Raw genomic sequence first — 56445 nt, forward strand, 5'->3', positions numbered from 1 at the left:
TGGTACGGCCCGTAGTTGTTCGAGCAGCGCGTCACGACCACGTCCATGCCGTGCGTGCGGTGGTAGGCCAGCGCCAGCAGGTCCGAGGAGGCCTTCGACGCCGAGTACGGGGAGTTCGGCGCCAGCGGCCACTCCTCCGTCCACGACCCCTCGGTGATCGACCCGTACACCTCGTCCGTCGACACGTGCACGAACCGGCCGACACCGTGCTTGCGCGCCGCGTCCAGCAGCACCTGCGTGCCCACCACGTTCGTCATCACGAACGGACCCGCACCCGCGATCGAACGGTCCACGTGCGACTCCGCCGCGAAGTGCACCACCGCGTCATGACCCGCCATGACCTGGTCGACGGCGTCCGTGTCGCAGATGTCACCGCGGACGAAGGAGTACCCGGGGTGGTCCGCGACGGGCGCGAGATTCGCCTCGACACCGGAATAGGTCAGCTTGTCGAAGACCGTGATCCGGGCCGTGGGGTCCGCGCCGAGGTGTTGGCGGACGTACTGCGAGCCGATGAAACCGGCGCCGCCGGTCACGAGGATGCGCATAATACGAGGAGTCTAGCGGGCCCCCCGATCACCCGTCCCGGGCTCTGCTCCACCGCTTTCTGCAAGGGATTGCCCCCTTGGGCGCGGATTCCTCCTGCCCCAGGTCAGTGGACGACGGAGAAGCTGCGCCACGGCAAAGTGCCGGTGGCCGTCACGTTCGAGGTGGACTGCGGGACGTAGATACCGGGGGCCTTCTCGCTCTTCTGGCAGTCCGGCGTCCGGTACATGACGACGTCGAGCAGGGTGTTGTTGTAGACGTGGGCCGCGCCGCGCGGGAGCCCGATCTTGTGGCAGCCCTGGACGGGCGTGTTCGAGTAGCTGAGCAGGACCGGGGAGTCCTCGGCCCGGAAGCTGAGCTGCCCCACGGTGGTCTTGCCGGTCGAGCAGGCCGTTGCCGTGAGCAGCAGCGCCGCCCCGGCGATGACGCCGACGTGCCGGAGCCTCGCTCCTCCGATTTCAAGCATGGTGCTCGGTCCTCGTCTGTGCGGTGGTGTCTGCCTCTACCGCAGCCTCACCCGCCGCGCGCCGCAGGGCATCCGCAGCGCACCCGATGGGGTGACGGCCGCGCGGCTGACGAGGATTCACTCCCCCGCACGCCGAAGGGCCCCGTCCCACCGCCTGAGCGGTGGGACGGGGCCCTTCAGTGCAACTTGGTGCTCGTCGAACGAGCTACCAGGTCAGAACACGAATTACTTCGTGATCTTGGTGACCTGGCCGGCGCCCACGGTACGACCACCCTCACGGATGGCGAACTTCAGGCCCTCCTCCATGGCGACCGGCTGGATCAGCGCGACCGACATCTCGGTGTTGTCGCCCGGCATGACCATCTCCGTGCCGGCCGGCAGGGTGACGACACCCGTGACGTCCGTGGTACGGAAGTAGAACTGCGGACGGTAGTTGTTGAAGAACGGGGTGTGACGGCCACCCTCGTCCTTCGACAGGATGTAGGCCTGGGCCTCGAACTCGGTGTGCGGGGTGACCGAACCGGGCTTGATGATGACCTGGCCGCGCTCGACGTCCTCGCGCTTGATGCCACGGAGGAGCAGACCGACGTTCTCACCGGCCTGGCCCTCGTCGAGCAGCTTGCGGAACATCTCGATACCGGTGACCGTGGTGGTGGTCTTCTCTTCCTTGATACCGATGATGTCGACGGTCTCGTTGACCTTCAGGACACCACGCTCGATACGGCCGGTGACGACCGTACCGCGACCGGTGATCGTGAAGACGTCCTCGACGGGCATGAGGAACGGCTTCTCGGTGTCACGCGGCGGGGTCGGGATGGCCTCGTCGACGGCGTCCATCAGGCCGAGGAGCTTGTCGCCCCACTCCTTGTCGCCCTCGAGCGCCTTCAGCGCGGAGACGCGGACGACCGGCAGGTCGTCGCCCGGGAACTCGTACTCGGAGAGCAGCTCACGGACCTCGAGCTCGACGAGCTCCAGGATCTCCTCGTCGTCCACCATGTCGGCCTTGTTCAGGGCGACAACGATGTACGGAACGCCGACCTGGCGGGCCAGGAGCACGTGCTCCTTGGTCTGCGGCATCGGGCCGTCGGTGGCGGCGACCACGAGGATCGCGCCGTCCATCTGCGCGGCACCGGTGATCATGTTCTTGATGTAGTCAGCGTGACCCGGGCAGTCGACGTGGGCGTAGTGACGCGCCTCGGTCTGGTACTCGACGTGCGCGATGGAGATGGTGATACCGCGCTGGCGCTCCTCAGGAGCCTTGTCGATCTGGTCGAACGCCGAGGCCGCGTTCAGGTCCGGGTACTTGTCGTGCAGCACCTTGGTAATGGCGGCCGTGAGGGTCGTCTTACCGTGGTCAATGTGACCGATGGTGCCGATGTTGACGTGCGGCTTAGTCCGCTCGAACTTCGCCTTCGCCACGGGGTCCTCCTGAGAGTGGTTCTGTACGCCTTAACTCATCGGCGCCAGGTGATCTTTGCTGGATAGCCGGTTCCCCCGGGGCAACGGGAGTGTGACTCCTGTTGCCCCAGAGGCTCCGGTGGCAAGCCTAAAACGTGAACTCGGAAGAGTTACTCGCCCTTGGCCTTCGCGATGATCTCCTCGGCGACGTTCCGGGGAACCTCGGCGTAGGAGTCGAACTGCATCGAGTAGCTGGCGCGACCCGAGGTCTTGCTGCGGAGGTCGCCGACGTAGCCGAACATCTCCGAGAGGGGCACGAGGCCCTTGACGATCTTGGCTCCGTGACGGTCCTCCATGGCCTGGATCTGGCCACGGCGGGAGTTGATGTCACCGATGACATCGCCCATGGACTCCTCGGGCGTGGTGACCTCAACGGCCATCATCGGCTCGAGCAGAACGGGCGAAGCCTTGCGCGCGGCCTCCTTGAAGGCCTGCGAGCCGGCGATCTTGAACGCGAGCTCGGAGGAGTCGACCTCGTGGTAGCCACCGTCGAGAAGCGTGACGCGGACGCCCGTCATCTCGTAGCCGGCCAGGATGCCGAACTGCATGGCCTCCTGCGCACCGGCGTCCACCGAAGGGATGTACTCCTTCGGCACGCGGCCACCGGTGACCTTGTTCACGAACTCGTACGCCGGACCGTCGGCCTCGGTGATGGGCTCGATCGCGATCTGCACCTTGGCGAACTGACCGGTACCACCGGTCTGCTTCTTGTGGGTGTAGTCGTGACGCTCGACGGCCTTGCGGATCGTCTCGCGGTAGGCCACCTGCGGCTTGCCGACGTTGGCCTCGACCTTGAACTCGCGCTTCATACGGTCGACCAGCACCTCGAGGTGCAGCTCGCCCATACCGCCGAGGATGGTCTGGCCGGTCTCCTCGTCCGAGTGAACGTGGAAGGAGGGGTCCTCCTCCGCGAGACGCTGGATGGCGACACCCAGCTTCTCCTGGTCACCCTTGGACTTGGGCTCGATGGCGACCTGGATGACCGGAGCCGGGAAGTCCATGGACTCCAGGATCACGGGCTGCTTGTCGTCACAGAGCGTCTCACCGGTGGTGGTCTGCTTCAGGCCCATCACGGCGACGATGTCGCCGGCGCCCACCGAGTCGATCTCCTCACGCTTGTTCGCGTGCATGCGGTAGATCTTGCCGATGCGCTCCTTCTTGCCCTTGACGGAGTTCAGCACCGCAGTGCCGGCCTCCAGGCGGCCCGAGTAAACCCGGACGAAGGTGAGCTTACCGAGGTGCGGGTCGCTCATGATCTTGAACGCGAGCGCGGCGAGGGGCTCCTCGTCCGACGGCTTGCGCTTCACTACCGTCTCGGCGTCGCGGACGTCGTGGCCCTCGATGGCCTCGATGTCCAGCGGCGACGGGAGGTAGCGGACGACGGCGTCGAGCAGGGGCTGAACACCCTTGTTCTTGAACGCCGTGCCACAGAACACCGCGGTGATCGTGGGCTCGCCCTTGCCCTTGCCGGAGCCCAGGATGATGCGGCGCACGGCGGCGTGCAGCTGCTCCTCGGTCGGCTCGTCGCCGTTGAGGAAGAGCTCCATGATCTCGTCGTCGTTCTCGGCGACGGTCTCGACCAGCTTGCCGCGCCACTCCTCGGCAACCTCGGTGTGCGAGGCCGGGATGTCGACGATGTCGTACATCTCGCCCTTGGTCGCCTCGGCGGACCAGACGAGCGCCTTCATGCGGACGAGGTCGACGACACCCTGGAAGTCGGCCTCGGCACCGATCGGGAGCTGCATGACGATCGGAACCGCACCGAGGCGGTCCTTGATCATGTCGACGCAGCGGTGGAACTCGGCGCCCGTGCGGTCGAGCTTGTTGACGAAGCAGATGCGCGGCACGCCGTAGCGGTCCGCCTGACGCCAAACGGTCTCGGACTGCGGCTCCACACCGGCGACACCGTCGAACACGGTGACGGCGCCGTCGAGGACGCGGAGCGAACGCTCCACCTCGACGGTGAAGTCAACGTGACCCGGGGTGTCGATGATGTTGATGGTGTGGTCGACGTCCTCGAGCGGCCAGTGGCAGGTCGTCGCGGCAGACGTGATCGTGATGCCGCGCTCCTGCTCCTGCTCCATCCAGTCCATCGTGGCAGCGCCGTCGTGGACCTCACCGATCTTGTACGACACACCGGTGTAGAACAGGATGCGCTCGGTGGTGGTCGTCTTGCCCGCGTCGATGTGAGCCATGATGCCGATGTTGCGCACCTTGGCAAGGTCAAGCGAAGTGGTAGCCATATCGGCTCAGTCTTCTCTCGGTCTCGATGTGGGTTCGGACTACCAGCGGTAGTGCGCGAAGGCCTTGTTGGACTCGGCCATCTTGTGCGTGTCCTCGCGCTTCTTGACGGCCGCACCGAGGCCGTTCGAGGCGTCGAGAAGCTCGTTCATCAGGCGCTCGGTCATGGTCTTCTCACGGCGGGCGCGGGAGTAACCCACGAGCCAGCGGAGGGCCAGGGTCGACTGACGACCCGGCTTGACCTCGACGGGAACCTGGTAGGTAGCGCCACCGACACGGCGGGACTTGACCTCGAGCGACGGCTTGACGTTCTCCAGCGCGCGCTTCAGCGTGATGACCGGGTCGTTGCCGGTCTTCTCGCGGAGGCCTTCCATGGCGCCGTAAACGATGCGCTCGGCGGTGGAGCGCTTGCCGTTCAGGAGGATCTTGTTGATGAGCGAGGTCACCAGAGGAGATGCGTAGACCGGGTCGATGATGACCGGGCGCTTCGGGGCGGGGCCCTTACGAGGCATTCTTACTTCTCCTTCTTGGCGCCGTAGCGGCTGCGGGCCTGCTTGCGGTTCTTGACAGCCTGGGTGTCAAGCGCACCGCGGATGATCTTGTAACGAACACCCGGCAGGTCCTTCACACGGCCACCACGCACGAGCACGATCGAGTGCTCCTGCAGGTTGTGTCCCTCACCCGGAATGTAAGCGGTGACCTCGATGCCGGAGGTCAGACGCACACGCGCGACCTTACGGAGCGCCGAGTTCGGCTTCTTCGGGGTGGTCGTGAACACACGCGTGCAGACGCCACGACGCTGAGGCGAAGCCTCGAGCGCGGGGGTCTTTGTCTTCTCGACCTTGTCCTGCCGGCCCTTACGGACCAGCTGCTGGATCGTAGGCACTACTTCTCCGGTTTCTGTGTGCCGTGTAGTGAAGCTAACCTGGAACTTTGCCGACCCACGCGGTCGGGTGTGTCGGATCCTGCACGCCTTCACCGAGGTGAAAGAGGGCGCGGATCGCGGTGTGGACTTCTCGGCTCACCGCGGCGTCCAAGCGCACGCGGGAGCCCAGGGCACACCCCAGGCACAAGGTCAGAGCGTACCTACCTCACAGAGGTAGGTCAAAACAAATGCCCAGCACGAAAACACACCGGACGCAAGGCGTACGGACCGGCCAGTTCGGCCGGACCGCCCGTCCGCGGTGCGGCACCGGGCCGCAGCAGGTCAGTCCCGGGCGCGGCGGCGGGCGTCGGCGGCGGCCGGCACGTCGGCGGGCGCCTCGCCCTCGGCGTCGCCCGGCTCCAGGAACTGGCTGACCACCTTGACGAAGACCTCGCGGCGGGCCTCGGGGACGCCCAGCCACTCGGCGAAGTCCTCGATGGTGGGCCGGCGGCCGCCGGGGGGCAGCTCCTGGGAGGCGAGCGGGAGCTCCTCGGGGGCGACCCGGCCGGAGCGGATCAGCATGTCGCGGACCGAGACCCCGAGCAGCGGGGCGATCCGGCGCATGGTCTCCAGGTCGGGCATGCTCTGGCGCTGGAGCAGCCGGGTGACGGCGGCGCGGTGCACGCCGGCCTCGTCCGCGATCCTCGACTTGCCGCCGCCACGGGGGCTGTCGATGTCGTAGCCGCGCTGCCGCATCAGGGTTTCCACCCAGGCCGCGAACGCGTCCAGTTCGAGAGTGCTCATGTGCCGCTCCTCAGTCCGCCGTTCGCAGTCCGCACCATGAGACCACATCCTAACGTGCTTGCGCGCACGGAATTACGTCCTCCACAAATCAAACACAACTTGAGCAGCCAGGGGTCAAGAGATGTTGATTGCGCGCTCGCACGCAACGTGTCACAGTGTGATCGCCGTGAGCCACGGCCGTCACACCTCGCGGAGTCACCATGCCCCTCTCCTCGCCCCCAGCCCGCCCCGCCGCTGCACCCGCCACCCCCAGTGCCGCCACGCCCGCCGCCACGCCCGCCGCCACCCCCGCCGCCTCGGCCCCTGGCGCACGCCCCCCGGTACGGGTCCGCGCCCAAGCGCCCGCTCCGTACCCCGCCCCACGGACTGCCCCGCCGGCCGCCGCGCGGGCTGCCGCACCGACGGCCGCCCGGGCCGCGGCCCGGAGCCTCGCCCGGGCCTCCGCACCGCCCGCCGCTCCGCGTGGGCCGTGGCAGGCCTCCGCCGCGTGCGCCGATCTCCCGCCCTCGGTCGTCTTCACCAAGCGGGCCAAGATCGCGGCCCCCGCCCTGCGCGCCTGCACCGCGTGTCCGGTCCGGGTCGAGTGCGAGCGGGCCGTCGCACCGGCCGAGAGCTGGTTCGACGGGGTCTGCGGGGGCCGCCTGTGGCGCAACGGCCGCCCTGCCGCCCTCACCTCGCCCTCCGGGAGCCCCCGTGCCTGACCGCAGCACCAGTGACACCGCGCTGTGGATCGCCTCGCTGATCCGCACCTTCCCCGAGCTGTGCGAAGAGCTGGCTCCCGGACGCGCCACCCCCTTCGCCCCGCACGTCCCCGCCCCCCGCACCCCGCGCGACGACGAGCTCGTCCGCGTGGAGCGGCGCGAGGCGCTGCTCCTCCAGCAGCGGCACGGCCTCACGGCCTCCGGCCACGGCTCCGCCCCGATCCGGCTGCACGTCTCCGACACCATCCGGGACGTCACCGACGGCGTGGTCGAGCTGGAGGAGGCGGTCTGCGCCCGGCTCGGCATCCCGCGGCCCCGCCACGCCCCGGTCCCGGAGCGGCTGCGGCGGCTCGCCGGGCTGCTGGACGAGATCGGGGCCCAGCCGGTGCTGGCGCGGCACGTGCGCGACGAGATGCGCCGGATGGCGCGCCGCTGCGCCCGGGCGCTCGGCGACACCGAGCAGGTGGTCCGGGTCTCCGGCCGCTGCCCCTGGTGCGACTCCGTGTCGCTGCGCGCCTTCCCCGACCGCCGGGCCGTGCTGTGCGTGAACCCGGCCTGCCGCTGCACCGCCGAGGACTGCGGCTGCCACGACGACCCGGCCCACCGCCACCTGTGGCCCGAGACCGAGTGGGCCACGCTGGCCGCCGAGTCGGGCTGCCGTACCGAGGAACTCGACTCCGCGATGGAAGGCGACCCGCAGTGATCTCTTCGTTCTCTCCGCTCCCCTCCCTGATCCCCGGCCCGGTGGCGGCCCGCGAGGCCGGGGTCGCCCCCGCGACCATCCGCAAGTGGGTCCAGCTCGGCCGGCTCACGGCGGCCGGCAAGGCGGGCCGCGCCCAGCTGTTCCGGCTGGAGGACGTGTTCGCGGCGGAGCGCGCCGCGAGCCGCCGCCTCCCGGCCGGCGCCTGACCCGTACGTCTCGCACACCTCGTACTTCTCCTGCCGGATGCCCGGCCTCCCCCCGCGGAGGCCGGGCATCCGGCGTTCTGCGTGCGCGTGCGCACGCAGGACCCGTACGGACCCCCGGGCGGGACGAGCCGCACCAGGGCCCGTACGGCAGCCCTCGCGAACCCACCCTCGAGACTTGTTGCGAGCGCGCACGCAACGTGTCACAGTTGGTGCAGCGGCAGAGCTGCGCCCGCAGACGGGCGGCGGCCGGCCGCTCCCCCGCCGGGCGGCGTCCCGCCCCCTCCCCCTCGGGCGCCGCCCGGCATCCCCGCCACACACCAGCTGAGGTGATCCGTCGTGACCACTCCCCCGAGTGCCTTTCCCGACGTCGAGGCCCTGGTCGTCGACGTCCTCAAGGCCGACCCCGCCCTGTCCGCGGCCACCGTCGCCGTCGAGCCGCCCACCGGCTTCGACGGCACGCAGCGGGCCGTCCTGGTCAACCGGCGAGGCGGCGCCTGGACCGGTGATCTGCACGTCGACATGCCGCTGATCGAGCTGGAGGTCTACGGCCCGAACAAGGCCGCCGCCCACACCCTCGCCAACGCGGCGCGGCGGGCCCTGCTCGCCACGCTCGGCAAGACGGTCGGCACGAACACCTTCACGGACGTGGTCGAGTACGACGGCCCGCGCTGGCTTCCGGACTACCTGTACCGCGCCGCGAACCGCTACACCTGCGTGCTCCAGGTGTCGCTGACCGTCTTCTGACACCACCACAGACCAGGGCCCCGCCGTCCGGCGGGGCCTTTGCCGTACCCGGACGCGGAACCACCCGCGGCCCGGAACGGCGGACCCCCATTCAAGGAGAAGCATCACCATGGCAGGAAACTCGTCCGAAATCCGTGTGGCCGGCAGCGGCCGCATCTTCGTCGCAGCGGCCGGCACGGCGCTGCCGACCGCCTTCACCGGCAAGCCGGACGCCGACTGGGGCGCCAGCTGGAAGGACCTCGGCTTCACCACCGCCGACGGCGTGACCTTCTCCAAGAAGGACAAGCTCGAGCCGGTCGACTCGTGGCAGGCCGTCAGCCCGGTCCACTTCACCTACTCGGACCGGGACCTGAGCCTGAAGTTCTCGCTCCTGCAGTTCAACGAGCTCACGCTGCCGTTCTTCATGGGCGGCGGCGCGGTGACCGACGAGGCGACCCCCTCCAACGGCATCTACCGCTACGACATCGCGGACTCCCCGAAGGCGGACTCCCGCGCCCTCGGCCTGGAGTTCTCCGACACCAAGGCCAGCGACGGCTCGGTCGTGACCTACCGCTTCTACATCCCGCGCGGCCAGGTCACCGCCTCCGACGACATCAAGCTGGCCCGCAAGTCGGCCTCCACCCTGGGCATCACCTTCACCGCCCTGACCGCGGGCGACGACAAGCCGCTGGCGAGCTTCGTCATGAAGGACAGCGCGTACGCCGCCGGCTGATCCAGCCCCTGAAAGGGGCGGCGCGACCCTCGCGCCGCCCCACCCCCCTACCTCCCTCACGACTTCACTTCACCCAGAGGAGACCCATCACCATGGCAGGCTTCGACGTCAACGCCGCCCGCGCCCAACGCCTGGAGGCCCACGGCCGTTCCTGGTCCTTCGAACTGGACGGCGAGACGTACACCCTTCCCACCGAGCTCTCCCGCGCCACCGCGAAGGGGCTGCGCAAGCTCGACGACAACGACGTGGACGGTCTGCTGCGGCTCCTCCTGGGTGAGAAGCAGTTCGCCCGCTTCGAGGAGCACGACGTCACGATGCAGGACGTCGCCGCGATTCTTGAGGCCTACGGCAAGGAGTCCGGGCTCGGCCTGGGGGAAGGCTGAGCCTCGTCGAGTTCGTCGACGAACACGCCGAGGCCCTCGAAGCGGACCTGCTCCGCTACTACGGCAAGGACCTCCTGGACTGGCACCGCGGAGAACTCTCCTCGCGGCGCCTCCAGGTCCTGATCAAAAACCTGCCGCGGGACAGCGCCGTCAACCGGGACCTGTTCGGTGAGGCTGCCGACTGGTCGGTGACCGACCACCTGCTGGCGGCCGCCGTTGACCACCTGGCGGCCGCCAACTGGATGTTCTCCGTCGTCAACGCGGCGGAGGACTCCGACCAGCCGGATGCTCCCGAGCCGGTTCCGAGGCCGGACGGGAAGCCGTACGGCAGCTCGGGCCAGGACCCGGACCAGGACCAGGACCCGGATCCGGGCGCGCCCCGGGTGCCGGCCCAGTCCGATGCCGTCTCCCCGGAAGCCCTGGTCCGTTTCTTCGGCTGACCGACCGGCCCTCGGGCCCGGTCGGTCAGCGGCTGTTCTCGGGGACCTCGGGCCGGCCTGTGCCGGCCCGGTTCTCCAGATCCGTGGCCAGGGCGCGCGCCCTGGCCGCCAGGCTCCGCCGTTCCGGTTCCCCCGCCGTCCCCGGCCCGTCCGCCGGAGGCTCGGCGGGGGGCGCCGCCATGCGGGGCTGCACGGGTACGGAGTTCAGCGGCGGCACTATGGGCCGCCCTTTACGCCGTACGACCTTCCGGCTCGCCGGGAGCGTCCGCTTCTCGCGCGCGTCCGCGCTCGCGCGCGAGGCGGCGGGCTGCGCGAGCGGCTCGGAGCCCTCCGGTTCGGCGGGCTGGTCCGGAGCCTCGGCTTCGGTGCCGGCTTCGCTCACCGGTTCCGTCACGGCCGCGGAGCCGCGGTCCAGGATCTCCTGGGCCCGGCGCATCCGTTCCTCGGTCTCCACGACGAGGGGCGACGGTTCGAGCAGCGTGGCGAACGGCAGCCGGATCACGGTGGCCCCCTGGCCCGTGGCAGGCGTCCGACGGGCGGCCGCGTCCGTTCCCCGGCCACCGCCGGCGGCGTAGGCGTCGGCGACCCGCCTCTCGTACTCCCGCCGGATGCGCGGGAGTTCCTCGGACATCGCCTCGGCCCAGCCGGCGGTGAAGGCGGCCGTCTCACGGCGGTCGATCTCGGACCGCGGCATCACGACCAGATCCTCGGGTGCGTAGCCCGCCACGTGAACGAGTTCCGACAGCCTGGCGAACAGATGGGGCAGGTCAGGCGCCATTTCGAGCCAGTCGATGGCATGCTCACGCCTTCTGGCGCTCGATTCCCTGTCCATGCGTCAGCGCTGCCTTCCCGCCCCCGACCCCCGCACGCCCCGCGCGGCCCCCGTGTTTCCTGGCCGGGGGAGCAGTGATCAAGCCTACCCGCTCGTCCGGAAACTCCCTGTTCGCTGTGCCCACCGTCACGGGCGCGGCACGCCGAAGGGGTTTCCAGCTCGACAAACATCGAACGGATGTTCCAAACTCTGTTCGCACACTCGTTCGACCACTCGGTGCCCCCGCTCCCGACCCGCGGCGCCACCACACAGCAAGGGCAAGCAACTGGAAGGCAGGCGTCCATGACCCAGCAGGCCGAGGGCTCACCGCAGATCACGCTCCACGACCGCCTCAGCCAGCTCTTGGACGGACCCGCCCCCCTCGACAAGAGGGCGCTCCTCGGCTCCCTGTACGCCGAGATCACCACCCGTGAGACCCGCGCGTACACGGCCGGCTGGAACGACGCCCTCGCCGAGTCGCGGCGCCCCACGCGCTAGCCCTTCGTACGCCTCAGCCCCTGCCGCGCTCCTTCCGGCAGGGGCTTTTTCGGTGTCGGCCGTTACCGGTCAGAAGCGGAGTAATCCATGGCAGAACCAACTCAGGCAGAGGTGCCGGCCCTCCTCGCCGAACTGAAGAAGTACGTGATGGGCGGGCCCGTCTCGAACTTCGTCGAGACGAACCCCGCCACGTCCAAGCTGGTCACGGAAAAGTTCCTGGTGGACCAGCTGGCCCCTCTCAAGGGCATCGTCGAGGACATCAAGGAGATCAAGGGGGAGGTCGTGAACCCCCTCCCGGTCGAGATGCTGCAGCAGCTGCGGATGGAGACCCTCGCCGCCGCGGTCAAGAAGATCATCGAAGGCAACGACGAGTGGTGGAAGTACGTCGTCACGGCCGGCATCGGAATCTTCGTCACCTTGGTCAGCGGCGCCCTCCTGGTGCGCATCGGCAACGCGATCAACAACAGGGTCGAGGCGATACTCAACCGCATTCGCCCGAACCCGAACGGCAACCCCGGGATCGCCCCCACTCCGACCGCGGCCGACCTCGAGACCCTGCGGGCGAAGCTCGAGGAGATGACCCCCTTCGTCCAGAACTTCAACAAGGAGGCGAAGAGGCTCCCCCGGGCCCGGGAGCTCGCCGCCAGGGCGAAGGCCGTGGAGAAGCTCGGCAAGGCCGCGGAGGCCCAGAACAACGACAAGGTCCGCGAAGCCGCCGATGCCATCCGGAGCCTCAAGACCGCACTCAGGAACTTCGACCAGACCAAGCTCCCGCGGGACCACTCGGTGCTGGCGAAGACCGCGAACGCCATCAACAGGCTCGACCAGGCGGTCCGCCGGCTGAACGCCGAGATCGTGAAGAACGCCGCCTCGGCCATCCGCAACCTCAAGGGCGCGCTGAAGAACTTCAACGCCTCGGACATTCCCAAGGCGGGCCCGATGAGGGCGACCGCCCGGGCCGCCCGCAGCCTCAACTCCGCCACGCGCGACCTGGCCACCAGCCTGAGCACGCTCGGCACCGAGGCCACCCAAGCCGCCGGCCGGATCGGCTGACCCTCACCACACGAAGGAGGTGTGACACATGACTCTCGCCAGCTCAACCAAGCGCGCCTCGGACGCCCTGCGCAATCTCAAGACGCAGGCGTCCGGCGCCGCGGCCCCCGTCAAGAAGCTCGGTGACGCCGGCCGCGGCGCTTCCGGCCAGCTCAAGACGCTCCGTACGAACGCCCAGGGCTCCACCGGCCAGCTCAAGAACCTCAAGTCCGCGGCCGCCCAGGCCGAGCGCGCCATGGCCAAGGCCGGGCAGACCGGTCAGCGCGCCGGCACGCAGCTCGGCAGGTTCAAGACCGGCGCCGACCGGGCCGCCTCGGGCCAGGACAAGCTCAACAAGTCCATGAAGGGCAACTTCCTCGCCCGGCTGCTCGAACTGTTCATGCCGCTCATCGAGAAGATCGTCGAAATGGCGATGCGCTCGAAGACCATGCAGAAGGTGATCAAGACCGCCTTCGGTGCGATCAAGACCGTGATCTCTGCGGTCATGAAGGCGATCCGCCCGATCATCCAGAGCGCCGGCAACCTGATCAAATCGGTGTGGAACAGCGTCAAGAACGCCGTCATGCCGATCGTGAAGGCCATCCTCAACGCGGTGAAGTCCGCCTTCAACGGCATCAAGTCGGTCATCAGCACCGTGATGACCGCCGTCCGCTCGGTCATCAGCAGCGTGTGGAACGGCATCAAGGCCGTCATCATGCCGGTGGTCAACTGGATCAAGTCGGCGATCCCGAGCGCCTTCAACTCCGTCAAGAACGCGATGTCCAGCGCCTGGAACGGGCTCAAGGGCATCGCCTCCGGCGCCTTCGGCGCCATCCTCGGAGCGGTCAAGTCCCCGATCAACTCCGTCATCGGCCTGATCAACTCGATGATCAGCCGGATCAACCGGATCCGCGTCAGTGTCCCCAGCTGGGTGCCCTTCGTCGGCGGCAAGAGCTTCGGCGTCAGCCTGCCCACGATCCCCATGCTCGCCACCGGCGGTGTGGTCATGCCGCGCAGCGGCGGTGTCCCGGCGATCCTCGCCGAGGCCGGTGAGGCCGAGGCCGTCCTGCCGCTGTCCAAGCTCGACCGCCTGCTGGCCCGTACCGCCGCCCGCGCCCGGATGACCTCCGCCGCCCCGGGCTCCGGTGACGCCGCCGCCCTGCACATCGAGCACTACTACGCCGCCCAGAGCACCGACCCGCAGCGCACCGCCGACGCGCTGATGTACCTCGCCAAGGCGCGCGGATGAGTGCGGCCGTCGTCGCGATGAACCCCCTCGGCCGCCTCACGAGGTCGGTGAGCGGTCTCCGTACCCAGGTCGGGGCAGCCACCCGGAACGCCCGTCAGGTCACCTCGTCGCTGAAGGAGATCGGCTCGGCGGCCAAGAAGGCCGCCACCGACACGGCACGGCTCGCGCCGGCGGCAACCCAGGCCGGCAAGGTCATGTCCGGCCTGAAGACCCAGGCCGGTGCGGCCGCCACGGCGGCTACCAAGGTCGGCCGCTCCGCGACCCGGGCGTCCACCGGCACCAAGCGGGCGGGCTCCGGGGCCCGCGGGGTCGTCACCTCGCTGCGGAAGCTGGGCGGGAAGACCGGCGGCGTCCTGGCCATCATCGGCAGCCTGCTGCCGGCCATCGGGATCGTCTCCACGATCATGAGCACCTTCGGCATCGCCATGACCGTGGGCTCCATCGTGATGATGTCGGTCAACGTGGCCATGCGGGCCAACCCGCTCGGCTTCCTCCTCGGCATCCTGATCCCGGTCGGCGCCTGGCTCATCGAGCTCGCCATCAACTCCGAGACCGGCCAGCGCCTCATCGAGCAGACCTTCACCGTGGTCCTGAAGGTGTTCGAGGAGTACCTGAAGTTCCTGATCCCGGTCCTCAAGACCATCGGCACGATCGTGGCCACCTACTTCAAGGGGTACTTCACGGTCATCTCCACGGTCGTGGGAGGTCTGCGCGGAGCCGTCAACGGCTTCTCCCGGACCGGAAGTTCCGCCCGCTCGGCGAGCACCGCCCTGCGCGGGATCGCCTCCGGCGCCTTCAACGCGATCATGGCCCCGATCCGCCCGGTTCTCAGGTTCATCACCGACACCCTCCCCGGCGCCTTCCGCCGCGTCAGCAGCGCCCTGTCTGGCTCGCTCGGCGGCATCGGCCGCATGGTGACCACCGGCATGCAGGCCGTGCTCGCCGTGGTCACCGGCCCCTTCAACGGCATGATCGCCTTCGCCAACTGGATCATCGATGGCCTGAAAGACCTCAGCTTCGAGCTTCTCGGCAAGAAGTTCGGCGTCGAGCTCGACAAGATCCCGATGCTCGCCGAGGGCGGCGTCGTCTGGCCGATGTCCATGGGCTCCGCCCCGCGGATCAACCCCGTCTCCGATCTCGACCACCGTCGCGTCACCCCCGCCCCCGCGCACTCCCTGGGCAAGGGCCCCCACCGCATCAGGGAGTACCGGGAGCCGGCCGGCGCGGGCCCCCGTTCGACCGCCGAGGACCTGCTCTTCCTCGCCGCCGCCCACGCGTGATCCACGCCCCATCCCCGAGAGCGAGGTGACGGCCCGTCATGGCCGAGACCAGCACAACCTCATACACCGCCGACCACGCACCCGGCTCACTCATCACCCAGGACGGGCAGATGCAGTGGGCCGGACTGCTCATGGGGCCCGGCACCCCGTTCACCATCGACAGGGCGGGTCTGACCGGCTGGGAGGACCTGCCCGAGTACGACAGCTCCGACGCCGACCGCCCCACCGGCCACGGCGCCTGGCCCGGCGCCCGCTACGCCAAGCCCCGCAAGGTCGGCGGCACCGTGTGGATGCTGCCCGCGGCGGGCGCCTCCCTGGAGACCGTACGCGTCCTGCGCCAGGCCATGAACCTGGGCGACGAGGAGCGCTGGCTGGCGGTGCGGCTGCACGGCGAGGTGCTCGCCGTACGGGCCCGGATCAGCCAGCGGGTGCTGCCCGCCGACCGCGTGTACGCCACCCAGGGCGCGGCCAAGGCCTCCGTGCAGTGGACCGCCACCGATCCGCGCCGGTACCTCGTCGGCGAGCAGACCGCGATCGTTCCGGCCCCGGAGCCGGAGAGCGGGCTGATCTGGTCGCCGACCACCGGGCTGACCTGGCCGCTCGACTGGGGTCAGGCCGCCAACTCCGGCGACGCCGGGGCCGAGAACACCGGCTCCGCGCCCACCCACCCGGTGATCACCTTCCGCGGCCCGTGCGGCACGCCCTCGGTGACCGAGCGGACCACCCGCCGCCGGCTGCGCTACGCCATCGACCTGACCTCCGGCGACGAGCTGGTGGTCGACACCATGGCCGGCACGGTCACCCTCAACGGGACGGCGTCCCGCCGCCACACGGCCACCCCGGACAGCAGCCCCGAGGAGCTGTTCGCGTTCGAGCCGGGCCGCGCCGAGCTGTCGTTCCGCCCGGACAGCTCCGCCCCGGGCTCCGTGATGACCGTCCGCTGGCGCAGCGCGGAGTGGTAGCCGCCGCGGCTCCCCACCGGGCCACCGCCCGGGCTCCCCGGCCGGCCGCCCACCCGGCCGGCCGCCCGCTCCCCACCCTTCACGAGAGGAACCCGTCATGACCGTCCGGGCAGCCTGGCTGACAGCCGGCGGCCAGACCCGCGAGGACACCCGCCTCGCGCTGTCGGCCCTGCTCACCCCCAACGGGCAGCTCGAGGCCAACGTCCCGCTCAAGTCCCGGGCCGGCATCGTCCCCGGCGGCCTGCAGCTCACCCCGGTCTCCGCCATGCAGTGCTCCATCGGCACCGGGCGCGCCGTCGTCCAGGGCGACACCAACCAGGGCGCCTACATGGTGGCTGTCACCGCACCGGAGAACCTGACCTTCGCGGACGGCGACCCCCAGCTGGACCGGATCGACCTGATCGAGCTGGTCGTCCTGGACGACGCCTACGACCGCAGCGGCCGGACCGAGGCCCAGGTCCGCCTGGTCAAGGGCACCCCGGCGGCCGTTCCCGCGGTCCCCGCCACGCCTTCCGGCACGGCCGTCCCGCTGTACTCGGTCAAGGTCAAGGCCGGTACCTCCGCGGGCAGCGGCGGCATCAACTGGGCGGAGGCGCAGACGAACCTGCGGTACCCGACGGTCGCGCTCGGCGGGATCGTCCCCTCCGACGGGTTCAAGGGCGCGTACGCCGGCCAGTACCGCGACGCGGGCGGCAAGTTCCAGCGCTGGGACGGCACCACCTGGGTGTCGTACCCGCCCGAGGTCGGCGGCATCGCCCCGGCGGGCAGGCTGACGGCCGGCACGTACACCGGCCAGTACCGCGACGGCGCGAACGGTGTCCTGCAGCGCTGGGACGGCACCGCCTGGCAGTACGCGGAGGGCCGCACCGCGGTGCTCTTCAGCGTCTCCCAGACCTCGATGCAGTCCATCCCGTCCTCCAGCACCAGCGGCTGGTACGCGGTCTCGCTGCAGGGCGTCGACGTCGACGACCTGACCGGCTGGAACGGCAACGACACCTACACCGTCCCGCGCACGGGCTGGTGGCGGGTGTCGGGGCAGGTCGTGTTCTCCGGCGACTCGAACACCGGCTCCCGCGGCGCCCGCCTGATGGTCGCCGGTGCCGGAGTCCAGCGTGCCACCTGGCTCGTGGGCGCGGGCCCGGGGGCCACCTCCGTCGGCGGCCAGGCGCTGATCAAGCTCACCGCGGGCCAGACCCTCCAGCTGCACGCGCACCAGAACAGCGGCGTGGCCGTGCGCACCCTCGGCGGTTCGGGCTACGCCTGCTCGCTCGCCGCCGAGTGGATCAGGTCCTGACCCTCCTCCTCCCCTTCCCTCCTCCCGGACAACGGAGTTAACCGATGAACCTGCGTGCCAGCTGGGTGGCCCCGACGGGCCAGACCCGCGAGGACACCCGACTCACCCAGATGGGGGCCACCACCCCCGTCGACCCGATCCGGGCCCGCTCGGGCATCCTGCCCGGCTCCTACAGCGGCCAGCACCGGGTCTCCGGCTTCTGGATGGAGGGGAAATCGGCCATGGCCGCCACCCTCTACAACGGCCGGGCCGTCATCCAGGGCCTGCACCCGCAGGGCTCCTACCCGGTCAGCCTGATCGAGGACATGGTCCTGGGCTTCGCCGACGGCGACGCCACGTCGGGCCGCATCGACCTGGTCTGCCTGCGCATCTACGACGGCTCGTACGACTCGTCCAACAAGTGGCAGGCCGTGGCCGAGGTCATCCAGGGCACCCCGTCGGCCACCCCGGTCGCGCCGACGGCCCCGCCGCTGTCGCTCCCGCTCTACACCGTCTCCGTCCCGGCCGGGACCAGCGCGGGCAAGGGCGGCATCAACTGGGCCAGTGCCCTCACCGACCTCCGCGTCCCCGTCGTGTCCCTGGGCGGGATCCTGCCGGTCCTCGGCGAGGTCAGCCCGGGCGCCTACCCGGGCCAGTACCAGGACACCACCGGCGCGCTCCAGCGCTGGGACGGCAGTGCCTGGGTCTCGTACCCCTCGGCGCTCGGCGGCATCGCCCCCAAGGGCACCCTGACGACGGCCAGCTACGTGGGCCAGTACCGCGACACCCCGCAGCGGGTGCTCCAGCGGTGGAACGGCACCTCGTGGCTGCCCGCGGCCCCCGTGCCGATGTTCACCGAGAGCCTCGACGCGGGGTTCACCACCGCGACCGCCTTCTCCCCGAACCTGCAGGACACCGCCGTCGTCTCGCAGCAGCTGACCTTCAACGCCCCCGTCTCGGGTGCGGTGCTGCTCACCTACGGAGCCCGTATGTCGGTCGTCGGCAATGCCACGGCCATCGCGTACACGGGCGTTCGGGTGACCCAGGGCTCGACGGAGATCCAGGCCCCCGACGACGAGCGCTCGGCGTCCACCCCCGGTGATCCGGCCACCTCGGCGTCGACCACCACCCGGCTCGGCGGCCTGACCGCCGACCTGCCGTACACGGTGACCCTGGTGCACCGCGTGAGCGTCGCGGGCGTCAAGGCCTGGTTCGACAACATCTTCCTCCGCATCGACCAGCTCTGAGGGCCCTCGCCCCCGTCCCACCGCCGTCCGCTCCGCTTCGAAGGAGTACCCATGCCCATCCGCTCCGCCTGGCTCCCCGTCACCGGCCAGACCCGCTCCGACACGCGCGTCACCTCCCTCGGCGCCCTCACCCCCACCTCCCCCGTCGCCACCCGCTCCGGCGTCCTGCCGGGTTCCAGCGACGGCAAGTACCGGATCTCCGGCTTCACGGTGAGCGGCACCACCGCGATGGGCGCGACCGTCTTCCCGGGCCGCGCCGTCATCCAGGGCACCGACACCCAGGGCGCCTACCCGGTCGCGCTGACCCAGACGCAGGGCCTGACGTTCGCCGACGGGCACGCCCAGTACGGCCGCATCGACCTGATCGTGATCCGGGTCTACGACGACGAGTACGACGCGTCCGGGCGCACCGAGGCCGTGGTCGAGATCGTCAAGGGCACTCCGGCGCCGGTTCCGGTCGCCCCCGCGGCGCCCGCGCTCTCCCTCCCCCTCTACACCGTCACGGTGCCGGCCGGCGCCAGCGCGGGCAACGGCGGCATCCCGTGGGCCGGCGCGCTCGCCGGCCAGCGCACGGCCACCGTCGCCGTGGGCGGCATCCTCCCGGTCACCACCGACGTCGCCATCGGCGCCTACCCGGGCCAGTACCGGGACATCGACGGCGGCCTGCAGCGCTGGGACGGCACGGCCTGGCAGCCGTACCCGGCCAAGCCGGTCTGGCAGAACTGGACCCCGACGTGGACCACCTTCACCGGCGCCGCGACGCCGTCCTTCGGCAACGCAGAGGTCGTCGCCCGCTGGATCCAGCAGGGTCCGACCGTCCACATGAACTTCGCCATCACCTTCGGCACGACGACCAACTTCGGCGCCGGCGCCACCAGCGCCGACAACTGGCGGTTCACCCTGCCGGTCAAGGCGGCGTCCGCGACCAGGTGCGTCGGCTTCGCCGACTTGACGATGGGTACCCGGGAGCGCTCCATCGCCCGGATCCGCTGCACGTCGACCACCTTCTTCGAACTGGAGATCGCCTCCGGCATGCCGTCCGGTGACCCGGTCACGGTCTCCGGCATCGCGGACGCCGTCAGCCCCTGGACCTGGGCGGCGGGCCACACCATCCTCGGCGCCGCCACCTACGAGGCGGCGGTCGCACTGTGAGCGTCCAGGCTCCGTACCGCGCGATCTTCTGCGATCTGCGCACCGACCAGACCATCGACATCCTGCCCCTGCGGGACGTCTCCGTCGACGACTACATCGGCAAGCCCGGCGCCCTGTCCGGCACCATCCCGGTGCCCGACGCCGCCATCGCCGCCCGGGTCGCCCGGATCGAGGAAGGCCGTACGGCGGTCTACCTGGAGCGCGGCGGCGACCTGTGGTGGGGCGGGATCATCTGGACCGGCACCCTGCAGAGCAGCGAGCGGGGCGTGGTCTCCCTGTCCATCCAGGCCGCGAGCTTCGATTCGTACGCGGCCCGGCGCCGGATCCGCGAGAAGATCGACATCCCTTCCACCATGGACGTCCTGGAGGCGGCGCGCCGGCTGTGGACCACGATGCAGTCCGCGGAGGGCGGTGACATCGGCGTCACGTACGGGGAGGAGAAGTCCGGCAAGTACCGTGCGGCCTCCTGGCTGGACGGCGACGAGACGCTGTACTCGGAGGCGATCGAGTCCCTGGCCGCGTCGGATGAGGGGTTCGAGCAGTACGTCTCGGTCTTCCGCGACCCGGACAACGGGGCCCGCACCCGCCGGCTGCGGCTCGGCAGCCCGCGCATCCACACGGGCGAGACCGATCTCGTACTGGACCGGCCCGGCGAGATCCTCTCGTACTCCTTCCCCCGCGACGCCACCCGCGGCGGCACCACCGCCCGGGCCCGCGGCGCCTCCGACAACGACAACCCGACCAAGCCTTCGAGGCCGAGGATCTCCGGCGAAGAGGTCGCCCACGACCTGATCAAGGGCGGCTGGCCGCGGATCGACCTGTCCTCGGACCACAACGAGGTCTCCGACGAGGACGTGCTGAAGTCCTTCGCCAAGGCCGAACTGGCACAGGCCCGCGGGGCCGTCGTCATCCCGGCGATCACCATCCGGCTGGGCGACATGGTGCCCCCGACGCTCCTCGGCCGGACCGCCCGCATCCGGATCACCGACGAGTGGTTCTCCAAGGGCCTCGACGCCCGCTACCGGATCATCGGCGTCAAGGTCACCCCGCCGGAGCGAGGCCGCCCGGACACCGCCGAGCTCTACCTTGAGGAGGCCTGATGCCCCAGCTGCCCGAGGACATCATCGACCGGCTGACCGCCATGGAGCGGCGGATCCAGCAGCTGTCCACGGCCGTCAACAACCGCCCCGCGCTCAACGCGGTGACCGACGGCACCCTGAAGATCGAGAAGGGCGGCAGCCTCTCGGTCCGGGAGCCCGGCAGCGGCAACCAGATCCTGGGCGTCGGCTACTGGTCCGACACCGAGTACGGAATGGAGATCAAGCGGCAGAGCGGCAAGACCGCCCTCAGCATCCGCAACGTCGTCACCGGCAACTACGACCAGGCCGTCCGCGTCTTCGACGCCTACGGCAACGAGGTCCTCTCCGACGACGTGGTCACCGGCGGCCTGGCCCGCCCCTGGCTCCCGATGCTGCCCCCGCAGGACCTCGGCACCGCCCGCTGGCCGCAGACCAACCAGACCGCGTGGACCGCCATCGCCCGGTCCTCCAACCCGATCTTCCAGCCGAAGATGCGGATCCAGATCGCCACCGCCGCCGCGGCCGGCGTCACCGGACAGATCCGGGTCATGGTCGACGACGTCCAGTGGGGTGACCCGGTCACCACCCCCACGTCCTTCGACCGCACCGCTGCGATCACCCCCGACTTCGGCGCCCGCTTCGCCAGCACGGCCAAGGTCGAGGTGCAGGCGAGGGTCACGGCGGGCACGGGGCTCGTCTACGCCCAGCCGCTGCTGATGTACGGCACCCAGAGCTGACCCGCGCCGACCCCCGCAAGGAGACCCGAACATGAACATCGACCCGACCCTGCCCTGGGGCATCGCCATCGACTACGCGGGCCGCGCCATCGTCACCGAGGCCGGCCACACCGTCCAGATCCGCGTGTACGACGCCGGCCTCGGCGGCAGCTTCGAACCGGACCCGGTCAGCGGCTACCCGGCCGTGTACGTGACCGCGCAGTTCACCGAGGACGGCGCCCTCGGGGCCCAGCTGCGCGGAGCCGGCCAGGTCGTCCTGTACCCGGCCGGCATGAACCCGGTGGCCCCCGACCAGACCGCCGTGGCCACGGCGGTCGCCGAGGCGATCGCCGACTTCGAGTCGCGCGTCGCCTCATACGCAGCCCTGTGCGCCCGCTTCACCCCGACGAAGACCCCGCCCGCACCCGCATCCAGCCCCACCGGGGCCACATCCAGCCCCGCCGGCGTTTGAGGCGCGGGGTCCGGGGCGGAGCCCCGCCAGCAGCACCCGCACCCTCCACCCCAGCCGGGCCCAAATCCAGCCCCGCCGGCGTTTGAGGCGCGGGGTCCGGGGCGGAGCCCCGGCAACGGACCCGCACCGGAAACGCCGGCCCGCCCCGCACGCCCCCACCCCGCACCCCGCACCCCGCACACACCAGCCCCGCGCCGCAGGCAACCGGCCCCGAGCCACCACCCCGGCGAGGGGCTTTCGCATGCCCGAAGGAGAGACACCATGGCCACTCCACTCACCGCCGACACCCTCCTGGCCGCGCTCCGCGCAGAAGGGGTGAACGTCGTCGAACACGACGGCTGGCGCACCCACAACCGCAACCACAAGGGCGCCTGGGGCCCGGTCAACGGCATCGTGGTCCACCACACCGTGAGCTCCGGCAGCGAGAGCAGCGTCGCCCTCTGCCGCGACGGCTACGACGAGCTGCCCGGTCCGCTCTGCCACGGCGTGATCGACAAGGCCGGCACCGTCCACCTGATCGGCCACGGCCGCACCAACCACGCCGGCCTCGGCGACGGCAGCGTGCTGAACGCGGTCATCGCCGAGACCTCCCTGCCCGCCCCCCGCCGCAACGACACCGACGGCAACGCGCACTTCTACGGCTTCGAGTGCGTGAACCTCGGCGACGGCAGCGACCCCTGGCCGGACGCCCAGCTCGACGCCATCGAGCGCGCCTCCGCCGCCCTGTGCCGCGCCCACGGCTGGCAGGCCGCCTCCGTGATCGGCCACAAGGAGTGGACCAACACCAAGACCGACCCGCGCGGCTTCACCATGGACGCGATGCGCGCCCGCATCGCGGCCCGCCTCTCGGGCCGGCCGTCCGGCACCGCCACCCCGGCCCCCTCCCCCTCCCCCTCCGCCCCGCGCTACCAGCCGTTCCCGGGCGCGGGCTTCTTCACCGCGGGCCCGAACTCCCCGATCGTGACCGCCATGGGCCGCCGCCTGGCCGCCGAGGGCTGCTCCGCCTACTCCGTGGGCCCCGGCCCCCGCTGGTCGGAGGCCGACCGCCGCTCGTACGCCCGCTGGCAGCGCAAGCTCGGCTACACCGGCTCGGACGCCGACGGCTGGCCGGGCCGCACCTCCTGGGACGCCCTGAAGGTCCCGTACTCCGGCTGACGCGCCCGCACCACGAAAGCCACGGAAGCCACGGAAGCCACGGAAGCCACGAAAGAAGGTCCCCCATGTCCGACGCCGCCAAGCGCACCCTGCGCACCGTCGTCCAGACCGCCCTGGCCATCGCCGTGCTCCTGCCGGCCGTCGTCGACACCTCCGGCATCCCCGCCACCCTCCCCTGGGTGGCCGCCGCCCTCGCCGTGGCCGGCGGGCTCGCCCGGGTGATGGCCGTACCGGGCGTCCAGGCCGTACTCCCCGGCTGGCTGCGCACGGAATGGCCGTACGACGCCGACCGCGCGCTCCTCGCCCTCGCCATCCGCGCGGACCGCAACGAGTCCGCGGACCGCGAGGGGCAAGGGCTCCGCGAGGGGCACGGGCTCCGCGAGGAAGGCGACCGCGCATGACCGACCCCGATCCGCTCTCCGTCGCCGTGGAGCTGGAGCGGCTGCGCGGAACCATGGAGTCCGGCTTCGCCCGGGTCGACGGTTCCCTCGCGCTGCTCGTCCAGCGCAGCGACCAGACGGACCGGCAGCTCGCCGATCACGAGACCCGCCTCGACGCCCTGGAACGCTCCCGCTGGCCACTCGCCAGTGTGACGGCGCTCGCAGCGGTCTCCGCGGTCGCCGTGACCGCCTGGCAGATCAGCGGCGGCCAGTAGCCCGCCCGTCCCCGCACCGGGGCGGCCCGCCCGGCGGGCCGCCCCCTGCCCGCGACCTAAACTGGCGGCTTGCCGTCGAGGAGCAGGGAGCAGGACATTGGCCACCGTGGCACCGGAGCCGACGACAGTCGGCTCTCCTCCCCCCGGCCCGGACGAACGCTCCCCCCGCCGCGCGGCCCGGCTCCGCGGGCCCCTGCTCGCCTTCCTCATCACCTCGGCCGCGTTCTGCGCGGCCTGGGTGGCGCGCGGCACCTTCCCCTTCGGCAACACCGGCCGGGCCATCAACGACCAGGCCAACCAGTACGTCCCCTTCCACCGGGCGCTGTGGGACCTCGTCCACGGCCAGGCCGCCGGCGACCTGCTCTTCACCTGGCGCGGCGGCTTCGGCCAGCAGTTCCTGTCCGACTACTACACGTACCTCGGCAACCCCTTCTCCTGGCTCGCCGTGCTCGTCCCCCGCGCCCACGTGGACCTGGCCGTCTTCGCGATCACCCCGGTGACGCTGGGCACCGCGGCCGCCGTGATGACGGTGTACCTCGGCAAGCTGCACCCCGGCCCGTGGTGGCAGCGGGGCGTGCTCGGAGCCACGTACGGGCTGTGCGGCTGGGCGCTGAGCGACGCCTCCTACATCCCGATGTGGCTGTGGGGCCTGGTGGCGCTGCCCATGCTCGGCATCGCCGTCGAGTGGTGCCTGGAGCAGCGGCGCTGGCCCGGCGTGGCCCTGCTCGTCGCGCTCGCCTGGTTCGGGAACTTCTACACCGCGATGATGGCGACGATGGCCGCCTGCATCCTGCTGGCCATCCGTCTGATCACCCTCGACCTGACGGGCGCCCAGCGGCTGCGCGCCCTGTGGCGCGCCGCGACCGCCGCCACCACGGGCATCCTCCTCACCCTCCCGTTCCTCCTCCCCTCCTTCCTCTCCAGCGGCTCGGCGCAGCCCACCGAGGCCGGCGCGTTCGATCCGGTCCGGATCGAGCTCCTCCTGGCGGGCATGCTCCCGGCGACCCACCTGTGGGGCGGCCGGCCCCGCCTGTACATCGCCTCCCTCGGCCTGATCCTGGCGGGCTCGTTCCTCCTCAACACGCGCATCAGGGCGAAGACCCGTCTGGTCTGGGCCGCGGCGACGGTCCTCGTGGTCGTCTCGTTCCAGTTCCCGCCCACCCAGTACGTGTGGCACGGCCTGGCGGTCCCGAACGGCAACCCGTACCGCGAGGCCTTCGTCTTCAGCGGCATGGTGGTGGTCGTCGCCTGGCTGGCCCTGGCCAACCGGCCGCGCCCCCTCCACCTGGCGCTGGCGACGGCCCTCCTCGTCCTGGCGACGTTCGTCCTGCGCCACGCCGACGACTTCGGCGGCTGGACCTGGCCCGCCGTCCTGGGCGGCGGCGCGGTCTCCCTGCTGGCCCTCGTCCTCCTCGCCCTGGGCGAGAAGCGCCGCCACCTCGTCCCCGTCGCCGCGGCCCTCATGATCGGCGTGGTCTTCGCCGAGTCGACGGTCGCCGCCTACAACGCGGACGTCCGCCGCGCCCGCGAGCGCTGGGCGAAGCCCACCGCCACCTCGAACCGGTCGGTCAACGAGCACTTCGACGCGGTGCGGCGCGTGGACGGCTGGCCCGCCTACCGGACCGACTCGGGCGCCCCTCAGACCTCGTACAACGACGCCCTCGCCCTCCGCGCCGAGGGTCCGCAGTACTACAGCAGCTACCTGCCCGAGGCCACTTTCCAGGCCCTGGAACCCCTCGGCTACGGCTACAAGAACGACGGCCGGACCGTCTTCGGCGCGGACAACCCGGTGCTCGACGCGATCTTCTCCATCGGCGCCCGCGTCCGCCCCGGGTCCGCCCCCGGCACCTGGGAGGGCTCCACCTTCCCCGCACCCCCGCTGGTGACCGTCCGCACCGCCCCCTACACCTCGCCCAACCCGGCCGACAGCGTCTGGGCCCGCCAGGAAAACGTCCTGGGCGCCACCGTCTACCAGGTCCCCGAGACCACCCGCGGCGGCAGCCCCACGGAGCAGACGTACGCAGCCCGGTGCACCCCCGGCTCCGAGGCCTTCTGGTACTCGCCCGCGATCCACGGCACCCTCACCTCCGACGGCACCGAGCGGCCCCTGGAAGACCTGATGACCGGGGTCACCCCCCTCGGCCGGGTCCCCGCATCGGGCCGGCTCGACGTCACCGTCAAGACGCAGACCAAGGACGCCACCGCCGGCACCCACCCGCTGGGCTGCCTGAACCGCACGGCCCTCGACACGGCGGTCCGCCACCTCACCACCACGGGCGCGACCAAGGTCGACATCGGCGGCCACGGCATCGAGGCCACCCTCCCACGCGGCACCACCGGCACCGCCGTCCTGGCGATGACGAACGTCCCCGGCTGGCAGTGCTCCGCCCCGGTCCGCGACTTCCACGGCCTGGTCTCCCTGGACCTCCCGGCGGGCACGGACAAGGTCTCCTGCACCTTCACCCCGAAGGGCCTCACCCCGGGCCTCGCCGGCGCCGCCCTGGCCCTGCTCACCCTCGTCTCCGTCACGATCGCCTCCCGCCGGCGCGCCTGACCGCCCCGACGAAGAAACCCCCCGCCGCTCCTCTCGGAGCAGCGGGGGGTTTCTTCTTACGAGCTCTTAGCCGTTGTACGGGCCGTAGTCGTAGTCCTCCAGCGGGACAGCCTGGCCGGAGCCGGTGCCGAAGGGCGAGTAGTCGATGTCGTCGTAGCCGACGGCCGAGTACATCGCGGCCTTCGCCTCCTCGGTGGGCTCCACCCGGATGTTGCGGTAGCGGGACAGACCCGTACCGGCCGGGATGAGCTTACCGATGATGACGTTCTCCTTGAGGCCGATCAGGGAGTCGGACTTGGCGTTGATCGCCGCGTCCGTCAGGACCCTGGTCGTCTCCTGGAAGGACGCCGCCGACAGCCACGACTCGGTCGCGAGCGAGGCCTTGGTGATACCCATCAGCTGCGGACGGCCGGAGGCGGGGTGACCGCCCTCGGTGACCACACGACGGTTCTCGGTCTCGAACTTCGACCGCTCGACCAGCTCGCCCGGCAGGAGCTCCGCGTCGCCGGACTCGATGATCGTCACGCGGCGCAGCATCTGCCGGATGATGATCTCGATGTGCTTGTCGTGGATCGACACGCCCTGCGAGTTGTAGACCTTCTGGACTTCGCCGACCAGGTGGACCTGGACGGCACGCTGGCCGAGGATGCGCAGCACGTCGTGCGGGTTGGTGGCACCCATGGTGAGCTTCTGGCCCACCTCGACGTGGTCGCCCTCGTGCACGATGACCTTGGCGCGCTTCGAGATCGGGAACGCCGTCTCGTCGCTGCCGTCGTCGGGCGTGATGACGATCTTCTTCGTCTTCTCGGTCTCCTCGATCCGCACGCGGCCGGCGGCCTCGGAGATCGGGGCGACACCCTTCGGGGTACGGGCCTCGAAGAGCTCGACGACACGCGGCAGACCCTGCGTGATGTCGTCACCGGCCACACCACCGGTGTGGAAGGTACGCATCGTCAGCTGGGTACCGGGCTCACCGATGGACTGGGCGGCGATGATGCCGACCGCCTCACCGATGTCGACCAGCTTGCCGGTGGCGAGCGAGCGTCCGTAGCAGAAGGCACAGGTACCGACCGCGGACTCACAGGTCAGGACCGAGCGGGTCTTGACCTCCTCGACGCCGTTGGCGACCAGGGCGTCGATGAGGACGTCACCGAGGTCGACGTTGGCCGGCGCGATGACCTTGCCGTCGATGACGACGTCCTCGGCCAGCATGCGGGCGTAGATCGAGGTCTCGACGTCGTCGGCCTTGCGCAGCACGCCGTCCTCGCCGCGAACGGCGATCTTCAGCTTCAGGCCGCGCTCGGTGCCGCAGTCCTCCTCGCGGATGATCACGTCCTGCGAGACGTCCACCAGACGACGGGTCAGGTAACCCGAGTCGGCGGTACGCAGGGCGGTGTCCGCCAGACCCTTACGGGCACCGTGCGTGGAGATGAAGTACTCCAGAACGGTGAGGCCCTCACGGAAGGACGCCTTGATCGGACGCGGGATGGTCTCGTTCTTCGCGTTCGACACCAGACCACGCATACCGGCGATCTGTCGCATCTGCATCATGTTTCCTCGGGCACCCGAGTCAACCATCATGAAGATGGGGTTCGTCTTGGGGAAGTTCGCGTTCATCGCCTCGGCAACCTCGTTGGTCGCCTTGGTCCAGATCGCGATGAGCTCCTGCGTGCGCTCGTCCTTGGTGATCAGACCGCGCTCGTACTGCTTCTGGACCTTCTCGTCCTGCTCCTCGTAGCCCTTGACGATGGCCTTCTTGGCCTCGGGCACGACGACGTCGGAGATGGCCACGGTGACGCCCGAACGGGTCGCCCAGTGGAAGCCGGCCGCCTTCAGGTTGTCGAGCGTCGCCGCCACGATGACCTTGGGGTAGCGCTCCGCCAGGTCGTTGACGATCTCGGAGAGCTGCTTCTTGCCCACCGAGTAGTCGACGAACGGGTAGTCCTCGGGCAGCAGCTCGTTGAAGAGCGCGCGGCCCAGGGTGGTGCGCAGACGGAAGCTGTCGCCCGGCTGGAACTCCTGCTCGCCCTCTTCGGCGACCGGCGGCACCCAGCCGCGCGGCGGGATGGTGCCCACCGGGAAGCGGATGTCGACGGACGACTGCAGCGCGAGCTCGCCGGCGTCGAACGCCATGGTCGCCTCGGCCGTGGAGCCGAACGCGCGGCCCTCGCCCTTGGTGTCACGGAGCTCACCGTCGGTGGTCAGGAAGAACAGACCCAGGACCATGTCCTGCGTCGGCATCGTGACCGGACGGCCGTCGGCCGGCTTGAGGATGTTGTTCGAGGACAGCATCAGGATGCGGGCCTCGGCCTGCGCCTCCGCGGAGAGCGGCAGGTGCACGGCCATCTGGTCACCGTCGAAGTCCGCGTTGAACGCGGTGCAGACGAGCGGGTGGATCTGGATGGCCTTGCCTTCGACCAGCTGGGGCTCGAAGGCCTGGATGCCGAGGCGGTGCAGCGTGGGCGCACGGTTCAGCAGAACCGGGTGCTCGGCGATGACCTCTTCGAGCACGTCGTACACGACCGTGCGGCCGCGCTCGACCATGCGCTTCGCCGACTTGATGTTCTGCGCGTGGTTCAGGTCGACCAGGCGCTTCATCACGAACGGCTTGAAGAGCTCCAGCGCCATGGCCTTGGGCAGACCACACTGGTGCAGCTTCAGCTGGGGACCGACGACGATCACGGAACGCGCGGAGTAGTCCACGCGCTTGCCGAGAAGGTTCTGACGGAATCGACCCTGCTTGCCCTTCAGCATGTCGCTGAGGGACTTCAGGGGACGGTTGCCGGGACCGGTCACCGGACGACCACGACGACCGTTGTCGAAGAGGGCGTCGACGGCCTCCTGGAGCATGCGCTTCTCGTTGTTCACGATGATCTCGGGGGCACCGAGGTCGAGAAGGCGCTTCAGGCGGTTGTTGCGGTTGATGACGCGGCGGTACAGGTCGTTCAGGTCGGAGGTCGCGAAGCGGCCACCGTCCAGCTGCACCATCGGACGGAGGTCCGGCGGGATGACCGGGACGCAGTCCAGAACCATGCCCTTGGGCTTGTTGCTGGTCTGCAGGAACGCGGAGACGACCTTGAGGCGCTTGAGCGCACGGGTCTTCTTCTGGCCCTTGCCGGTACGGATGATCTCGCGGAGGCGCTCGGCCTCCTCCTCCAGGTCGAAGGACTCGAGACGCTTCTGCAGCGCGGCGGCGCCCATGCAGCCGTCGAAGTACGTGCCGAAGCGGTCACGCAGCTCGCGGTACAGGAGCTCGTCGCCCTCCAGGTCCTGGACCTTGAGGTTCTTGAAGCGGGCCCACACCTCGTCGAGGCGGTCGATCTCGCGCTGCGCGCGGTCACGGAGCTGCTTCATCTCGCGCTCGGCGCCCTCGCGCACCTTGCGGCGCACGTCGGCCTTCGCGCCCTCGGCCTCGAGCTCGGCCAGGTCGCTCTCGAGCTTCTTGGCACGGCCTTCGAGGTCCGCGTCACGGCGGTTCTCGATCTGCTGGCGCTCGACGGAGACGTGGGCCTCCAGCGACGGCAGGTCGCGCTGACGGCGCTCGTCGTCGACGAACGTGATCATGTACGCGGCGAAGTAGATGACCTTCTCGAGGTCCTTCGGCGCGAGGTCCAGCAGGTAGCCAAGGCGCGACGGGACGCCCTTGAAGTACCAGATGTGGGTGACGGGAGCGGCAAGCTCGATGTGGCCCATGCGCTCACGGCGCACCTTGGCGCGCGTGACCTCGACGCCACAACGCTCACAGATGATGCCCTTGAAGCGGACACGCTTGTACTTGCCGCAGTAGCACTCCCAGTCCCGGGTAGGACCGAAGATCTTCTCGCAGAAGAGTCCGTCCTTCTCGGGCTTGAGGGTGCGGTAGTTGATGGTCTCCGGCTTCTTGACCTCGCCGTGCGACCAGGTTCGGATGTCGTCCGCGGTGGCAAGGCCGATCCGCAGCTCGTCGAAGAAGTTGACGTCGAGCACTGTGCGTCAATCCCTCTTTCGGGGTCGAGTCTCAATCATGGTCTGAACGGTCCCGGGGCGGCCGGGGGATCTGTCGGATCCCCCGGCCAGGCCCGTCAGACCTCTTCGACGCTGCTCGGCTCGCGCCGGGACAGGTCGATACCGAGCTCCTCCGCCGCGCGGAAGACGTCCTCGTCGGTGTCGCGCATCTCGATGGACATGCCGTCCGAGGACAGCACCTCCACGTTGAGGCAGAGCGACTGCATTTCCTTGATGAGCACCTTGAAGGACTCGGGAATGCCCGGCTCGGGGATGTTCTCGCCCTTGACGATGGCCTCGTAGACCTTCACGCGGCCGGTCACGTCGTCGGACTTGATCGTCAGGAGTTCCTGGAGCGCGTACGCGGCGCCGTATGCCTCAAGCGCCCACACCTCCATCTCACCGAAGCGCTGACCACCGAACTGCGCCTTACCACCCAGCGGCTGCTGCGTGATCATCGAGTACGGACCGGTCGAACGGGCGTGGAGCTTGTCGTCGACCAGGTGGTGCAGCTTCAGGATGTACATGTACCCGACCGAGATCGGGTCCGGGAACGGCTCGCCGGAGCGGCCGTCGAACAGGCGCGCCTTACCGGTCGGGAGCACCATGCGCTCGCCGTCGCGGTTCGGGATCGTGTGCTGGAGCAGGCCGGCCAGCTCGTCCTCACGCGCACCGTCGAAGACGGGGGTGGCGACGTTGGTGCCGGGGGCGACCTGGTCGGCGCCGATCGCCTGGAGGCGCTGCGCCCACTCGTCCGCGAGACCGGAGACGTCCCAGCCGCGGCTGGCGAGCCAGCCGAGGTGGATCTCCAGGACCTGTCCCGGGTTCATTCGGGACGGGACACCCAGCGGGTTGAGGATGATGTCGACCGGGGTGCCGTCCTCGAGGAAGGGCATGTCCTCGATCGGAAGGATCTTGGAGATGACACCCTTGTTGCCGTGGCGGCCGGCGAGCTTGTCACCGTCGGTGATCTTGCGCTTCTGGGCGACGTAGACGCGGACCAGCTGGTTCACGCCCGGGGGAAGCTCGTCGCCCTCCTCGCGGTCGAAGACGCGGACACCGATGACCTTGCCGATCTCACCGTGGGGGACCTTGAGCGAGGTGTCACGCACCTCGCGGGCCTTCTCACCGAAGATCGCGCGGAGCAGGCGCTCCTCCGGGGTCAGCTCGGTCTCACCCTTGGGCGTGACCTTGCCGACCAGGATGTCGCCGGCGACGACGTCCGCACCGATGCGGATGATGCCGCGCTCGTCGAGGTCCGCGAGGACCTCCTCGGAGACGTTCGGGATGTCCCGGGTGATCTCCTCGGGGCCGAGCTTGGTGTCACGGGCGTCGACCTCGTGCTCCTCGATGTGGATCGAGGAGAGGACGTCGTCCTGCACGAGGCGCTGCGACAGGATGATCGCGTCCTCGTAGTTGTGACCCTCCCACGGCATGAACGCGACGAGCAGGTTCTTGCCGAGGGCCATCTCGCCCTCTTCGGTCGCCGGTCCGTCGGCGAGGACCTGGGACTCGACGATCCGGTCACCCTCGTTGACGATGACCTTCTGGTTGACCGAGGTGCCCTGGTTCGAGCGGGAGAACTTGGCGACGCGGTACGTGGTGTACGTGCCGTCGTCGTTGGCGACGGTGATGTAGTCGGCCGAGACCTCCTGGACCACACCGTCCTTCTCCGCACGGATCGAGTCACCGGCGTCGACCGCACAGCGGTACTCCATGCCGGTGCCGACGAGCGGGGCCTCCGCCTTGATGAGCGGAACGGCCTGGCGCATCATGTTCGCGCCCATGAGGGCACGGTTGGCGTCGTCGTGCTCGAGGAAGGGGATCATCGCGGTCGCGACGGACACCATCTGGCGCGGGGAGACGTCCATGTAGTCGACGTCGCCGCCGGCGATGTAGTCGATCTCGCCGCCACGGCGGCGGACCAGGACGCGGTTCTCCGTGAAGCGCATCTCATCGTTCAGGGCGGCGTTCGCCTGGGCGATGACGAAGCGGTCTTCCTCGTCGGCGGTCAGGTAGTCGACCTCGTCGGTGACGACACCGTCGACGACCTTGCGGTACGGGGTCTCGACGAAACCGAACGCGTTGACGCGGCCGTAGGACGCGAGCGAGCCGATCAGACCGATGTTCGGGCCTTCAGGGGTCTCGATCGGGCACATGCGGCCGTAGTGCGACGGGTGCACGTCACGGACCTCGAAGCCGGCCCGCTCACGGGACAGACCACCGGGACCCAGAGCCGAGAGACGACGCTTGTGCGTCAGACCCGACAGCGGGTTGTTCTGGTCCATGAACTGCGACAGCTGGCTGGTGCCGAAGAACTCCTTGATGGAGGCGACGACCGGCCGGATGTTGATCAGGGTCTGCGGCGTGATCGCCTCGACGTCCTGCGTGGTCATGCGCTCGCGCACGACGCGCTCCATACGAGCCAGACCCGTGCGGACCTGGTTCTGGATGAGCTCGCCGACGTTGCGCAGACGACGGTTGCCGAAGTGGTCGATGTCGTCGGTCTCGACCACGATCGAACGGCCGGACTCGCCGATCGTCTCGGTCTCGCCGGCGTGCAGCTTGACCAGGTACTTGATCGTGGCGATGACGTCGTCGGTGGTGAGCACACCGGCGTCGAGCGGCTCGTCGGCGCCGAGCTTCTTGTTCACCTTGTAGCGGCCGACCTTCGCGAGGTCGTAGCGCTTCGGGTTGAAGTAGAGGTTCTCGAGCAGCGTCTGAGCGGCCTCACGGGTCGGCGGCTCGCCCGGGCGCAGCTTGCGGTAGATGTCGAGCAGCGCGTCGTCCTGGCCCTGGGTGTGGTCCTTCTCCAGGGTGGCGCGCATGGACTCGTACTCGCCGAACTCCTCGAGGATCTGCTCGGTGGTCCAGCCGAGAGCCTTCAGGAGGACGGTGACGGACTGCTTGCGCTTGCGGTCGATGCGGACACCGACCATGTCACGCTTGTCGATCTCCATCTCGAGCCAGGCACCCCGGGAGGGGATGATCTTGGCGGAGAAGATGTCCTTGTCGGACGTCTTGTCGATGGAGGAGTCGAAGTAGACACCGGGGGAACGGACAAGCTGCGACACGACGACACGCTCGGTGCCGTTGATGACGAAGGTGCCCTTGTTGGTCATGAGCGGGAAGTCGCCCATGAAGACCGTCTGAGACTTGATCTCTCCGGTCTCGTTGTTCGTGAACTCGGCCGTGACGAACAGCGGAGCCGCGTACGTGAAGTCGCGCTCCTTGCACTCGTCGACGGAGTTCTTCGCCGGCTCGAAACGGTGGTCGCGGAAGGTCAGCGACATCGACCCGGAGAAGTCCTCGATCGGCGAGATCTCCTCGAAGATCTCTTCCAGACCGGACTTGGTGGGGACGTCCTGTCCACTCTCAAGCGCCGACTCGACGCGAGACTTCCAGGCGGCATTGCCGAGAAGCCAGTCAAAGCTCTCGGTCTGCAGCGCCAGGAGGTTCGGAACCTCGAGCGGCTCCTTGATCTTTGCAAAGGAGATGCGCAGCGGGGCAGTGCTGGCACCGGTGTTCGTATTGGTCGAGGCGTTGCGCGAGGCGGCCAAGAGGGGGTCCTTCCGAGGGCTCGGACTCACTACGCGCGTACCGGTCCCAGCCGACACAGAAGACCAACCCCCTGATCCGGCTAAAAGGCCAGGTCAGGACGGTTCAACCAAGTGTGCTTCAGCGTGGGCATGTCCCTGGCGACGGGCAGGGGACAGCTAACAGGCAGCGCAAAGGGTCAGTGTAGCCACTCGGCTCACTGATGTCCAGACCAGGTTTCCGGAAACCGGCAACAGGCCTTCCCCATGTCGTAACGTCGCGACCCTCGTACTCAGAGTGTGCGTATCAGTACTGCCCTCTTCGGAGCCGATCCATGCCTCGGATTCTGGATCGAGGTGGTCGAGCTGCCGACGGGACTGAGAATTGCGCGCCTGGTCCCGTTCGTCAAGGCCCCCTGCTCCGTGCGGATCATCCTGGGACCCTGGCGCGGAGCAACGATGATCACCCTACTCCCCAACGACGCAGGGGCAAGTCAGGCACTGCGGGTACGCCAAAGGGCGACCACCCTTACGGGTGATCGCCCTTGGATGGGGCCTCAGAGGGCCCCGGAGGTGTTACTTGACCTCGACGGAGGCACCGGCACCCTTGAGGGCCTCGGCGGCCTTGTCAGCGGCCTCCTTGTTGACCTTCTCCAGGACGGGCTTCGGGGCGCCGTCCACGAGGTCCTTGGCCTCCTTCAGACCCAGGGAGGTCAGCTCACGCACGACCTTGATGACCTGGATCTTCTTGTCGCCGGCGCCCGCGAGGATGACGTCGAACTCGTCCTTCTCCTCGACGGCCTCAGCGGCACCGGCGCCCGGGGCACCCGGGGCGGCAACGGCGACGGCCGCGGCGGCGGTGACGTCGAACTTCTCCTCGAACGCCTTCACGAACTCGGAGAGCTCGATGAGGGTCATCTCCTCGAACTGGGCGAGGAGGTCTTCCTGAGAGAGCTTCGCCATGATGGGCGATCCTTCCACTAATTCGGCAGGTGCCGGATGTATATAGAGGCGGGCGTAACGGCCCGCTACGACCCACGCACTAGGCGGCGCGGATCAATGCGCGAGCCGAATTACTCGGCACCGCCCTGCTCGGCGAGCTTGACGCGAAGCGCTTCCGCGGTGCGGACGAACTTCGACGGCAGCGCCTGGAAGAGCGAGGCAGCCTGAGACTGCTTGCCCTTGAACGCGCCGGCCAGCTTGCTGAGCAGAACCTCGCGGGACTCGAGGTCCGCAAGCTTCTTGATGTCGTCGGCGGAGAGAGCCTTACCGTCAAGGACACCGGCCTTGATGATGAGGTTCGGGTTCTCCTTGGCGAAGTCACGCAGGGCCTTCGCCGACTCCACCGGGTCACCGGTGATGAAGGCGACCGCGGTCGGACCAGCGAAGTGCTCGTCCAGCGCGGTGATCCCGGCCTGGTTGGCCGCAATCTTGGTCAGCGTGTTCTTCACCACGGCGTACTGGGCGTTCTCACCAAGGGAGCGACGCAGCGTCTTGAGCTGCGCGACGGTGAGACCCCGGTACTCGGTCAGCACGGCGGCGTTCGAGCTCTGGAACGCGTCCGTGAGCTCGGCTACCGATGCAGCCTTGTTGGGCGTCGGCATGGTGCGTTCGCCTCCTTCCGGGTGATGAGGACCGCTCAGAAGGGGCTGACAAACAAAAACGCCCCGGCGTAGGCGCCAGGGCGTAGCTCGACCGAACGAAGTCGGGAGCTTTCCACAGTCACCTGCGCGGGTCGTCCGTAGTCAACGGATCCTTCGGCCACCACACCCTTGCAGGCACGGCAACGACCAGCGGTCTTTGGCTTCTGTGGAAGAGTACGCGAAGGGTTCCAGCCGAGGCAAATCGCCCTCGGGAGCCGGTCGGCTCAGGAACCGCCGAGGCCTCCCAGCCCCGCGTCCTTCAGCGTCTGGTCGGCCTCCTTCAGCTTCTCGTCGGACTCCTTGAGCGTCTTGTCCACGCCCTTGAGCACCTCGTCGAAGTCGACGACCTGGTCCGCCGGGGGCGCGCTGACCGGCTCGGTCGTGCCGTAGCCGGAGAACTTCGCCGAGACCTTCGTCGTGCCGTCCTTGGTCACCCGCGACGAGTCCACGCGGACCGGGTAGCCGTCCTTGCCGATCCACAGGTCCACGTCGATCGCGCTGTAGTCCTTCAGCGCCTCCTGGAGGGACCGGCGGTTCGCCTCCTCCATGACCTTGGTGGACTCGTCCACCGCGAGCAGCTCCGCGCCGGTCAGGCTGCCCTTGTAGTGCTTGGCCTCCACGCCGTCGGGCTGCTCGGCGCCCACCAGCGTGAGCTTCTGCTGGCCGAGGAGCAGTGCGAGGTACTCGGCCGGGTCGTCGCCCAGCCGGTGGCGCGGCTTCCCGTCCTTGTTCAGGTTCATCTTCATCCAGGACTTGCCCTGCAGGGGCTTGTCCATGTGGGTGTAGACGACGTCGCCCAGCATGACCTGGTTGCCGTCGGCCCCCTTGGCGTCGATGCCGGTGGCGGCCGGGTACCAGCCCTTCGTGCCGGTGAGCTGGTCGGCCTTGCCGTCGCTCCCCGTGATCGTCATGTCGTACCGGGCGAACTTGGCCGCCGCCGTCTTCACGTACGAGGCCTTCACCGCGTCGGCCGGGGTCTCGGCCTTCGCGGCGGCCTTCGCGCCGGGCTCCGCCCCGGCCCCGTCGGCCTTCTCGCCGCCGCAGGCCGTCAGCCCGCCCGCGAGCAGTGCGGCCCCGGCCGCGGCGACGCCGGCCCGGATCAGGACGTGCTTGTGCATCTGGTTCTCCCCCATGGTGGATCTTTCTCTGTGCTACCGAGGAACGCGCGGGCTGGTCAGGCCCCTGCGCCGGCCTTCCCGAGCCCCTGCAGCATGGCGACGAGGTCGAGCGTCTCGTTCTCCGGCGGGGCCTGGACGGTGGCCGCCGAGCCGTAGTCCGAGTAGTGGGCGTCGACCGTCATCGTTCCCTGGGGCGTGCCGATGCCGACCTTCATCTGGGCCGGGTAGCCGTCCTTGTCGACCCACACGTCCATGTCGTAGCCCTTGATGCCGGCCGTCTTCATGGCCTCGGTGAGCCTGGCCCGGTCGGCCTCGCTCAGCTCCTTGGAGTTCTGGTTGGCCGCGAGCATCTCTTCGAAGGTCAGGGTGCCCTTGTAGTGCGTGGTGTCCACGCCCTCGACCTTCTCCGCGCCGACGCTCTTCACGTTCGGCGAGGCGAGCAGCAGGGCGAGCTGCTTGGCGGGGTCCTGGCTCTGGTCCATGGAGCCCAGGCCGCCGAGCTTCTTCAGCGCCGCCGCGTCGCCCGAGCCCGTGCCGGCGGCGTTCATGTCGAGCTTCATCCAGCGCTTGCCCTCCATGACGGCGGACGAGGGCGAGTCGGCCGGGATCTCCATGAACATGACGTTGTTCGACATGATCATGCGCATGGTGTCGGCGCCCTTCCCCGGGGCGAGCGCGCCCTTCATGGTGATGTCCATGACGTTCGGGTCCCAGCCCTGCACGCCGGTCAGCTCCACGGTGCCGCCCCCGCCGAGGCTCGTCGGCATCGACATCGTCATGCGCACCTTGGCGGACTTCGCCGCGGAGGTCTTCTTGTACGCGGCCGCGAGGGCCTCGGTGGCGTTGCCGCCGGCCGCGGGCGAGCTCGGCTGCGCGGACGGAACGGCCCGCTTGCCGGCGTCGTCCTTCTTCCCGTTCTCGCACGCCGTGGCCCCGCCCACGAGCAGTACGGCCGCCAGGGCGGCTCCGACGGTCTTCTTCCGGTACACGGACGTGGACATGGAGGTCCCCCACCCCTTGTTGTCGATCACTTGCTCGGTCGACCATACGTTCCCGCACGGGCCCGTCGCGCGCCCGAAAGCACCGTGTCAGGGCGATGTGGCCATGAACACGGAAAACGGGCCCTCCGCCACCCCGGGAAGGGGGGCGAAGGGCCCGTTCAGCCACTCAGTGAGCCGGGAAGGCTCAGACAGCAGCCGGGTCTTCCTCGACGAGGAGGTTCCGGGTGCGGTTCGGGTCCAGCTGGATGCCGGGGCCCATGGTGGTGCTGAGGGCGGCCTTCTTGACGTAGCGGCCCTTGGCGGCGGACGGCTTCAGACGAAGGATCTCGTCCAGGGCCGCGCCGTAGTTCTCGACCAGCTTGTCATCGGAGAAGGAGACCTTGCCGATGATGAAGTGCAGGTTCGAGTGCTTGTCGACACGGAACTCGATCTTGCCACCCTTGATGTCGGTGACAGCCTTGGCGACGTCCATGGTGACGGTGCCGGTCTTCGGGTTCGGCATCAGGCCACGGGGACCGAGCACGCGGCCGAGGCGGCCGACCTTGCCCATGAGGTCCGGGGTGGCGACAACGGCGTCGAACTCGTTCAGGCGGTTGCCCTTGGCGATCTCGTTGATCAGCTCGTCGTCGCCGACAATGTCGGCGCCGGCGGCTTCCGCGGCCGCAGCACGGTCACCGGTCGCGAAGACCAGGACCCGGGCGGTCTTGCCGGTGCCGTGCGGGAGGTTCACGGTGCCGCGGACCATCTGGTCGGCCTTGCGCGGGTCGACACCCAGGCGGAAGGCGACCTCGACGGTGGCGTCGAACTTGGTCGTGGAGGTCTCCTTGGCGAGACGGACGGCCTCGAGCGGGGCGTACAGCTTCTCCCGGTCGACCTTGGCGTCCGCAGCGCGGAGAGTCTTGCTGCGCTTCACTTCTGCTCCTGTGTTTTGGCTTCAGGCATGGAGTCGTGGTGCGGACCAGCGCTTGGTCCTACCACTGGGTGGTGCTGGGGGTGGCTGGATCAGCCCTCGACCGTGACGCCCATCGAGCGCGCGGTGCCGGCGATGATCTTCATCGCGGCGTCGACGTCGTTGGCGTTGAGGTCGGGCATCTTCAGCTCGGCGATCTCGCGGACCTGGGCGCCGGTGAGCTTGGCGACCTTGGTCTTGTGGGGCTCGCCGGAGCCCTTCTCGATGCCCGCGGCCTTCAGGATGAGGCGAGCGGCCGGCGGAGTCTTGGTGATGAAGGTGAAGGTGCGGTCCTCGTAGACCGTGATCTCCACCGGCACGACCATGCCACGCTGCGACTCGGTCGCGGCGTTGTAGGCCTTGCAGAACTCCATGATGTTGACGCCGTGCTGACCGAGCGCGGGGCCGACCGGCGGAGCCGGGTTGGCCGCACCGGCCTTGATCTGGAGCTTGATAAGCCCCGTGACCTTCTTCTTCTTGGGAGGCATTGCTCTCTCCGGGTCCTAGTGAGAGTTTTCAGCCGCCGATCCGGTCATCCGGATGGAGGCATACCGCACCACGATAACGGGTATCGGTGCGGGGCTAAAAACCGAGCAGGTCAGACCGCCCTTTACGGGGCGATCTGACCTGTCCGGAAGCGTTTGGCCCAGAAGATCGTCAGTTCTTCTGGATCTGGTCGAAGCTGAGCTCGACCGGGGTCTCGCGACCGAAGATCTCGACGAGGCCCTTGACCTTCTTCGAGTCCGGGTTGATCTCGTTGATCGTCGCCTGCAGCGTCGCGAACGGACCGTCGGTGACGGTGACCGAGTCGCCGACCTCGAAGTCCAGGACCTCGATGGTGCGCTTGACGGCGGGGGCCGGCAGGCCCGCGGCCTCGGCGGCGGCCTTGTCGGCCTTCTCCTTGGCCTCCGGCGCGAGCATCTTGACGATCTCGTCCAGGGTCAGCGGGTACGGGTCGTAGGCGTTGCCGACGAAGCCGGTGACACCCGGGGTGTTGCGGACGACGCCCCAGGACTCGTTCGTCAGATCCATGCGGACGAGAACGTAACCGGGCAGCTTGTTCTGCCGGACGTTCTTGCGCTCGCCGTTCTTGATCTGGACGATCTCTTCCTCGGGCACCTCGGCCTGGTAGATGAACTCCTCGACGTTCAGCGAGACGGCACGCTGCTCGAGGTTGGCCTTCACGCGCTTCTCGTAGCCCGCGTAGGTGTGGATGACGTACCACTCGCCGGGGAGCAGGCGCAGCTCGTCGCGCAGGGCCTGGATGGGGTCGACGGGCTCGGCGGGCTCGGCCTCGACGGCCTCTTCGAGCTCGGCCTCGGCCTCGGCCTCGTCTTCCTCGTCTGCCTCGTCGGCAACCGGCTCGGCCTCGGCGTCGTCCTCGACCTCTGCGTCGACGTCACCCTCGTCCTCGACGTGCAGCGCGGCCTCTTCGGCGGCGACACCCGCCTCGGCGTCGGCGAGCTCGGCCTCGTCGGGGTCCACAGCGTCCGCCGCCTCGACGATGTCGAGCGCGTCCTCGACGGACTCGACGGAGTCGTGGCTCGCGTTCAGGTTCGGGTCAGACACGGTGGCTGCTTCTTCCTGGATACAAAAGGTGGTGGAACATGCGAAAACGGGCGACACCATCAAGGCGCCGCCCCCCGCGGGGATCAGCCGAAGACGAACTTGATGGCTTTCTCGAACCCAAAGTCAATCACGGTCACCAGACCGATCATGATGACGACGAAAACAATCACCACGGTGGTGTACGTCGTGAGCTGGTTGCGAGTGGGCCAGACAACCTTGCGGAGTTCCGCGACGATCTGGCGGTAGAACAGCGCGAGCCGGCCCAGAGGGCCCTTCTTGCCGCGCTTGCCGCCCTTTCGGGCCTTCTTCTCGCGCGTCTCGTCCTCGGCGTCAGGCATGTCGATGGAGCCCAGGGCGTCCGTCACGTCTCTCACCTGAATCCGGGTCGTGGCCGTACCGCGCCCGGTTGCGCCGCACGGCGTTGCATCGAAGTACGTACCTGCGCACACACATCCGAAGAGTGGAGTGTGGAGCAGGGCCGGAGGGACTCGAACCCCCAACCGCTGGTTTTGGAGACCAGTGCTCTACCAATTGAGCTACGACCCTTTGCGTCCCCCAACCTACCGCATCCGGACGAGTGCACGGAGTGCTCACGCTCTGCAGCGGTCGGCGAGGTCCAACGACAGGTGAGTGTACGTGAACCGGGCCCTGACGTCGAACAGCACCGGACCGGACGTCCTCCGGCCATGCTTCGGTCCGGTGACTGAAACGGTGTGCGGCGCCTGTTTGGCGTCTGGGACGATTGCTCGCATGACCTCTGCAACGCCTTCCTCCGAGCGCCGCGTCTCCGTCCGTATCGGCGCCATCTCCGAGTCCGCCACCCTCGCCGTCGACGCCAAGGCCAAGGCCCTCAAGGCCGCCGGGCGCCCGGTGATCGGCTTCGGCGCGGGCGAGCCCGACTTCCCGACCCCGGACTACATCGTCGAGGCCGCGGTCGAGGCCTGCCGCAACCCGAAGTACCACCGCTACACGCCGGCCGGCGGTCTTCCCGAGCTGAAGGCCGCGATCGCCGCCAAGACGCTGCGCGACTCGGGCTACGAGGTCGACGCGTCGCAGGTCCTGGTGACCAACGGCGGCAAGCAGGCGATCTACGAGGCCTTCGCGGCCATCCTCGACCCGGGTGACGAGGTCATCGTCCCGGCTCCGTACTGGACCACCTACCCGGAGTCCATCCGTCTCGCCGGCGGCGTCCCGGTCGAGGTCGTCGCCGACGAGACCACCGGCTACCGCGTCTCCGTCGAGCAGCTGGAGGCCGCGCGCACCGAGCGCACCAAGGTCGTCCTGTTCGTCTCCCCGTCCAACCCGACGGGCTCGGTGTACTCCGAGGCCGACGCGAAGGCGATCGGCGAGTGGGCCGCCGAGCACGGCCTGTGGGTGCTGACCGACGAGATCTACGAGCACCTGGTCTACGGCGACGCGAAGTTCACCTCGCTGCCCGTGCTGGTCCCGGCGCTGCGCGACAAGTGCATCATCGTCAACGGCGTCGCCAAGACGTACGCCATGACGGGCTGGCGCGTGGGCTGGGTCATCGCCCCGCAGGACGTGATCAAGGCCGCGACGAACCTGCAGTCGCACGCCACGTCCAACGTCTCCAACGTGGCCCAGGTCGCCGCGCTGGCCGCCGTCTCGGGCAACCTCGACGCCGTCGCCGAGATGCGCAAGGCGTTCGACCGCCGCCGCCAGACGATGGTCAAGATGCTCAACGACATCGACGGTGTCTTCTGCCCGACCCCCGAGGGCGCGTTCTACGCGTACCCGTCGGTCAAGGAGCTCCTCGGCAAGGAGATCCGCGGCAAGCGCCCGCAGTCCTCGGTCGAGCTCGCGGCCCTGATCCTGGACGAGGTCGAGGTCGCGGTCGTCCCGGGCGAGGCCTTCGGCACCCCCGGCTACCTCCGCCTGTCCTACGCCCTGGGCGACGAGGACCTGGTGGAAGGCGTCTCCCGCATCCAGAAGCTCCTCGCGGAGGCCAAGGCCTAGGCCTGACGCGGCCCGCAACACCCCCTGAGCGGCGCCCTCCCCTCCCGGGAGGCCGCCGCTCAGGCATGTCCCGGCGCGGGCCCGGCCGCTGCGCGGAGCAGGTCCCCCACCCGCCCGTCCGCCGTTCCCCGGGGCTCCGCCCCGGACCCCGCGCCGCGGGCAATTCCAGCCCGTCCGGCGTTCGAGGACCGGGGTCCGGGGGCAGCGCCCCCGGTCCTTCAGCCCCGTCGGCGCTTGAGGCGCAGGTCCGGGCAGCGCCCGGGGGCCCGCGCAGCGGTACGGCCCCGCCCCAGCCCCCGTGCATGCGTACGGGCAAGCCCCCAAAAGGTAAAACCCCCTCCCGCCGAGCGCAGCGGTACGGCAGGATCGCCAAATGGAGCACGTACGCGATCTCACGCTTCTGCCGAAGGCCCACCTCCACCTCCACTTCACCGGCTCGATGCGCCCATCGACCCTCCTGGAGCTGGCCGACAAGTACGGCGTCCGCCTCCCTGAGGCCCTCACCGCCGGCGAGCCGCCGAAGCTGCGCGCCACCGACGAGCGCGGCTGGTTCCGCTTCCAGCGGCTCTACGACGCCGCCCGCTCCTGCCTCCGCGAGCCGGAGGACATCCAGCGCCTCGTGCGCGAGGCCGCGGAGGAGGACGTACGGGACGGCAGCGGCTGGCTGGAGATCCAGGTGGATCCCACCTCCTACGCCCCCCTCCTCGGCGGGATGATCCCGGCCGTCGAGCTGATCCTCGACGCCGTCGATTCGGCCTCCCGGGAAACCGGCCTCGGCATGCGGGTCCTCATCGCCGCCAACCGCATGAAGCACCCCCTCGACGCCCGCACCCTCGCCCGCCTCGCGGTCCGCTACGCCGACCGCGGCGTCGTCGGGTTCGGGCTCTCCAACGACGAGCGCCGCGGCATGGCCCGCGACTTCGACCGGGCCTTCGCGATCGCCCGCGACGGCGGCCTCCTCGCCGCCCCGCACGGCGGCGAGCTGACCGGCCCGTCCTCGGTCCGGGACTGCATCGACGACCTGCACGCGGCCCGCATCGGGCACGGCGTACGGGCCGCCGAGGACCCGCGGCTCCTCAGGCGGCTCGCCGACCGGCAGATCACCTGTGAGGTGTGCCCGGCCTCCAACGTGGCCCTCGGCGTCTACCAGCGGCCCGAGGACGTGCCGCTGCGCACCCTCTTCGAGGCCGGGGTGCCGATGGCCCTGGGTGCGGACGACCCGCTGCTCTTCGGGTCGCGGCTGGCGGCCCAGTACGAGATCGCCCGCCGCCACCACGGCTTCACGGACGCGGAGCTCGCCGAGCTGGCCCGCCAGTCGGTGCGCGGTTCGGCCGCGCCGGAGGACGTACAGGCCAAGCTGCTGGCCGGGATCGACCACTGGCTGGCGTCCTGATCACCGGGTGAGCCGCAGGTCCCCCTCGTAGCAGTCGGCGCGCACCCGGCCGCCGTCGGGGAAGCCGATCTCCAGGTGGGTGCGGCCCTGTTCGGGGAGCGCGAACTCGGCGACCGAGGCGACGATCTCGCCGAGGTGGCGCAGGAAGGGGTGGTCGCCGAGGTCCTCGCCGACCTCGATGCGGCCCCACTCCCCCATGTCGTACGGCTCGTGCGGCGGGGCGGACTCCACGATCAGGCACTGGTCGGAGCCGGTCGTGATCCGGATGGAGTCGCCGACGCTGTCGATCAGCCAGACGTCGAGGGGGGCCTCGGAGCGCTCGCCGTCGCTGACGTGCCAGGACGCGACGACTCGGCTGAGCGTGCGGCCCACGAGGCGAGTGGGGTCCGTACCGGCCCCGTGCAGGGGACAGAGCATGGGCGGCCGGGGCTCCTCAGATGCTGACGCCGACCGTCACTGGTTCGTTGACCAGGGTGACGCCGAAGGCCGCGTGGACGCCCGCGACCACCTCGCGGGCCAGGGCGAGGAGGTCCTCGGTGGTGGCCTCGCCCCGGTTGGTCAGTGCGAGGGTGTGCTTGGTGGAGATGCGCGCCGGGCCGGTGCCGTAGCCCTTGGTGAATCCGGCCTTGTCGATCAGCCAGGCCGCGCTGGTCTTCGTACGGCCGTCACCCGCGGGGTAGGCGGGCGGGGTGGTTTCGGCGCCGAGACGGTCCTGGACGCGGGCGAGGAAGGCGGCGTAGGCCTCGTCGGTCAGGATCGGGTTGTGGAAGAACGAGCCGGCCGACCAGGTGTCGTGGTCGGCGGGGTCGAGGACCATGCCCTTGCCGGCGCGCAGGCGCAGTACGGTCTCGCGGGCGGTCGCGGCGGGGACCCGGTCGCCGGCCTCGACGCCGAGGGCGCGGGCGGTCTCGGGGTACTTGATGGGCGCGGAGAGCCCGCCCGCGTCCTCCAGGGCGAAGCGGACGCGGAGGACGACGTAGCGCTCGGGCTGGTCCTTGAAGGTGCTGTTGCGGTACCGGAAGGCGCATTCGGCGGCGGTCAGCGTGACCGTCTCGCCCCGGGTGCGGTCGTAGGCGACGACCTCGGTGATGGTGTCGCAGACCTCCTGGCCGTACGCCCCGACGTTCTGGATCGGGGTCGCACCGGCGGAGCCGGGGATTCCGGCGAGGCATTCGATGCCGGCCAGGCCTGCCTCGACGGTGCGGGCGACGGCGTCGCTCCAGTTCTCGCCGGCGGCGAGCTCCAGGGTGGTGCCGTCGAGGGTGAAGCCGGTGGTCGCGATGCGCAGGGCGGTGCCCTCGAAGCCCCGGTCGCCGATGACCAGGTTGCTGCCGCCGCCGATGACCAGGAGCGGGGTGCCGCTCTCGTCCGCGGCGCGGACGGCGGCGACCACCTCGGCGTCGGTGGTCGCGGTCACCAGACGACTGGCGGGACCACCGAGGCGGAAGGTGGTCAGCGGGGCGAGGGGGGCGTCGTGGAGTTCCTGCACGTGGACAAGAGTACGGTCCGCGCCCCTCGCATCCCTGCGGGGCCACGGACCGCGGCTCAGTGGCGTGACTTCTCCTCGGCCAGGCGGCGCTCCGCCTCCTCCCAGCCGATGGGCAGCTCGGAGGCCCGTACGGTCCAGAACGTGAAGGCCGATTCCTTCATGTACGCGCTGGCCGCGCGGGAGCTGGACCGGTGTGGCTCGCTGCGGGCGAAGCGGTAGAGCGCGTCCCGGTCCTCCCAGGCGGAGAGCGTGAGGAAGGTCCGGCTGAAGACCCGGGCCCGGAGGGCCGTGCCGTGGGCTCCGGGGGCCTTGCGGATCTGGCCGATGATGCCGGGGGCCTTGAGGAAGAACTTGAGGGCGCCGATGAGGGTGGCGGTCTCGAAGCGGGAGGCCATGACGTAGACCTCGGCGTCGGGGCCGGCCTGCGTGGGCGTGGACCAGGGGATGTCGGGCATGACTGGCTCCTCCGTCGTGCGGACTACGAGGACAGTAAGGGTCTCAACTGCTTTTCGGCTACTACATTTACGCGATCGGTCAGCCGCCGACGCCGACCTCGTCCGGGACCCCGGCCTCGGCGGGCGCGGGCGCAGCCGCCCTCTTCGGCCCCTTCTCGGCCTCCTTCTCGGCCTCCTTCTCGCCCTTGGGCCTGCGGGGCAGCAGCAGGGCGAGGCCCGCGGCCAGGGCCACGGCGGCCGCGCCGATCCACAGGGCCGGGACGGTGCCGTCGGTGAAGGCCTGCGGGGACTCGTAGCCGCCCTGGGCGGAGAAGACCGAGGCCAGGACGGCCACGCCGAGGGCTCCGCCGACCTCGCGCAGGGCGTTGTTGGTGCCGGAGGCCTTGCCCTGGTCGGCGGGGGCCACGGTGGACATCAGCACGTTGGCGGCCGGGGCGAAGTAGAGGGCCATGCCGATCCCGCTGAGGATCAGCGCGGGGAGCTGCGCCGCGTACGAGACGTCCGCGCTCAGGATCGTGGCGAACCAGCCGAGGCCGACGGCCTGGAACGCGAGCCCGGTGGCGACGACGGGACGGCCGCCGATGCGGTCGGAGAGGATCCCGGCGATCGGGGCGACGATCATCGGCATACCGGTCCAGGGGAGCATCCGCAGCCCGGCCTCGGTCGGCGAGTAGCCGGCGACGCCCTGGAGGAACTGGCTGAGCAGGAAGATCGACCCGAACATGCCCAGGAACATCAGCAGGCTGGCCAGGTTGATCCCGAAGAAACCTCGGTTGCGGAAGAGCCTCATGGGGAGCATGGGGTTCGCGTTGTTGAAGCCGTGGTGGATGAACCCGCCGACGAGCGCGGCTCCGACGATCAGACCGGTGAGCACGGGGGCGCTGGTCCAGCCCTTGGCGTTGGCGTTGACCAGGGCGTAGACGATGCCGAAGAGCCCGCCGCTGATGAGCAGGGTGCCGGGGATGTCGAGGCGCGAGCCGGGGGCGGTCGACTCGGCGAGCCGGAGCCGGGCGAGCGGTATGAGCGCGAGTCCGATCGGCACGTTCAGCCAGAAGATCCACTGCCAGGAGATGTGCTCGGTGAGGCTGCCGCCGATCAGGGGGCCGCTGGCGACGGCGAGGCCGGTGACGGCGCCGTAGATGCCGAGCGCCATGCCGCGGCGGGCCGCCGGCACGGCGGCGGTGAGCAGGGTCAGGGTGAGCGGCATCATGATCGCCGCGCCGACGCCCTGGACGGCGCGGGCGGCGATGAGCGCATCGATCCCCGGCGAGAGCGCGGCCGCGGCGGAGGCGCCGGTGAACACGGTGAGCCCCGCGATGAACAGCTTCCGCCGCCCGAACCGGTCACCGAGGGCGGAGCCGAAGAGGAGGAGGACGGCGAAGGTGAGCGTGTAGGCGTTCACCGTCCACTCCAGGTCCTCCAGCTTGCCGCCGAGGTCCTCGCGGATGGCGGGGAGGGCGGTGGTGACGACGAGGTTGTCGAGGGCGGCCATGAAACTGGCGACGCCGGTGATGACGAGGGCCCAGACGGCGGGCCCGCGGAGTCTGGTGTCCGAGCCGGTGGCTTGCGTGTTCACGATTCCCCCTGCGGATTGTTCGTTAGTAATTGATGACTAACTTTCGCGTGCATGAGTGTGCCGCCGGACGGGCGGCACATCCTCACTTGCCCAGACGGCCACTGGTGCGGGCCTCGGGGTACAGCCCCTCCCAGACCCGGTGCTCGGGCGGGAAGCCCATGGCCGCGAGGGTGTTGATCAGCATCCCGTGCGCCATGAAGGTCGTCGTCTCCCTCACGTCACCACCGAGCGGCACGTGAACGGTGTCCCAGAGCTCCATCCACCCCTTCCGGACGAGCTCCCCGAGCTCGTGATCGCCGGCTGCCTCGGCGGCGGCGACCGCGACGTACATCTGGAGCTGCATCTGAAGCTTGTCGGGATCCTCGGCGATGAGCCGCGTGTACGCGTTGGCCATGGCCTCCGTGGCCTCTTCGCCCCTCAACCCTTCGGAAGCAGCGGCCATGACCTCGCGGGTCTCGGTGAGACACCGCCCGGCGGCAGCCAGGAACATCGAGAGCTTGTTGGGGAAGAGCCGGAAGAGATACGGCTGCGAAACCCCCACCCGCTTGGCGATCGCCTCGGTGGAGGTCCCGTAGTAGCCCCCACGTGCGAACTCGTGCACCGCCGCACGAATGACGCTCTCACGCCGCTCTTCTGCGCTCATCCTTGCCATGCTTCTAAGTTAGTACTCAATCACTAACTTGACAAGGGGGGTGGGCGGGGCGTGGGCGGGGGCGGGACATGCAGGTGGGGTGGGGTGGGGTGGGGTGGCGGCGGCCGGCGACATCCTGTGCGGCGGGGTGGGGGGTGGTGGCGGGACTTCGGCTGGGCGGAATCAGAGAGGGCTTGGGGGTTTCCCGTCAGTCCCATGGTCCTTCCGTGTCGGGCCGGCTTGTCAAGGGCGCTCCTCCTTCGTCGTCGCGTCGCTTCGCGATCGCCTACGGCGACCCTTGACAGGCCGTCCCGCCCCGGAAAGACAAGGACTGCCGGGAAACCCCCAAAAGAACGGGCCGGTCCGCAATTCCAAGGACGGCCGTGTCAGCGATGTCCGACCCCGCTGCGGCCCGCCACTCTCCCCTCGGGCCCTCCCAGCCCGCTCCCCGGACCGGCCAGGCGGCCACCCACCCCCGAACCTCGACCACAAGCCCCTCGGGGCAGATCGGGCGCACGAAATCGCTACGCGCTCCTCGGATCTCGGCGTCTGCGACCCGTCCGGGGCTGATCTGACGCAACAGATCGCTACGCGCTCCTCCTTGACGGCGTCCGACGGCCGTCCGGGGCCGGTCAAGGCGCCAACGATCGCTACGCGCTCCTCCGGGACGGCGCCTGACCGCCGTCCCGGGCGGAAACAGGCCCAAACAGCGGCCATGTCGAGCTGTACTCACGTCAGGCAGCAGAGCAACCGAAAAGAGGGATCGAATTGCCCCAATTAGGAGGATTTGGGGGTGGGGTTGTGGTGAGGTCTTCGTCTTGAGGTGGATACAGCTCGGATAGGCCGAGGATTCACCACTCCAACCCTCCCACCGGCCTCTTCAGGTGAAGATTTCAGCTCCCGCCGTCCCTCTCCGGCTGTGATCAGCCCCAGGTGACGGTCGGACGCCGTCATCGAGGAGCGCGTAGCGATCGGTCGCGCTATGACCAGCCCCAGGCGGCCGTCGGACGCCGTGAGGGCGAAGCGCGTAGCGATCTGGGGCGTCGGACCAGCCCCAGACGGGTCGCAGACGCCGAGATCCGAGGAGCGCGTAGCGATCTGTTGCGCCCGGCTGGTCCGGGGAGCGGTCTGGGAGGGCCCGGGGGAGAGTGGGGGCCGGAGCGGGGTCGGGCATCGTCGACACGGCCGTCCTTTGTCCTCGGACCGGCCCGTCCTTTTGGGGGGTTCCCGGCTGTCCTTTGTCTTTCCGGGTCGGGACGGTCGGTCAAGAGTCGCCGAAGGCGATCGCGAAGCGACGCGACGAAGGAGCGCTCTTGACGGACCGGCCCGAACCGGAAGGACGATGGGACAGCCGGGAACCCCCCAAGACCACTCTGATTCCGGCCGGCGCAAGTCCCGCCATCGCCCCGGCCCCGCCGCGGAGGACGGCTCGGGCGCTCCCCGGCCCCCGAGAGGACGGGTGGGCAAACACGGGCCCGGAGCGGGGCCCGAAGGGGCACACGTCCCGCCCCAGCGTGAACCCGTACCCCCCGCCCCCACAGCCTCAGGCCAGTTCGACCACCGCGCGCGACATGCCCAGGACCTTCTGGCCCGCGCTCGTCGCCGTCAGGTCCACGCGGACCCGCTTGTCGTCGAGCTTCGCCGCGACCTTGGCCGACACCTCGATCAGCCCGCCCTGGTCGTCGTTCGGGACGACCACCGGCTTCGTGAAGCGCACGCCGTACTCGACCACTGCGCCCGGGTCGCCGACCCAGTCGGTGACCACGCGGATCGCTTCGGCCATGGTGAACATGCCGTGCGCGATCACGTCCGGCAGTCCGACTTCCTTGGCGAACTTCTCGTTCCAGTGGATCGGGTTGAAGTCACCGGAGGCGCCCGCGTACCGCACCAGCGTGGCGCGCGTCACAGGGAAGGAGGCCGCCGGCAGCTCGGTGCCGACCTCGACATCGTCGTACTGGATCTGCGCTGCCATGTCAGGCCTCCTCGGGGGCGCGGGAGACGAGCTTCGTCCAGGCCGTCACCACGTGCTCACCGGTCTCGTCGTGGACCTCGCCACGGATGTCGATGATGTCGTTGCCCGCCATCGACTTCACTGCCTCGATGGTGGAGGTCACCGAGAGGCGGTCGCCTGCCCGCACGGGGCGGGAGTAGGCGAACTTCTGGTCGCCGTGCACGACGCGGCTGTAGTCCAGCCCCAGCTGCGGGTCCTCGATCACCTGGCTCGCCGCGGCGAAAGTGATGGCGAACACAAAGGTCGGCGGAGCAATCACATCGGAGTAGCCGTGCGCCTTGGCGGCCTCGGGATCCGTGTAGACGGGATTTGCGTCACCCACGGCGACCGCGAACTCGCGGATCTTCTCCCGGCCGACCTCATACGGATCGGTGGGCGGGTAGCTCCGCCCCACGAAGGACTGGTCGAGAGCCATGACTCACTACCTCCACAAAGAACAGGTGCATCACAAGGACAAGACGGCATACGAGCGGACGGGCGGGGGAAGCCCGCAAACGACACGAGGCCGCCCCCCGATGAAGGGGACGACCTCATGACGTTGCCTGTATTCGAGACTTCGCTAGGGTCAGCGGGTCTCGCGGTGCGCGGTGTGCGAGTTGCAGCGCGGGCAGTGCTTCTTCATCTCCATGCGGTCCGGGTTGTTACGCCGGTTCTTCTTGGTGATGTAGTTCCGCTCCTTGCACTCCACGCAGGCCAGCGTGATCTTCGGGCGGACGTCGGTGGCAGCCACGTGAGTGCTCCTTGACGGATTGGGACGGATGAACGCATAAAAGAGTAGCCGATCGGGAGACCGACCCCGCAATCGGCTACTGGGTGTAGCGGCGACCGGACTTGAACCGGTGACACAGCGATTATGAGCCGCTTGCTCTACCGACTGAGCTACGCCGCTTTGATGTGATCGGCTCCCCACCCGAGGGTGGGGAACCTCTCTCACCAGAGCCCCAATGCGGAATCGAACCGCAGACCTTCTCCTTACCATGGAGACGCTCTACCGACTGAGCTATTGGGGCGAGCGATGAAGACATTACACGCTTGCCCGCCCATCGCCCAAATCCTTTGCGGGGACTGGGCTCCGAGGGGGTCCGGCGGCCTTTCTTGATCGGCTCCCGAGCCGCCCCGGCCCCCATTCACCCCCCGAATGTGTCCGGGGTCACCCCGCGCCCACTCCGCTCCCCCTCCCCCTCCCCTCCCCGTCCCCACCCGCTCCCCACCGGCATCCCGGCTCGCCCGCACGCGCCGGGCGCGTGGGCACCACACCGGTACGACTATTGCGCTCTTCCCTGAAGCGCGGTGCGCCGCGCCCTAGGCTCTGAGCACGCTGCGTGATCTTGGGCCACGGGCCGCGGTCAAGGCCCAGGAACCGCCCGAGCCACCGCAGGAGCGCGATGTCCGACAGCCAGCCGCAGCAGCCGTCCCACTCCCCGCGCAACGGCCGTGGCGAGAGCGGCGGTCTCGGGAACGCAGCCGCCGCCGAAGCCACCACCCTGCTGCTCGCGGGGGCCCGTCTCACCGACGGCCGAACCGTCGACGTCCGCCTCAGCGGCGGCCGCATCCAGGCCGTCGGCACCGCGGGCAGCCTTCCCTCCCCGGCGCTGTCCCGGGTGGACCTCAGCGGCTATCTGCTGCTCCCCGCACCGGCCGAGCCGCACGCCCACGGGGACACCGCCCTGACCGCCGACGGCGAGGGGCCCGTCTCCTACGGTCCCGACGAGGTCCAGCGGCGGGCCACCGAGGCCGCGCTGCTCCAGCTCGGCCACGGCGCCACCGCCGTGCGCTCGCACGTGCGGATCGGCGACGTCCACGGCCTCGGCCCGCTGGAGGCCGTGCTCCAGGCCCGCCGCTCCCTGCGCGGGCTCACCGACCTGACCACCGTGGCCGTACCCCGGCTGCTGACCGGAGTGGCCGGCGCGGACGGGCTCGCCATGCTGCGGGACGCGGTCAAGATGGGCGCCTCGGTGATCGGCGGATGTCCCGACCTGGACCCCGACCCGGCCGGGTTCCTCGAAGCCGTCCTGGATCTTGCCGACGAGCACGGCTGCCCCGTGGACCTGCACACGGACGGTGACGACCCGGCCCGCCTCTCCCGGCTCGCGGCCATGGCCGGCGGACTGCGGCCCGGGGTGACCATCGGCCCCTGCGGCGGCCTGTCCCGGCTCCCGCTGGACGCGGCGACCCGCGCCGCCGACCAGCTGGCCGCGGCCGGCGTGCGGGTGACCTGCCTCCCGCAGGGCGACTGCGCGGCCCTGGAACGCCGCGGGCTGCGCACCGCGCCCGTGCGGCTGCTGCGGGCCGCCGGGGTGCGGGTCTCCGCCGGCAGCGGGGCGCTGCGGGACGCCGGGAATCCGGTCGGCCGCGGCGACCCGCTGGAGGCCGCGTACCTGCTGGCCTCCCAGGGCGGCCTGCGGGCCGGGGAGGCCTACGAGTCGGTCAGCGCCTGCGCCCGCGAGGCCATGGGCCTGCCCGAGGTGCGGGTGGAGGCCGGGTTCCCGGCGGAGCTGCTCGCCGTGCGCGGGGACCGGATCGCGGGGGTGCTGTCCCTCGCGTACAGCCGCATCGTGATCCACCGCGGGCGCGTGGTAGCCCGTACGAGTGCCGTACGGGAGTACTGCGACTCCGCGGTCGCGGTGGCCCTGGACCTGCCCCGGCAGGGCCGTACGGAGCCCGGTCCCTGAGCTTTCCCGTGCCGTCGCGGGCGGGGGCGCCCTGCTCGTCGTACGGTCGGGACATGCGCATCGTCATCGCGGGTGGACACGGTCAGATCGCGCTGCGGCTGGAGCGCCTGCTCGCCGTGGGCGGATACGAGGTGGCGGGCATCATCCGCGACCCGGCGCAGGGCAACGACCTCAGGGAAGCGGGCGCCGAACCGGTGCTGTGCGACCTGGAGTCGGCGACGGTCGAGCACGTGGCCGGGATCCTGCAGGGCGCGGACGTGGCGGTGTTCGCGGCCGGCGCCGGTCCCGGCAGCGGTGTCGCGCGCAAGGACACCGTGGACCGGGCCGCGGCGGTGCTCTTCGCCGATGCGGCCGAACGGGCGGGAGTGCGCCGCTTCCTGATGGTCTCTTCGATGGGTGCCGACGCGTGGCACGAGGGCGACGAGGTCTTCGACGTCTACCTGCGGGCCAAGGGCGAAGCCGACGACCACGTCCGTACCCGGCTGGGCCTGGAGTGGACGGTGCTGCGCCCCGGCTCGCTGGTCGACGACGCCGGTACCGGCCTGGTCCGCCTGGAAGCGCACACGGGGCGCGGGACCGTCTCGCGGGACGATGTGGCGGCGGTCCTCGCGGAGCTGGTCGAGACTCCGGCGACCGCGGGTCTGACGCTGGAGCTGATCGCCGGCTCGACCCCGGTCGAAGTGGCCGTCAAGGACGTGGCGGGCAACTGACCGCCGCCGGGCGGCCCGCACGGCGGCTCACCCGCTACCCGGGGTCTCAGAACGCGGCGCTGACCTTGTCGTCCGACCGCCCGACCGAGTCCTGCTGGTACTGGTCCTCGTAGGCCTGCCGGATCCGCTCGACCCGGGCGTTCCGCTCCTTGGCCTCCTTCTCGGGGTACAGCAGCACCACCTCGTAGGAGGTCTCGCGGACGGCCTTGCCGTCGTTGCCGCGCCATTGGCCGTACCCGTCGTGGACGGTCAGCCCCTCGGGGAAGGCGGGGGTGATCTCCCGTTCCAGGAACCGCATGAACTCCCGCTCCTCGACCGGGCCCCGTCCGTCGGGACGCGCGGTGCCGAAGTAGAGCCTGGTCTCCTGGTACGGCTTCCCCACGTGCGTGTCGAGCGCCGCCCCCACCAGTGCCGGAAGGCTCGCTCCCAGCAGGGCGATGAGCACGCCGCCGCCGACCTTCCCCCGTGTGTCAGATGTCCATTTCACCCTTGGTGAACGACGGGGCCTGCGCGACGATGCGGCCGATGATCGGCTGCGCCGGTGAAATGCGAAGAAGACCCCCGTTACGAGTAACGGGGGTCTCTCTCGCGTGGCGGCGCCAGGGTTCGAACCTGGGTAGGCTGAGCCGGCAGATTTACAGTCTGCTCCCTTTGGCCACTCGGGCACACCGCCAAGATTTGCTGCCATTTTTTCCGCCTTCCGGCGGCGCTCCCTGGCAACGACGTAAACGATACCTGATGACCGGGGGTGCTTCGCCACCGGATTGATCAGCACCTGCGGTGAGTCCGGTGGCTAGGCTTTGCCGAGCGGGCCGGGGACGTCCGGCCGCGCCCTCCGGGGCCGCCACAACCGACTTCAAGGAGCCACAGCACATGGCCGACTCCAGTTTCGACATCGTCTCGAAGGTCGAGCGGCAGGAGGTCGACAACGCCCTCAACCAGGCCGCCAAGGAACTCTCCCAGCGCTACGACTTCAAGGGCACCGGCGCCACGATCGCCTGGTCCGGCGAGAAGATCCTGATGGAGGCGAACTCCGAGGAGCGCGTGAAGGCCGTCCTGGACGTCTTCGAGACCAAGCTGGTCAAGCGCGGCATCTCGCTGAAGGCGCTGGACGCCGGCGAGCCCCAGCTGTCGGGCAAGGAGTACAAGATCTTCGCCTCGATCGAGGAGGGCATCTCCCAGGAGAACGCCAAGAAGGTCGCGAAGATCATCCGGGACGAGGGCCCCAAGGGCGTCAAGGCCCAGGTGCAGGGCGACGAGCTGCGCGTCAGCTCCAAGAGCCGTGACGACCTGCAGGCCGTCCAGGCGCTGCTCAAGGGCAAGGACCTGGACTTCGCGATCCAGTTCGTGAACTACCGCTGACCCAGGTCGGCGGACTGCCTCCACGCGGCCCGGTGGTCCTCACGGACTGCCGGGCCGCGGCGTTGCGGGGGCCCTCGGGAGTGTGTGCGGGGCGTGTGCGGCGCACGCGCCATCGAGGGCTTCCGTGGCCACTTGGGCAGCGGTGGGTGCGCCCACCACGCTGGGTGACATCCATCACCGCGTGGCAGGGGGTTCCCACATGCCTGGGGCAGGCACGTTTCGCGAAGACTTCGGGGCGTCCGTGGTCGTCGCACTGGTCGCCCTCCCCCTGTGCGTGGGGGTGGCCGTCGCATCCGGGGTGCCGGCCGAGCTGGGGATCGTCACCGGGGTGGTCGGCGGGCTGGTCACCGGGTGGTTCCGCGGGAGTTCCCTGCAGGTGAGCGGGCCCGCGGCGGGACTCACCGTGCTGGTCTACGAGGCGGTGGGGTCCTACGGCCTGCCCGCGCTCGGGGTGCTGGTGCTGGCCTCCGGGGTGGTGCAGCTGGGCATGGGGGTGCTGCGGCTCGGGCGGTGGTTCCGGGCGATCTCGGTCGCCGTGGTGCACGGGATGCTGGCCGGGATCGGGCTCGTGCTGATCTCGGGGCAGCTGTACGCGCTGGGCGGGGTGGAGGCTCCGGGGCACACCCTGGCGAAGCTGGCCGGGGTGCACGAGCTCGGAGCGCGGGCCGACTGGGCGGCCGTGGCGCTCGGGGCGGGGACCATCGCGGTGATGGCCGCCTGGCGCCGGATGCCCGCCCGGTGGCGGCTCGTGCCCGGGGCGCTCGTCGGCGTGGCGGCCGCCACCGCCGCGGCCGCGCTGCTGCGGCTGCCCGTCGAGCGCGTCCGGGTGACGGGGGTGCTGGAGGCGGTGGCCCTGCCGGACTGGGGCGACTTCGGGGTGCTGGCCTCGTTCGGGGCGCTCGGGACGGTGGCCGCGCTCGCGCTGATCGCCTCCGCCGAGACCCTGTTCAGCGCAGCCGCCGTCGACCGGATGCACGAGGGGCCCAAGACGGACTACGACCGGGAGCTGGTCGCCCAGGGCTTCGGGAACGCCGTGTGCGGGCTGCTCGGGTCGCTGCCGATGACCGCGGTGATCGTGCGCAGTGCCGCGAACGTGGAGGCCGGAGCGCGCACCCGGGCGGCCAGGGTGCTCCACGGCGGCTGGCTGCTGCTCTTCGCCGTCGCCTTCCCGCAGGTGCTGGAGGTCGTGCCGCTCGCCGCGCTGGCCGGGGTACTGCTGCACGCGGGCTGGAAGCTGCTGCCGGCCCGTGCCGTGCACGCGCTGTGGCGGACGCACCGGGGTGAGGCGGTGGTGCTGCTGGCCACGGCCACCGCGATCGTGGTCACCAACCTCTTCGAGGGGGTGCTGTTCGGGCTGGGGCTCGCCATCGCCAAGGCGGCCTGGGAAACCTCCCACGTGCACATCGAGGAGGTGCGGGACGAGGCCGGGCTGTGCGTCCGGGTGGTGGGCAACGCCAGCTTCCTGCGGCTGCCCAAACTGCTGGACGCGCTGGACGCCCTGCCGCCCGCCGAGCCGGTGCGGCTCGACCTGAGCGGGCTGCGCCACCTCGACCACGCGTGTCTGACGGCCCTCGAAGGGTGGGAGCGGGAGCGGACGCCATTCCCCGGACGTGAAGGCGTCATCCGGCCCGGTTAGCCTCCGCCCGTGACAGACGCCGGCATCTTCGCCGCCTCGCCCCGGCGGCCGGCGCGGCGGGCGGCGCGCTCCTCGCCGCCCTCGCGGTGGCGGCGGTCGTCGCCTACTGCAACGCGCACTCCTCGGCGCGGCTCGCCGCCCGGTACCCGGCCTCCGGCGGCACGTACGTCTACGGGCGGGAGCGGCGCGCGCTGGCCGCCGTACATCCCCGGCACCAGGTCCCGCGCCATGCGGAGCTTGCCGTGGGTGCGGTCGTGGCGGTGCTCGCGGCGACCGTCGATCTGCGGGGGCGATCGGTTTCTCGTCCTTCGGAGTGCTTGCCTATTACGCGA

Annotated in this window: 54 protein-coding genes, 4 tRNA genes and 1 pseudogene; 28 read left to right on the plus strand and 31 right to left on the minus strand. The window is 69.9% G+C overall.

Features of this window, described 5'->3' with window-relative positions; genetic code table 11:
* The 7 genes from ACIGFK_RS38165 to ACIGFK_RS38195 form a co-directional block, all read right to left on the minus strand.
* The coding region (locus tag ACIGFK_RS38165) for a dTDP-glucose 4,6-dehydratase (protein ID WP_400055530.1) at positions 1–545 on the minus strand (545 nt) is incomplete at its 3' end.
* Positions 546–649: 104 nt separating this feature from the next.
* Positions 650–1009 (minus strand): hypothetical protein, encoded by a 360-nt coding sequence (locus ACIGFK_RS38170; RefSeq protein WP_376662538.1) that lies wholly within the window; start codon positions 1007–1009, stop codon positions 650–652.
* A 225-nt stretch (positions 1010–1234) separates the two neighbouring features.
* Positions 1235–2428 carry an elongation factor Tu gene (gene tuf / locus ACIGFK_RS38175; RefSeq protein ID WP_352214024.1) on the minus strand — a complete coding sequence of 398 codons (1194 nt, stop codon included), beginning with the start codon at positions 2426–2428 and terminating at the stop codon, positions 1235–1237.
* A 149-nt stretch (positions 2429–2577) separates the two neighbouring features.
* A complete protein-coding gene (gene fusA, locus ACIGFK_RS38180) occupies positions 2578–4710 on the minus strand; it encodes an elongation factor G (protein ID WP_376662002.1) in 2133 nt (710 codons plus the stop codon).
* A 39-nt stretch (positions 4711–4749) separates the two neighbouring features.
* On the minus strand, positions 4750–5220 hold the full coding sequence (gene rpsG / locus ACIGFK_RS38185; RefSeq protein ID WP_007265894.1) for a 30S ribosomal protein S7: 471 nt from the start codon (positions 5218–5220) through the stop codon (positions 4750–4752).
* 2 nt (positions 5221–5222) lie between these two features.
* Positions 5223–5594, minus strand: a complete 372-nt coding sequence (rpsL, locus tag ACIGFK_RS38190) for a 30S ribosomal protein S12 (protein WP_007265893.1) — start codon at positions 5592–5594, stop codon at positions 5223–5225.
* A 321-nt stretch (positions 5595–5915) separates the two neighbouring features.
* Positions 5916–6377 carry a helix-turn-helix domain-containing protein gene (locus ACIGFK_RS38195; RefSeq protein WP_376662001.1) on the minus strand — a complete coding sequence of 154 codons (462 nt, stop codon included), beginning with the start codon at positions 6375–6377 and terminating at the stop codon, positions 5916–5918.
* A 200-nt stretch (positions 6378–6577) separates the two neighbouring features.
* Here ACIGFK_RS38195 and ACIGFK_RS38200 point away from each other — a divergent pair, with 200 nt between their 5' ends.
* The 7 genes from ACIGFK_RS38200 (at position 6578) to ACIGFK_RS38230 (ending at position 10266) form a co-directional block, all read left to right on the plus strand.
* Positions 6578–7078 carry a WhiB family transcriptional regulator gene (locus tag ACIGFK_RS38200; protein ID WP_400055533.1) on the plus strand — a complete coding sequence of 167 codons (501 nt, stop codon included), beginning with the start codon at positions 6578–6580 and terminating at the stop codon, positions 7076–7078.
* On the plus strand, positions 7071–7781 hold the full coding sequence (locus tag ACIGFK_RS38205) for a hypothetical protein (protein WP_376661999.1): 711 nt from the start codon (positions 7071–7073) through the stop codon (positions 7779–7781). Before ACIGFK_RS38200 ends, ACIGFK_RS38205 begins: the two co-directional genes overlap by 8 nt.
* Complete coding sequence (locus ACIGFK_RS38210) at positions 7781–7987, plus strand: hypothetical protein (protein ID WP_376662003.1); 207 nt, start codon at positions 7781–7783, stop codon at positions 7985–7987. The genes ACIGFK_RS38205 and ACIGFK_RS38210 overlap by 1 nt, the downstream gene beginning before the upstream one ends.
* Before the next feature lie 336 nt (positions 7988–8323).
* Positions 8324–8731, plus strand: coding sequence for a hypothetical protein (locus ACIGFK_RS38215; protein ID WP_376662462.1), 408 nt, complete (start codon positions 8324–8326; stop codon positions 8729–8731).
* A gap of 109 nt (positions 8732–8840) precedes the next feature.
* Complete coding sequence (locus ACIGFK_RS38220; protein ID WP_376662461.1) at positions 8841–9443, plus strand: phage tail protein; 603 nt, start codon at positions 8841–8843, stop codon at positions 9441–9443.
* Positions 9444–9535: 92 nt separating this feature from the next.
* Positions 9536–9826, plus strand: a complete 291-nt coding sequence (locus ACIGFK_RS38225) for a hypothetical protein (protein ID WP_376662460.1) — start codon at positions 9536–9538, stop codon at positions 9824–9826.
* A gap of 188 nt (positions 9827–10014) precedes the next feature.
* Entirely contained in the window at positions 10015–10266 is a 252-nt protein-coding gene (locus ACIGFK_RS38230) for a hypothetical protein (protein ID WP_376662459.1), read from the plus strand.
* Positions 10267–10291: 25 nt separating this feature from the next.
* Here ACIGFK_RS38230 and ACIGFK_RS38235 read toward each other — a convergent pair whose 3' ends face one another.
* Positions 10292–11044, minus strand: a complete 753-nt coding sequence (locus ACIGFK_RS38235) for a hypothetical protein (RefSeq protein ID WP_400055536.1) — start codon at positions 11042–11044, stop codon at positions 10292–10294.
* Positions 11045–11380: 336 nt separating this feature from the next.
* On the opposite strand from ACIGFK_RS38235, the gene ACIGFK_RS38240 reads away from it, so the two are divergent.
* The 15 genes and pseudogenes from ACIGFK_RS38240 (at position 11381) to ACIGFK_RS38310 (ending at position 26401) form a co-directional block, all read left to right on the plus strand.
* Positions 11381–11575: a hypothetical protein gene (locus ACIGFK_RS38240; protein ID WP_376658084.1), complete on the plus strand. Its 195-nt coding sequence runs from the start codon at positions 11381–11383 to the stop codon at positions 11573–11575.
* 87 nt (positions 11576–11662) lie between these two features.
* Positions 11663–12628 (plus strand): hypothetical protein, encoded by a 966-nt coding sequence (locus tag ACIGFK_RS38245; protein ID WP_376658085.1) that lies wholly within the window; start codon positions 11663–11665, stop codon positions 12626–12628.
* A 28-nt stretch (positions 12629–12656) separates the two neighbouring features.
* Positions 12657–13856 carry a phage tail protein gene (locus ACIGFK_RS38250; protein WP_400055539.1) on the plus strand — a complete coding sequence of 400 codons (1200 nt, stop codon included), beginning with the start codon at positions 12657–12659 and terminating at the stop codon, positions 13854–13856.
* Complete coding sequence (locus tag ACIGFK_RS38255; protein WP_376658087.1) at positions 13853–15136, plus strand: tape-measure protein; 1284 nt, start codon at positions 13853–13855, stop codon at positions 15134–15136. Before ACIGFK_RS38250 ends, ACIGFK_RS38255 begins: the two co-directional genes overlap by 4 nt.
* A 38-nt stretch (positions 15137–15174) precedes the next feature.
* Complete coding sequence (locus tag ACIGFK_RS38260; RefSeq protein ID WP_376658088.1) at positions 15175–16098, plus strand: phage distal tail protein; 924 nt, start codon at positions 15175–15177, stop codon at positions 16096–16098.
* 97 nt (positions 16099–16195) lie between these two features.
* Complete coding sequence (locus ACIGFK_RS38265; RefSeq protein WP_376658089.1) at positions 16196–17392, plus strand: hypothetical protein; 1197 nt, start codon at positions 16196–16198, stop codon at positions 17390–17392.
* Between the two features lie 44 nt (positions 17393–17436).
* Positions 17437–18618: a hypothetical protein gene (locus ACIGFK_RS38270; RefSeq protein ID WP_376658090.1), complete on the plus strand. Its 1182-nt coding sequence runs from the start codon at positions 17437–17439 to the stop codon at positions 18616–18618.
* Between the two features lie 51 nt (positions 18619–18669).
* Complete coding sequence (locus ACIGFK_RS38275) at positions 18670–19770, plus strand: hypothetical protein (protein WP_376658091.1); 1101 nt, start codon at positions 18670–18672, stop codon at positions 19768–19770.
* The gene (locus ACIGFK_RS38280; protein WP_400055541.1) at positions 19767–20870 is read left to right on the plus strand and encodes a hypothetical protein; all 1104 of its coding nucleotides are present in this window, start codon (positions 19767–19769) and stop codon (positions 20868–20870) included. The genes ACIGFK_RS38275 and ACIGFK_RS38280 overlap by 4 nt, the downstream gene beginning before the upstream one ends.
* Entirely contained in the window at positions 20870–21586 is a 717-nt protein-coding gene (locus ACIGFK_RS38285; RefSeq protein WP_376658093.1) for a hypothetical protein, read from the plus strand. Before ACIGFK_RS38280 ends, ACIGFK_RS38285 begins: the two co-directional genes overlap by 1 nt.
* A gap of 31 nt (positions 21587–21617) precedes the next feature.
* Complete coding sequence (locus ACIGFK_RS38290) at positions 21618–22037, plus strand: ATP-binding protein (protein ID WP_376658094.1); 420 nt, start codon at positions 21618–21620, stop codon at positions 22035–22037.
* A 261-nt stretch (positions 22038–22298) separates the two neighbouring features.
* Complete coding sequence (locus tag ACIGFK_RS38295) at positions 22299–23192, plus strand: peptidoglycan-binding protein (RefSeq protein ID WP_400055543.1); 894 nt, start codon at positions 22299–22301, stop codon at positions 23190–23192.
* A gap of 65 nt (positions 23193–23257) precedes the next feature.
* Positions 23258–23470, plus strand: a pseudogene (locus ACIGFK_RS38300) (hypothetical protein); the annotation flags it as partial.
* Between the two features lie 119 nt (positions 23471–23589).
* The gene (locus tag ACIGFK_RS38305) at positions 23590–23847 is read left to right on the plus strand and encodes a hypothetical protein (RefSeq protein WP_376658096.1); all 258 of its coding nucleotides are present in this window, start codon (positions 23590–23592) and stop codon (positions 23845–23847) included.
* A 106-nt stretch (positions 23848–23953) separates the two neighbouring features.
* Entirely contained in the window at positions 23954–26401 is a 2448-nt protein-coding gene (locus ACIGFK_RS38310) for a YfhO family protein (RefSeq protein WP_400055545.1), read from the plus strand.
* Positions 26402–26467: 66 nt separating this feature from the next.
* Here ACIGFK_RS38310 and ACIGFK_RS38315 read toward each other — a convergent pair whose 3' ends face one another.
* The 11 genes from ACIGFK_RS38315 to ACIGFK_RS38365 all read right to left on the minus strand — a co-directional run bounded on the left by ACIGFK_RS38315 (position 26468) and on the right by ACIGFK_RS38365 (position 40747).
* Positions 26468–30367 carry a DNA-directed RNA polymerase subunit beta' gene (locus tag ACIGFK_RS38315; protein WP_376658098.1) on the minus strand — a complete coding sequence of 1300 codons (3900 nt, stop codon included), beginning with the start codon at positions 30365–30367 and terminating at the stop codon, positions 26468–26470.
* Between the two features lie 95 nt (positions 30368–30462).
* Positions 30463–33945: a DNA-directed RNA polymerase subunit beta gene (rpoB, locus tag ACIGFK_RS38320; protein WP_376658099.1), complete on the minus strand. Its 3483-nt coding sequence runs from the start codon at positions 33943–33945 to the stop codon at positions 30463–30465.
* Positions 33946–34497: 552 nt separating this feature from the next.
* Entirely contained in the window at positions 34498–34884 is a 387-nt protein-coding gene (rplL, locus tag ACIGFK_RS38325) for a 50S ribosomal protein L7/L12 (RefSeq protein ID WP_376658100.1), read from the minus strand.
* Between the two features lie 110 nt (positions 34885–34994).
* Complete coding sequence (gene rplJ, locus ACIGFK_RS38330; RefSeq protein WP_030026650.1) at positions 34995–35525, minus strand: 50S ribosomal protein L10; 531 nt, start codon at positions 35523–35525, stop codon at positions 34995–34997.
* Between the two features lie 263 nt (positions 35526–35788).
* Positions 35789–36697 carry a hypothetical protein gene (locus ACIGFK_RS38335; protein ID WP_400055548.1) on the minus strand — a complete coding sequence of 303 codons (909 nt, stop codon included), beginning with the start codon at positions 36695–36697 and terminating at the stop codon, positions 35789–35791.
* A 41-nt stretch (positions 36698–36738) separates the two neighbouring features.
* Entirely contained in the window at positions 36739–37683 is a 945-nt protein-coding gene (locus ACIGFK_RS38340; RefSeq protein ID WP_400055550.1) for a hypothetical protein, read from the minus strand.
* A 184-nt stretch (positions 37684–37867) separates the two neighbouring features.
* The gene (rplA, locus tag ACIGFK_RS38345) at positions 37868–38596 is read right to left on the minus strand and encodes a 50S ribosomal protein L1 (protein WP_376658103.1); all 729 of its coding nucleotides are present in this window, start codon (positions 38594–38596) and stop codon (positions 37868–37870) included.
* Positions 38597–38685: 89 nt separating this feature from the next.
* Positions 38686–39120: a 50S ribosomal protein L11 gene (gene rplK, locus ACIGFK_RS38350; protein ID WP_030154660.1), complete on the minus strand. Its 435-nt coding sequence runs from the start codon at positions 39118–39120 to the stop codon at positions 38686–38688.
* Positions 39121–39289: 169 nt separating this feature from the next.
* A complete protein-coding gene (gene nusG / locus ACIGFK_RS38355; protein ID WP_400055551.1) occupies positions 39290–40201 on the minus strand; it encodes a transcription termination/antitermination protein NusG in 912 nt (303 codons plus the stop codon).
* An 83-nt stretch (positions 40202–40284) separates the two neighbouring features.
* Complete coding sequence (gene secE, locus ACIGFK_RS38360; protein WP_030388883.1) at positions 40285–40566, minus strand: preprotein translocase subunit SecE; 282 nt, start codon at positions 40564–40566, stop codon at positions 40285–40287.
* A 108-nt stretch (positions 40567–40674) separates the two neighbouring features.
* Positions 40675–40747: transfer RNA gene (locus ACIGFK_RS38365), tRNA-Trp, on the minus strand.
* Between the two features lie 204 nt (positions 40748–40951).
* Here ACIGFK_RS38365 and ACIGFK_RS38370 point away from each other — a divergent pair.
* Positions 40952–42178: a pyridoxal phosphate-dependent aminotransferase gene (locus tag ACIGFK_RS38370; protein ID WP_376658105.1), complete on the plus strand. Its 1227-nt coding sequence runs from the start codon at positions 40952–40954 to the stop codon at positions 42176–42178.
* 373 nt (positions 42179–42551) lie between these two features.
* Complete coding sequence (locus tag ACIGFK_RS38375; RefSeq protein ID WP_376658106.1) at positions 42552–43571, plus strand: adenosine deaminase; 1020 nt, start codon at positions 42552–42554, stop codon at positions 43569–43571.
* Here the strand turns inward: ACIGFK_RS38375 and ACIGFK_RS38380 are convergent, their stop codons facing one another.
* The 10 genes from ACIGFK_RS38380 to ACIGFK_RS38425 all read right to left on the minus strand — a co-directional run bounded on the left by ACIGFK_RS38380 (position 43572) and on the right by ACIGFK_RS38425 (position 50743).
* Positions 43572–43988: a hypothetical protein gene (locus ACIGFK_RS38380; RefSeq protein ID WP_376658107.1), complete on the minus strand. Its 417-nt coding sequence runs from the start codon at positions 43986–43988 to the stop codon at positions 43572–43574.
* A 16-nt stretch (positions 43989–44004) separates the two neighbouring features.
* Positions 44005–45120 (minus strand): UDP-N-acetylmuramate dehydrogenase, encoded by a 1116-nt coding sequence (locus ACIGFK_RS38385; RefSeq protein ID WP_376658111.1) that lies wholly within the window; start codon positions 45118–45120, stop codon positions 44005–44007.
* Positions 45117–45515 (minus strand): DUF3291 domain-containing protein, encoded by a 399-nt coding sequence (locus ACIGFK_RS38390; protein ID WP_376658108.1) that lies wholly within the window; start codon positions 45513–45515, stop codon positions 45117–45119. Before ACIGFK_RS38390 ends, ACIGFK_RS38385 begins: the two co-directional genes overlap by 4 nt.
* Positions 45516–45594: 79 nt before the next feature.
* Positions 45595–47091: an MFS transporter gene (locus ACIGFK_RS38395; RefSeq protein WP_400055555.1), complete on the minus strand. Its 1497-nt coding sequence runs from the start codon at positions 47089–47091 to the stop codon at positions 45595–45597.
* Positions 47092–47173: 82 nt separating this feature from the next.
* Positions 47174–47743 carry a TetR/AcrR family transcriptional regulator gene (locus ACIGFK_RS38400; protein ID WP_376658110.1) on the minus strand — a complete coding sequence of 190 codons (570 nt, stop codon included), beginning with the start codon at positions 47741–47743 and terminating at the stop codon, positions 47174–47176.
* A 1522-nt stretch (positions 47744–49265) separates the two neighbouring features.
* The gene (locus ACIGFK_RS38405) at positions 49266–49694 is read right to left on the minus strand and encodes a MaoC family dehydratase (protein ID WP_376661709.1); all 429 of its coding nucleotides are present in this window, start codon (positions 49692–49694) and stop codon (positions 49266–49268) included.
* A 1-nt stretch (position 49695) separates the two neighbouring features.
* On the minus strand, positions 49696–50148 hold the full coding sequence (locus ACIGFK_RS38410) for a MaoC family dehydratase N-terminal domain-containing protein (protein ID WP_376661710.1): 453 nt from the start codon (positions 50146–50148) through the stop codon (positions 49696–49698).
* A 150-nt stretch (positions 50149–50298) separates the two neighbouring features.
* A complete protein-coding gene (rpmG, locus tag ACIGFK_RS38415) occupies positions 50299–50463 on the minus strand; it encodes a 50S ribosomal protein L33 (protein ID WP_007265873.1) in 165 nt (54 codons plus the stop codon).
* 86 nt (positions 50464–50549) lie between these two features.
* Positions 50550–50622, minus strand: a tRNA-Met gene (locus ACIGFK_RS38420).
* A 48-nt stretch (positions 50623–50670) separates the two neighbouring features.
* Positions 50671–50743: transfer RNA gene (locus ACIGFK_RS38425), tRNA-Thr, on the minus strand.
* A gap of 375 nt (positions 50744–51118) precedes the next feature.
* Between ACIGFK_RS38425 and ACIGFK_RS38430 the strand changes: the two genes are divergently transcribed.
* Entirely contained in the window at positions 51119–52405 is a 1287-nt protein-coding gene (locus tag ACIGFK_RS38430) for an amidohydrolase family protein (protein ID WP_376661711.1), read from the plus strand.
* Between the two features lie 53 nt (positions 52406–52458).
* Positions 52459–53115 carry an SDR family oxidoreductase gene (locus tag ACIGFK_RS38435; protein ID WP_376661712.1) on the plus strand — a complete coding sequence of 219 codons (657 nt, stop codon included), beginning with the start codon at positions 52459–52461 and terminating at the stop codon, positions 53113–53115.
* 46 nt (positions 53116–53161) lie between these two features.
* Here the strand turns inward: ACIGFK_RS38435 and ACIGFK_RS38440 are convergent, their stop codons facing one another.
* Together ACIGFK_RS38440 and ACIGFK_RS38445 are read right to left on the minus strand one after the other, a co-directional pair.
* Positions 53162–53560 carry a DUF3574 domain-containing protein gene (locus ACIGFK_RS38440; RefSeq protein WP_376661713.1) on the minus strand — a complete coding sequence of 133 codons (399 nt, stop codon included), beginning with the start codon at positions 53558–53560 and terminating at the stop codon, positions 53162–53164.
* 146 nt (positions 53561–53706) lie between these two features.
* Positions 53707–53788, minus strand: a tRNA-Tyr gene (locus tag ACIGFK_RS38445).
* 200 nt (positions 53789–53988) lie between these two features.
* Between ACIGFK_RS38445 and ACIGFK_RS38450 the strand changes: the two genes are divergently transcribed.
* Positions 53989–54477, plus strand: a complete 489-nt coding sequence (locus ACIGFK_RS38450) for a YajQ family cyclic di-GMP-binding protein (protein WP_150209206.1) — start codon at positions 53989–53991, stop codon at positions 54475–54477.
* Positions 54478–54676: 199 nt separating this feature from the next.
* Entirely contained in the window at positions 54677–56113 is a 1437-nt protein-coding gene (locus ACIGFK_RS38455; protein WP_376661714.1) for a SulP family inorganic anion transporter, read from the plus strand.
* The last annotated feature ends 332 nt before the right edge of the window (positions 56114–56445 follow it).

Source organism: Streptomyces sp. NPDC085524 (assembly GCF_044541755.1).
GTDB lineage: Bacteria > Actinomycetota > Actinomycetes > Streptomycetales > Streptomycetaceae > Streptomyces.

Bases quoted from the DNA above. Each gene is read 5' to 3' on its own strand.
- ACIGFK_RS38170 (WP_376662538.1), bottom strand. From the start codon at position 1,009: ATGCTTGAAATCGGAGGAGCGAGGCTCCGGCACGTCGGCGTCATCGCC.
- fusA (WP_376662002.1), bottom strand. From the start codon at position 4,710: ATGGCTACCACTTCGCTTGACCTTGCCAAGGTGCGCAACATCGGCATC.
- rpsG (WP_007265894.1), bottom strand. From the start codon at position 5,220: ATGCCTCGTAAGGGCCCCGCCCCGAAGCGCCCGGTCATCATCGACCCG.
- ACIGFK_RS38195 (WP_376662001.1), bottom strand. From the start codon at position 6,377: ATGAGCACTCTCGAACTGGACGCGTTCGCGGCCTGGGTGGAAACCCTG.
- ACIGFK_RS38200 (WP_400055533.1), top strand. From the start codon at position 6,578: ATGCCCCTCTCCTCGCCCCCAGCCCGCCCCGCCGCTGCACCCGCCACC.
- ACIGFK_RS38220 (WP_376662461.1), top strand. From the start codon at position 8,841: ATGGCAGGAAACTCGTCCGAAATCCGTGTGGCCGGCAGCGGCCGCATC.
- ACIGFK_RS38225 (WP_376662460.1), top strand. From the start codon at position 9,536: ATGGCAGGCTTCGACGTCAACGCCGCCCGCGCCCAACGCCTGGAGGCC.
- ACIGFK_RS38235 (WP_400055536.1), bottom strand. From the start codon at position 11,044: ATGGCGCCTGACCTGCCCCATCTGTTCGCCAGGCTGTCGGAACTCGTT.
- ACIGFK_RS38240 (WP_376658084.1), top strand. From the start codon at position 11,381: ATGACCCAGCAGGCCGAGGGCTCACCGCAGATCACGCTCCACGACCGC.
- ACIGFK_RS38245 (WP_376658085.1), top strand. From the start codon at position 11,663: ATGGCAGAACCAACTCAGGCAGAGGTGCCGGCCCTCCTCGCCGAACTG.
- ACIGFK_RS38250 (WP_400055539.1), top strand. From the start codon at position 12,657: ATGACTCTCGCCAGCTCAACCAAGCGCGCCTCGGACGCCCTGCGCAAT.
- ACIGFK_RS38255 (WP_376658087.1), top strand. From the start codon at position 13,853: ATGAGTGCGGCCGTCGTCGCGATGAACCCCCTCGGCCGCCTCACGAGG.
- ACIGFK_RS38260 (WP_376658088.1), top strand. From the start codon at position 15,175: ATGGCCGAGACCAGCACAACCTCATACACCGCCGACCACGCACCCGGC.
- ACIGFK_RS38265 (WP_376658089.1), top strand. From the start codon at position 16,196: ATGACCGTCCGGGCAGCCTGGCTGACAGCCGGCGGCCAGACCCGCGAG.
- ACIGFK_RS38270 (WP_376658090.1), top strand. From the start codon at position 17,437: ATGAACCTGCGTGCCAGCTGGGTGGCCCCGACGGGCCAGACCCGCGAG.
- ACIGFK_RS38275 (WP_376658091.1), top strand. From the start codon at position 18,670: ATGCCCATCCGCTCCGCCTGGCTCCCCGTCACCGGCCAGACCCGCTCC.
- ACIGFK_RS38285 (WP_376658093.1), top strand. From the start codon at position 20,870: ATGCCCCAGCTGCCCGAGGACATCATCGACCGGCTGACCGCCATGGAG.
- ACIGFK_RS38290 (WP_376658094.1), top strand. From the start codon at position 21,618: ATGAACATCGACCCGACCCTGCCCTGGGGCATCGCCATCGACTACGCG.
- ACIGFK_RS38295 (WP_400055543.1), top strand. From the start codon at position 22,299: ATGGCCACTCCACTCACCGCCGACACCCTCCTGGCCGCGCTCCGCGCA.
- ACIGFK_RS38305 (WP_376658096.1), top strand. From the start codon at position 23,590: ATGACCGACCCCGATCCGCTCTCCGTCGCCGTGGAGCTGGAGCGGCTG.
- rplL (WP_376658100.1), bottom strand. From the start codon at position 34,884: ATGGCGAAGCTCTCTCAGGAAGACCTCCTCGCCCAGTTCGAGGAGATG.
- rplJ (WP_030026650.1), bottom strand. From the start codon at position 35,525: ATGCCGACGCCCAACAAGGCTGCATCGGTAGCCGAGCTCACGGACGCG.
- ACIGFK_RS38335 (WP_400055548.1), bottom strand. From the start codon at position 36,697: ATGGGGGAGAACCAGATGCACAAGCACGTCCTGATCCGGGCCGGCGTC.
- ACIGFK_RS38340 (WP_400055550.1), bottom strand. From the start codon at position 37,683: ATGTCCACGTCCGTGTACCGGAAGAAGACCGTCGGAGCCGCCCTGGCG.
- rplK (WP_030154660.1), bottom strand. From the start codon at position 39,120: ATGCCTCCCAAGAAGAAGAAGGTCACGGGGCTTATCAAGCTCCAGATC.
- ACIGFK_RS38370 (WP_376658105.1), top strand. From the start codon at position 40,952: ATGACCTCTGCAACGCCTTCCTCCGAGCGCCGCGTCTCCGTCCGTATC.
- ACIGFK_RS38375 (WP_376658106.1), top strand. From the start codon at position 42,552: ATGGAGCACGTACGCGATCTCACGCTTCTGCCGAAGGCCCACCTCCAC.
- ACIGFK_RS38380 (WP_376658107.1), bottom strand. From the start codon at position 43,988: ATGCTCTGTCCCCTGCACGGGGCCGGTACGGACCCCACTCGCCTCGTG.
- ACIGFK_RS38390 (WP_376658108.1), bottom strand. From the start codon at position 45,515: ATGCCCGACATCCCCTGGTCCACGCCCACGCAGGCCGGCCCCGACGCC.
- ACIGFK_RS38400 (WP_376658110.1), bottom strand. From the start codon at position 47,743: ATGGCAAGGATGAGCGCAGAAGAGCGGCGTGAGAGCGTCATTCGTGCG.
- ACIGFK_RS38405 (WP_376661709.1), bottom strand. From the start codon at position 49,694: ATGGCAGCGCAGATCCAGTACGACGATGTCGAGGTCGGCACCGAGCTG.
- ACIGFK_RS38410 (WP_376661710.1), bottom strand. From the start codon at position 50,148: ATGGCTCTCGACCAGTCCTTCGTGGGGCGGAGCTACCCGCCCACCGAT.
- ACIGFK_RS38430 (WP_376661711.1), top strand. From the start codon at position 51,119: ATGTCCGACAGCCAGCCGCAGCAGCCGTCCCACTCCCCGCGCAACGGC.
- ACIGFK_RS38435 (WP_376661712.1), top strand. From the start codon at position 52,459: ATGCGCATCGTCATCGCGGGTGGACACGGTCAGATCGCGCTGCGGCTG.
- ACIGFK_RS38450 (WP_150209206.1), top strand. From the start codon at position 53,989: ATGGCCGACTCCAGTTTCGACATCGTCTCGAAGGTCGAGCGGCAGGAG.
- ACIGFK_RS38455 (WP_376661714.1), top strand. From the start codon at position 54,677: ATGCCTGGGGCAGGCACGTTTCGCGAAGACTTCGGGGCGTCCGTGGTC.